General features: G+C 44.6%; 41 protein-coding genes and 6 pseudogenes. 23 read left to right on the forward strand and 24 right to left on the reverse strand.

The genetic code is table 11. The features are described from left to right. Positions 1-105: 105 nt before the first annotated feature. The 8 genes and pseudogenes from ELS82_RS18545 to ELS82_RS18575 all read right to left on the reverse strand — a co-directional run bounded on the left by ELS82_RS18545 (position 106) and on the right by ELS82_RS18575 (position 4,778). Positions 106-1,314 (reverse strand): replication initiation protein, encoded by a 1,209-nt coding sequence (locus tag ELS82_RS18545; RefSeq protein ID WP_134836802.1) that lies wholly within the window; start codon positions 1,312-1,314, stop codon positions 106-108. Positions 1,315-1,330: 16 nt separating this feature from the next. Next, on the reverse strand, positions 1,331-1,507 hold the full coding sequence (locus ELS82_RS26385; RefSeq protein ID WP_167489391.1) for a hypothetical protein: 177 nt from the start codon (positions 1,505-1,507) through the stop codon (positions 1,331-1,333). Between the two features lie 275 nt (positions 1,508-1,782). After that, positions 1,783-2,985 (reverse strand): annotated as a pseudogene (locus ELS82_RS18550) (replication endonuclease); the annotation flags it as partial. Positions 2,986-2,999: 14 nt separating this feature from the next. Further along, positions 3,000-3,212, reverse strand: coding sequence for a hypothetical protein (locus tag ELS82_RS18555; protein ID WP_134836803.1), 213 nt, complete (start codon positions 3,210-3,212; stop codon positions 3,000-3,002). A gap of 2 nt (positions 3,213-3,214) precedes the next feature. After that, positions 3,215-3,631 (reverse strand): hypothetical protein, encoded by a 417-nt coding sequence (locus ELS82_RS18560; RefSeq protein ID WP_208733211.1) that lies wholly within the window; start codon positions 3,629-3,631, stop codon positions 3,215-3,217. A gap of 20 nt (positions 3,632-3,651) precedes the next feature. Continuing rightward, a complete protein-coding gene (locus ELS82_RS18565) occupies positions 3,652-4,197 on the reverse strand; it encodes a phage regulatory CII family protein (RefSeq protein ID WP_134836804.1) in 546 nt (181 codons plus the stop codon). Between the two features lie 33 nt (positions 4,198-4,230). Then, on the reverse strand, positions 4,231-4,446 hold the full coding sequence (locus tag ELS82_RS18570) for a hypothetical protein (protein WP_134836805.1): 216 nt from the start codon (positions 4,444-4,446) through the stop codon (positions 4,231-4,233). Continuing rightward, positions 4,443-4,778, reverse strand: a complete 336-nt coding sequence (locus ELS82_RS18575) for a pyocin activator PrtN family protein (RefSeq protein WP_134836806.1) — start codon at positions 4,776-4,778, stop codon at positions 4,443-4,445. Before ELS82_RS18575 ends, ELS82_RS18570 begins: the two co-directional genes overlap by 4 nt. Before the next feature lie 193 nt (positions 4,779-4,971). Here ELS82_RS18575 and ELS82_RS18580 point away from each other — a divergent pair, with 193 nt between their 5' ends. From ELS82_RS18580 to ELS82_RS18595, 4 genes are all read left to right on the forward strand, one after another. Then, positions 4,972-5,664 carry a helix-turn-helix domain-containing protein gene (locus ELS82_RS18580; RefSeq protein WP_208733213.1) on the forward strand — a complete coding sequence of 231 codons (693 nt, stop codon included), beginning with the start codon at positions 4,972-4,974 and terminating at the stop codon, positions 5,662-5,664. A 418-nt stretch (positions 5,665-6,082) separates the two neighbouring features. After that, a complete protein-coding gene (locus tag ELS82_RS18585; RefSeq protein WP_134836807.1) occupies positions 6,083-7,165 on the forward strand; it encodes a hypothetical protein in 1,083 nt (360 codons plus the stop codon). 5 nt (positions 7,166-7,170) lie between these two features. Further along, positions 7,171-9,294 (forward strand): RNA/DNA-binding domain-containing protein, encoded by a 2,124-nt coding sequence (locus ELS82_RS18590; RefSeq protein ID WP_134836808.1) that lies wholly within the window; start codon positions 7,171-7,173, stop codon positions 9,292-9,294. A 107-nt stretch (positions 9,295-9,401) separates the two neighbouring features. Further along, positions 9,402-10,430, forward strand: a complete 1,029-nt coding sequence (locus ELS82_RS18595; RefSeq protein WP_134836809.1) for a phage integrase — start codon at positions 9,402-9,404, stop codon at positions 10,428-10,430. A 115-nt stretch (positions 10,431-10,545) separates the two neighbouring features. Here ELS82_RS18595 and ELS82_RS18600 read toward each other — a convergent pair whose 3' ends face one another. Then, positions 10,546-12,390, reverse strand: coding sequence for an ABC transporter ATP-binding protein (locus ELS82_RS18600; RefSeq protein WP_134836810.1), 1,845 nt, complete (start codon positions 12,388-12,390; stop codon positions 10,546-10,548). Between the two features lie 311 nt (positions 12,391-12,701). On the opposite strand from ELS82_RS18600, the gene ELS82_RS18605 reads away from it, so the two are divergent. After that, positions 12,702-13,679 (forward strand): arginine deiminase-related protein, encoded by a 978-nt coding sequence (locus ELS82_RS18605; protein WP_134836811.1) that lies wholly within the window; start codon positions 12,702-12,704, stop codon positions 13,677-13,679. A gap of 75 nt (positions 13,680-13,754) precedes the next feature. Here the strand turns inward: ELS82_RS18605 and ELS82_RS18610 are convergent. From ELS82_RS18610 to ELS82_RS18640, 7 genes and pseudogenes are all read right to left on the reverse strand, one after another. After that, positions 13,755-15,914: pseudogene (locus ELS82_RS18610) on the reverse strand (TonB-dependent receptor). 249 nt (positions 15,915-16,163) lie between these two features. Then, positions 16,164-17,120: a GntR family transcriptional regulator gene (locus tag ELS82_RS18615; protein ID WP_134836812.1), complete on the reverse strand. Its 957-nt coding sequence runs from the start codon at positions 17,118-17,120 to the stop codon at positions 16,164-16,166. Between the two features lie 159 nt (positions 17,121-17,279). Further along, positions 17,280-19,277, reverse strand: a complete 1,998-nt coding sequence (fhuB, locus tag ELS82_RS18620) for a Fe(3+)-hydroxamate ABC transporter permease FhuB (RefSeq protein ID WP_134836813.1) — start codon at positions 19,275-19,277, stop codon at positions 17,280-17,282. Further along, positions 19,274-20,170 (reverse strand): ABC transporter substrate-binding protein, encoded by an 897-nt coding sequence (locus tag ELS82_RS18625; protein WP_208733215.1) that lies wholly within the window; start codon positions 20,168-20,170, stop codon positions 19,274-19,276. The genes fhuB and ELS82_RS18625 overlap by 4 nt, the downstream gene beginning before the upstream one ends. Positions 20,171-20,186: 16 nt before the next feature. Further along, positions 20,187-20,954, reverse strand: coding sequence for an ABC transporter ATP-binding protein (locus ELS82_RS18630; RefSeq protein ID WP_134836814.1), 768 nt, complete (start codon positions 20,952-20,954; stop codon positions 20,187-20,189). A 104-nt stretch (positions 20,955-21,058) separates the two neighbouring features. Beyond that, positions 21,059-21,790: a siderophore ferric iron reductase gene (locus tag ELS82_RS18635; RefSeq protein WP_134836815.1), complete on the reverse strand. Its 732-nt coding sequence runs from the start codon at positions 21,788-21,790 to the stop codon at positions 21,059-21,061. A 141-nt stretch (positions 21,791-21,931) separates the two neighbouring features. Beyond that, positions 21,932-22,852, reverse strand: a complete 921-nt coding sequence (locus ELS82_RS18640) for a polyprenyl-phosphate transporter (RefSeq protein WP_134836816.1) — start codon at positions 22,850-22,852, stop codon at positions 21,932-21,934. 644 nt (positions 22,853-23,496) lie between these two features. On the opposite strand from ELS82_RS18640, the gene gltS reads away from it, so the two are divergent. Next, the gene (gene gltS, locus ELS82_RS18645) at positions 23,497-24,723 is read left to right on the forward strand and encodes a sodium/glutamate symporter (RefSeq protein WP_134836817.1); all 1,227 of its coding nucleotides are present in this window, start codon (positions 23,497-23,499) and stop codon (positions 24,721-24,723) included. Between the two features lie 56 nt (positions 24,724-24,779). On the opposite strand, the gene ELS82_RS18650 is transcribed toward gltS, so the two are convergent. Continuing rightward, positions 24,780-25,517, reverse strand: coding sequence for a flagellar brake protein (locus tag ELS82_RS18650; RefSeq protein ID WP_134836818.1), 738 nt, complete (start codon positions 25,515-25,517; stop codon positions 24,780-24,782). A gap of 171 nt (positions 25,518-25,688) precedes the next feature. Between ELS82_RS18650 and ELS82_RS18655 the strand changes: the two genes are divergently transcribed. Both ELS82_RS18655 and ELS82_RS18660 read left to right on the forward strand, forming a co-directional pair. Beyond that, positions 25,689-25,970 (forward strand): GNAT family N-acetyltransferase, encoded by a 282-nt coding sequence (locus tag ELS82_RS18655; RefSeq protein WP_134836819.1) that lies wholly within the window; start codon positions 25,689-25,691, stop codon positions 25,968-25,970. Then, positions 25,967-26,938 carry a phosphotransferase gene (locus ELS82_RS18660; RefSeq protein WP_134836820.1) on the forward strand — a complete coding sequence of 324 codons (972 nt, stop codon included), beginning with the start codon at positions 25,967-25,969 and terminating at the stop codon, positions 26,936-26,938. The genes ELS82_RS18655 and ELS82_RS18660 overlap by 4 nt, the downstream gene beginning before the upstream one ends. A 27-nt stretch (positions 26,939-26,965) precedes the next feature. Here the strand turns inward: ELS82_RS18660 and ELS82_RS18665 are convergent. Then, positions 26,966-27,463 (reverse strand): annotated as a pseudogene (locus ELS82_RS18665) (GNAT family N-acetyltransferase). Between the two features lie 216 nt (positions 27,464-27,679). Between ELS82_RS18665 and ELS82_RS18670 the strand changes: the two are divergent. The 3 genes and pseudogenes from ELS82_RS18670 to ELS82_RS18680 all read left to right on the forward strand — a co-directional run bounded on the left by ELS82_RS18670 (position 27,680) and on the right by ELS82_RS18680 (position 31,571). Continuing rightward, a pseudogene (locus tag ELS82_RS18670) lies at positions 27,680-28,841 on the forward strand (MFS transporter). A 238-nt stretch (positions 28,842-29,079) separates the two neighbouring features. Further along, positions 29,080-30,081, forward strand: a complete 1,002-nt coding sequence (locus ELS82_RS18675; protein WP_134836821.1) for a Gfo/Idh/MocA family protein — start codon at positions 29,080-29,082, stop codon at positions 30,079-30,081. A 5-nt stretch (positions 30,082-30,086) separates the two neighbouring features. After that, a complete protein-coding gene (locus ELS82_RS18680; protein ID WP_134836822.1) occupies positions 30,087-31,571 on the forward strand; it encodes an ABC transporter substrate-binding protein in 1,485 nt (494 codons plus the stop codon). 5 nt (positions 31,572-31,576) lie between these two features. On the opposite strand, the gene ELS82_RS18685 is transcribed toward ELS82_RS18680, so the two are convergent. Then, positions 31,577-32,488 carry a LysR family transcriptional regulator gene (locus tag ELS82_RS18685; RefSeq protein ID WP_134836823.1) on the reverse strand — a complete coding sequence of 304 codons (912 nt, stop codon included), beginning with the start codon at positions 32,486-32,488 and terminating at the stop codon, positions 31,577-31,579. A gap of 98 nt (positions 32,489-32,586) precedes the next feature. Here ELS82_RS18685 and ELS82_RS18690 point away from each other — a divergent pair, with 98 nt between their 5' ends. From ELS82_RS18690 to ELS82_RS18700, 3 genes are read left to right on the forward strand one after another with little or no spacing between them, the layout of a single operon-like run. After that, positions 32,587-33,801, forward strand: coding sequence for an argininosuccinate synthase-related protein (locus tag ELS82_RS18690; protein WP_134836824.1), 1,215 nt, complete (start codon positions 32,587-32,589; stop codon positions 33,799-33,801). Between the two features lie 10 nt (positions 33,802-33,811). After that, the gene (locus ELS82_RS18695) at positions 33,812-34,555 is read left to right on the forward strand and encodes a 2OG-Fe dioxygenase family protein (RefSeq protein WP_134836825.1); all 744 of its coding nucleotides are present in this window, start codon (positions 33,812-33,814) and stop codon (positions 34,553-34,555) included. 1 nt (position 34,556) lies between these two features. Next, positions 34,557-35,462: a DMT family transporter gene (locus ELS82_RS18700; RefSeq protein WP_134836826.1), complete on the forward strand. Its 906-nt coding sequence runs from the start codon at positions 34,557-34,559 to the stop codon at positions 35,460-35,462. Between the two features lie 41 nt (positions 35,463-35,503). Here ELS82_RS18700 and ELS82_RS18705 read toward each other — a convergent pair whose 3' ends face one another. Together ELS82_RS18705 and ELS82_RS18710 are read right to left on the reverse strand one after the other, a co-directional pair. Beyond that, on the reverse strand, positions 35,504-36,166 hold the full coding sequence (locus ELS82_RS18705; protein WP_134836827.1) for a hypothetical protein: 663 nt from the start codon (positions 36,164-36,166) through the stop codon (positions 35,504-35,506). A 47-nt stretch (positions 36,167-36,213) separates the two neighbouring features. Next, the gene (locus tag ELS82_RS18710; protein WP_208733217.1) at positions 36,214-36,639 is read right to left on the reverse strand and encodes a cytochrome c; all 426 of its coding nucleotides are present in this window, start codon (positions 36,637-36,639) and stop codon (positions 36,214-36,216) included. 145 nt (positions 36,640-36,784) lie between these two features. Between ELS82_RS18710 and ELS82_RS18715 the strand changes: the two genes are divergently transcribed. From ELS82_RS18715 to ELS82_RS18750, 8 genes are all read left to right on the forward strand, one after another. Next, a complete protein-coding gene (locus ELS82_RS18715) occupies positions 36,785-37,411 on the forward strand; it encodes a cytochrome b/b6 domain-containing protein (protein WP_134836829.1) in 627 nt (208 codons plus the stop codon). 23 nt (positions 37,412-37,434) lie between these two features. Next, the gene (locus ELS82_RS18720) at positions 37,435-37,863 is read left to right on the forward strand and encodes a MarR family winged helix-turn-helix transcriptional regulator (protein ID WP_134836830.1); all 429 of its coding nucleotides are present in this window, start codon (positions 37,435-37,437) and stop codon (positions 37,861-37,863) included. A gap of 216 nt (positions 37,864-38,079) precedes the next feature. Further along, positions 38,080-38,934 (forward strand): MurR/RpiR family transcriptional regulator, encoded by an 855-nt coding sequence (locus ELS82_RS18725; RefSeq protein ID WP_134836831.1) that lies wholly within the window; start codon positions 38,080-38,082, stop codon positions 38,932-38,934. 46 nt (positions 38,935-38,980) lie between these two features. Beyond that, positions 38,981-40,342: a C4-dicarboxylate transporter DcuC gene (gene dcuC, locus ELS82_RS18730; protein WP_134836832.1), complete on the forward strand. Its 1,362-nt coding sequence runs from the start codon at positions 38,981-38,983 to the stop codon at positions 40,340-40,342. Between the two features lie 12 nt (positions 40,343-40,354). Further along, positions 40,355-41,590, forward strand: coding sequence for a peptidase T (gene pepT, locus ELS82_RS18735; protein ID WP_134836833.1), 1,236 nt, complete (start codon positions 40,355-40,357; stop codon positions 41,588-41,590). A gap of 11 nt (positions 41,591-41,601) precedes the next feature. Continuing rightward, complete coding sequence (gene pepE / locus ELS82_RS18740) at positions 41,602-42,333, forward strand: dipeptidase PepE (protein WP_134836834.1); 732 nt, start codon at positions 41,602-41,604, stop codon at positions 42,331-42,333. Between the two features lie 122 nt (positions 42,334-42,455). After that, complete coding sequence (locus tag ELS82_RS18745) at positions 42,456-43,454, forward strand: succinylglutamate desuccinylase/aspartoacylase family protein (protein ID WP_134836835.1); 999 nt, start codon at positions 42,456-42,458, stop codon at positions 43,452-43,454. Positions 43,455-43,811: 357 nt separating this feature from the next. Then, positions 43,812-45,185, forward strand: a complete 1,374-nt coding sequence (locus ELS82_RS18750; RefSeq protein ID WP_134836836.1) for a YjiH family protein — start codon at positions 43,812-43,814, stop codon at positions 45,183-45,185. Positions 45,186-45,242: 57 nt separating this feature from the next. Here ELS82_RS18750 and ELS82_RS18755 read toward each other — a convergent pair whose 3' ends face one another. Further along, positions 45,243-46,634, reverse strand: coding sequence for an aminotransferase-like domain-containing protein (locus ELS82_RS18755; protein WP_134836837.1), 1,392 nt, complete (start codon positions 46,632-46,634; stop codon positions 45,243-45,245). Between the two features lie 103 nt (positions 46,635-46,737). Here ELS82_RS18755 and ELS82_RS18760 point away from each other — a divergent pair, with 103 nt between their 5' ends. After that, the gene (locus ELS82_RS18760) at positions 46,738-47,634 is read left to right on the forward strand and encodes an EamA family transporter (protein WP_134836838.1); all 897 of its coding nucleotides are present in this window, start codon (positions 46,738-46,740) and stop codon (positions 47,632-47,634) included. A 44-nt stretch (positions 47,635-47,678) separates the two neighbouring features. On the opposite strand, the pseudogene ELS82_RS18765 reads toward ELS82_RS18760, so the two are convergent. Beyond that, positions 47,679-48,329: pseudogene (locus ELS82_RS18765) on the reverse strand (2Fe-2S iron-sulfur cluster-binding protein); the annotation flags it as partial. 25 nt (positions 48,330-48,354) lie between these two features. Further along, positions 48,355-48,476 (reverse strand): annotated as a pseudogene (locus ELS82_RS18770) (ISAs1 family transposase); the annotation flags it as partial.

Here is a 48,476-nt window from a genome sequence, read left to right on the forward strand (position 1 = left end):
AGCAGACAGTTCTTCGCTTTTGCGTTCCTACTCTATCTTGTGCTTTTGATAGTAATCCTGGAAACTCTCCCCAGTCAGACGTTGCAGCTGAGTTTGCTCATAGCACTATCCGTCTACCACATTCAGATATGCTTCCCATTTCTTAGGRGCACGACTGGAATTGCTCARGTCRCACTGGATATCAGTGTCTACTTTTAGAGCGTTCTTAACGGCAGTTATCTGATGCACAGCATAAGGACCACTTATTCTCAACCSCAACAATGAGGTAATAGGGAGGATCCCAATACCGTCACCAGGCTCAATTAACGAATGAATGTCATGAAAGTAACGACGTACCGTTTTTCGGCAAAGGCGGGTAGCCTGGGCGATTAACGTGATATTGAGCTTTTCGCCTTTCTGTAATAACACTCGACAGGCGTTGAACACGCGCTGTTTGGTTTTTTCGCGCCTTATCTGATGCGTTCTCGTGGCTGCTAAACTTTGTCGCTGTTGAATATTCAGATCACTCGGCAGATTCATCACGCCTCGCTGAACCGTCGAGCAAGCGAAGTACTTGTCCCAGGTCCATCGAGAGACACTTTTCACCACTGACATGACTTCGCTATGCCTCAAAGGAGGCTTGCCATCAAACGAGTGGTTCTTGTATAACGCGTAATGAGAGACTCGGCGTTTAAAGCGCTCATAGGTTCCTTCTAGGCGCTCTGTCGTCACAATTGAGTAGGCATAGTGACGTGTATGCTCAAATAAGGTGCAGTTTCGAGAGTGGGATACGTCATCTGGGTAGGCAAGTTCGCGCCAAGGTGGATAGGACTCTAGCTCTACTGAGTCCGCTAACTCTCCAAGTTCGTACACTTGAGAATGAAGCTCTGTCGTTTGCCACCAGGGGTGAAAGGGGGTTTTCGCCACAGGTCCTGCATAATCAAGATCGGCCTTCATGCGTAAAGCCATGGCTTGATACACGGCCTTAAGATACTGGATAGGTTTACTTCTTGCGTTGTCACTTGTACAAACTGGCACAATCGCATAGTAAAGGTGAGCCTTATTACTGTGCCTGTCTCGGACGATGAGGTTGGGAGCCGGTAGCCCTTCATCTTGCCAGATGTATGGATTAGGAAGCGATTGATCTTCATGGTCAATATCAAACACTAACCACGAGCGCATATCTTTACGATTGACCTGCATATAGGGCCACTTGACCGCATAATGCCGTGGCCGAACAAGCATGGCCGTTTTGTTGTCGCTACACCTGGGCAAATAGGGAGCTTCTTCGAGCAACCGTTGATACGAATTGCTGGTTGTTTCTGGAGGGAGCATAGCAACCTGCCAAATGTCATTGAGTCAGGGTTACTTCGGCTAGAGGTCGAAACACCTTGATCGGTAGCCGCTTGTTGGCAATAGAATCAAGCGGCACCATAATGTCGAGTTGTTGCTCTTCGCAACTGGCCATACCGCGAGCAATGATAGCTTTGAAGGAACGGCTGATGAATTGTTCTTCGAAGTTATCCATGACTATCTCCTGTAGAAGCTAAGTAACCCCGGGGATCGGCGCTCTGTTTGCAAAGAGCCACCCATAGCGAATAAGGGAGCACTGTCCGTGCGGTTTTCTAGATCGTTGATTAGGCGCATCAGGTTGCTAATGCCAATCTGCGTCGTTGCCAAAATTGCGTTTTTTGTCGCGAGAGGGAGGGGGCGATTATCCGCGTTGTCTAAGGCGAGCTTCGAGATCTCGCCAGCGAGTATGGAATTGGAAAGAGCGCGTTTATGTAGGCTCTCGGCCTCGCAAGGGAGGTCGCTCCCGCTCCCTTCAGAAGACTCCAACAAGTCGGAGTCTTTCTTAACTAACTTCCACTCTGTCTCACGGGTAAATACCACAAGACCAGAACCCTCCAATCCATCGGTAGCCGTGATAACTTCGCCATATTTGTTTTCGCGTTCTTTCTTGATTAGCTTGATTGGACGCATAGAAGCACTTAGGCGGTGACCGCCCATGTAATCCATATAAACAGAAAAGAAACCGTTATCAGCAGCACGTCTCGCTTTCTCGAATAGGCAGAACTCTTGCTCTTCATCAATACGGCGAAGCTCACGCCAAATAGTGACAGGTGGAGTGCGTTGAAATTGGAATTGACGAAAGCAGAATGTCCGTGACCATGCGGTTACGTTCTTCACTGTGTCTTGCAGTTTTGCTCGCTTGTTGTCTGTATCGGTCAAACCTTCAAGGGCGTGACCATCAACGTTTTTAGAAATGTATTTCGCTAGATAAGCAACAGCACCGCCAGAATCCCGATCAATAAACTTCGCATCAAAGCGAGCTTTCATTGCTTTAGTCTTCGCTGTGCCATCGTCAAAGTACAGATCAGCTTTTTCACGGTATTGGTAGTCTTGTAAACCACCAACAAAAGCTTTTGCTTGTTCTAATGGCATGAAGAAAACCCCATGCCAGTGAGGGGTTCCATCTTGGTGAGGCTCTACCACACGCATTCCGTAGTAGGTTAAAGCTCGGTAATCAGCCCAAGCACGGAACAGCTCCCAACCTTTACTTAACCATATGTGAGCATCTTTAGGCGTACCGCCATCAAAGTTAGGGTTTTCAATCCAGTATTTACCGTGTTTCTTTAAACGGTGAAAGCGGCTAGGGGCGGTCATAGTGATGAATACAGCAATGTGATTATTACTTTCTGAATACTCTTGGCATCCAGCAATACGAGTCATCAACTCATGACGGCGGTTGGCAGGGTTACTCTGTGAAGAATCAATTACAGTTTGGAGATCAACGGTATCGCCGCTCTCTGACTCGATAGCCATAAGCTCAATCCATTCACGCTGCCTGTCTTGACGAATCGTGAGCCATTCACAGGCAGAGATAGAAGCGTAAGGTGAGCTATGTGGGGAAACCATTCCAGCAGCACGGCGAGCATTCTCAAAAACAGCTACAGAAATTCGGCCAATCGCTCTACGCCAAAAATCATCATCCATTAAACGAAGTGCAAAATATTCCATCACGCCACCTCTACTGGTTCTTGCAGGGAAATAATCGCTAAGCCAGCTTGAGCATGAACATCATTCCACATGCGTATTAGGTTGCTTTGGAAGTTCTCTTGTCCTTCTACAGGGTTAGAGCGGAATTTATTGATGTTAAGAGTGGCCACATTCTGCCAATGAAGAGCCTCATCAACAGTGGTAATTTGGATATTGATTGATGGTGTCTTCATGTCTAACCTCCGATCACTTCTAAGCAGTACTGTTCGAACTGAAATAGTTCTTCATCATCCCAATGACCTAAATCACGTAGGCCAAGCATCTCCAAATACAAACGGCGGTTACTTATATCAAGCTGTGACCAGTGGTGAAGTTGTGGTAGTGCTTCTTTGTTTTGGTAAGAGCGATACCAACTCACGAAAGAATGAGCGAAGAACACACGTGCACGGTCACCATTCATAGCCTCTTTGATGTCGGCTAAAACCTCGGCTTGAGGTCGGTGTGTTTCGACCAGTGTTTGCTTCTTGGCAATCGCATCAAGATGAATGAGAATCTCTTGCTGCTGTTCTTCACTGCTAGCGTGAAATCGGTCAGCGATTTGGCTGAATGACTCCGTCAGCATTTGGACTAAATAAGTGGAATTGTTACCCATAGCTACACCCCTGTAGATAGTTAAGACAGACCCGGTAAAGGCGAACCGCTTGCGATAAAGTCCACACCCATTGCAAAGAATGGTTGAGCACTACCGGTACGGCTTTCTAGGTCGTTGACGAGAAGCATCAAGTTAGAAATGCTTGCTTGAGCTGTCTCGATGGTTGAATTTTTAGTTGAGCGAGGGAGCGTCTTATTACCCGCGTTATCGAGCGCTAACTGTGAAAGCTCACCTGAATAAATAGAATTGTTGAGAGCACGTTTTATGAAGCTTTCGGTCTCGCTATCCGCAGGGATATGAGCGGTAACAAGATCAAGCTTGCGAAGTACAACTTCTAAAATCACGTAGTCGTTCGTAGCTTTAGAAATTGCCATCATTTCTGGTAAGGAAAGAACGTGCGGCTGCTCCGTATTGAGCTTATTGCGCAGCATGTTTGCTCGCAGGCCACAGGCGTTGGCTATCTCTGTTAGCTCATTGCGGTGACGTTGGCGAAACAAGCTGCATGCCTCGTTGTACTCATGTTGTACATCCGCTAAAAAGACGCACATTGTTTGGTTTGCTTCCATATCAGATACTCTCTACAACGCGTAAGGGTTGAGTTAGCCGAGCTGTTCCATCGCTTCTCGGGCGGCCATTTCCGTCATCGCCACCATATTGATCAGCGTCTTTTCTCTGGGTTTGGTCTTGGGTTTGATGATGATGCGACCTTCATCAATAAACTGCTTTACGGTGCCTTCAGCTAAGCCCGACAGATTGCAGTAATAATCAACCGTCACATAAGGGCATGGCGGAGGGGGAGAAAGTAATTGGCTCATTGCTGTTCCCCTTTAACGTTGTTTACATCTATAAATGGGCTTCTGAATGGTTCTGCTTGTGGATTGCTAAGGGCGGCTAAAACTGCCTTCTCTTGCCATTCGGTTAAGACCTGTTCGCGGCATGCATCAATATGTGTGGCTAGGTCATTAAGGTGGACCATAAACGGGCTGCGTTTGTGCTCTTCCATTCGGAAAACGGGAATAGGTAAAGACTGGCTGTTTGCTTTGCCGTTTGCGGTTTCAGCGTTGATATGGAAGAACTCTTCGCAAATATCGCCCAACGCCACAATCGGTGTGCCAAAACGAGCATGGAGTGCATATTTCGTATTCATAATCAGTGCCCTACATCACTACACGCCTAGACGAGCATGTGATACATTGGTGAGTCGGTGTTAATCGGTCTAAAACTACATTAAGATTTGCTGTCTATGTGGATTTCCTCGAATTGTCTGGAGTTGTCTTGGATTTAATTGGAATAATAGATCGGAATAATAAGATTGGTCAATATCTGTTTAAGGATTTTTTGTGCGCGAATGGTTTAAAACTTCGGATTTGCAGGGAATGGCTGGACTTCCAACGACCCCTCAAGGTTTCAGTCAAAAAGCTAAAAAAGCTGATTGGATATCCCGCAGAGCTAGCGGGAGAGGCGCTGGGCTTGAGTATCACATCTCAAATTTTGATGAAGAAGTGATTGCTGAACTACGCGTAAAGTATGGTGATGACGTTATTTCTGACAATGTGACGGAAATCTCAAACGTAAAGTCGGTTAGAAACATATCTCAAATTGAAAATATGTGTGCTGTTCCCGTCTATAACGTCTATGCATCCTGCGGTTTTGGCACATTGAACGATGCTGAGTTTCAACTTCGCACTGAGTTCCTCCCATGTGAATGGCTAAAGCGGTTTGGTTTAACAGAGGAAACCGCCAGAATCATTATCTGTCACGGTGACTCAATGGAAGATACCTTAAGTGATGGCGATGAGGTTCTTGTCGATATTCGAGAGTTAGAACACCCAGTTAAGCATGGCGTGTATGTCGTACGTATCGGTAAACATGTCTACATCAAACGTCTGAAGTACGACATCATGGCAGAAGGCTATGAAGTCATATCAGACAACAAAGAAGAATATGATTCATTCATTGTGAACGAGGAGAAACTCAGTGAGTTCGCGGTGATAGGAAAAGTAGTCACCACCGTTATGAAGGCGGTGATATAGAAGCTAAAGGCACCCTACGGGGTGCCTTTTTTTATTTTTATTATTGATAATAATGCAATTAAAGATGGGTGTAGTTGATGTGTAAGTGTCGGTATCGTTTTCATATACGGCGCCTGAGAACGTTTTTTGATTTGTTACCCTTCGTGAAAGTGTAGGTTTTTTATGTGTTATCCAAACGTGGATTAAGTCGTGATAGCGAGCACTAGCAAGTGTAAAAATGTTGCTAATAGTTTTGGAAGCCCTTCAACGACATGTGTTGCTATATGCCAGAAAAATATCAGTCCAAATAAAATATGGATGGCTGTGATTTTTTAAGTGCTTTAAGTAACTCATTCGTGCTTACCCTGATTTTTATATCGGAATAAGTGTATTAAATGACCAAGCCTAGGCCTATTTTAGATTTCTCAAAGAGAGCAGAATGAACAAGAAAGATTATTATCGTTCGTTGGAACAAGTTAAAAAAATACTGTTAATGGAGTCGGATCCATTCATAAAACACATTCATACTTTTGCTTCGATTCATGGAGTCGTTTCTAGTATTGGTTACTCAGCATTTAAGGTTACAGACCATAGCCATGCAGCAAATAATAACGGTCCCGATGCTGAAAGGCGAAAAGTCGAACAAGCAATATCGAGCGCGAAGCAAAAAGACGGTAAAGAAACTCATATATTTGAGTTAATAACAAGTCATCAATCACTCAAATCCCAGCTAGAACGGTTTCAACAAATTGTTGGAGAGAACTCTACATTATTCGAGATGGCAGATTTGTACCTAACACTTCTAGAACGCTATAGCGAAATGTATAACAGCTATGTTAAGGGTTATTCACCTCAAACAGCATATTCGTTAGCGTTTATCGCAAATGATTTAATTCGTGCTACAGATAACATGGTTTTGGTAATTGATGTCGTTTTAGGATCTTATAAAGAACATTCTATTGAACTTCCTGATGGCAGCGAGCAACTAGAAATCTACCTATCCAACGTGCCTTCAGTAGCTGCTTTTGCAAAAAAACTAACCGCGTTGAACGTTGTTTATAGTGAAGTTAGCTTGCTATTGGGATATTCAAATGTAGATTTCCCCCTAACTATTGACCATATCGAAAATGGTAGTCTATTGACCCGACTTGTTGGTGGTGGGCTAGGGCTTACCATAGTTAGCTCGATTTTCAACGTTGTAGCGCCAATCTATATTGAAAAGTACCTTGATGAAGGAAAGGTCGTAGAACTCTGTTCAATTGAAAATACTGCCAACTTAGATGCGATGTTTAGCTTAAGTGAAAAGCTAGAGGAAAACGGGGTAAAGGTTGATGACATTCAAGATAATATAGCTAAGTGCCTGAGGAAAATTACCAAGGCTACTGATGAATTATTTAATGATCAGCCAATTATTGAAGTGAACGATAAAGTCTACCGATTGGATAAAGGTCTGCAAGATAAGTTGTTAGAGCATAGTCGTCAAAAGCTATTAGGTCTGAACAATTTGAATCAAGAGGTGTAAACGAAATGGGCGTCATCGATGATTGGCAAGAACTAATAGCTGAACTGAGAGAAAGCAGTGAAATAGAGTGTAAGCGAGCTAAATCAGATTTACCTAAAGACTTTTGGGAGACTTATAGCGCTTTCGCAAATACATATGGTGGCACTGTGTTTCTTGGTCTAACGGAATTAGAAGATGGTTCATTTGAAGTTTCAGGTGTTAAGGATACGGATAAGATAAAGAAAAGTCTTTTTGCTAAGTTGGGCAACCCTCAGTCTGTAAGTGTAAATTTGCTCGAGGGTGATGGTGACAAGTACGTTGAAATCTTAAATATTGATGATAAAGACGTTGTGAAAATCACGATCCCTAAAGCCAACCGTCTTCAAAAGCCAGTATATATTAACAATAATCCCAAACTGGGAACTTACATTCGACACCATGAAGGCGACAATCGTGCAACAGATAGTGCTTTGCAGCGCATGTGGGCAGAAAGAGGTACTGAACCGAGAGATTCATTGGTTTTAGTTGATTTCGGTATGGATGACTTGGATATGTCTACTTTGAAAAAGTACCGTAGGAATTTCCAAACTCGTCAGCCGGAACATCCATTTAATGACCTAGATGATAAAAATTTCCTTATTCGTTTGGGGGGATGGAAACGAAACCGAACAACTAAGGAAGAAGGCCTAACTCTAGCTGGGTTATTAATGTTTGGAATGGATATATCAATTAAAGACCATTTAAGTCATTACCATTTGGACTATATCGAGCGAGAAGCCGCAGAAAGGCATGCGCGCTATACTGACCGTATTACTTTGGATGGGACATGGTCAGGAAACCTTTATGATTTTTATCTTAAAGTGTTTAAAAAGCTTACTACAGACTTAAAAGTCCCATTTCGTTTAGAGACTGATCAAAGATCAGAAATTAGTCCAGTTCATGAAGCTATTCGAGAAGCTTTGGTAAATACGCTAGCTCATGCCGATTTTTCATGCACTAAACCTATTACTATCGTAAAACGCCCTGATATGTTTGGTTTTCGAAACCCCGGGTTAATGCGTATACCACCTGAAGTCGCAATTTTGGGTGGTGAAAGTGATTGTCGTAATAATGCCATTCATGACTTATTTAGAATGGTTGGACTGAGTGAGCGCCTAGGTTCTGGTGTGAATAAAATATTTTCAAATTGGAACAATCAACATTGGCAAAAGCCTAAGCTATATGAAAAAACGGAGCCTGAACAGACACTTTTGGAGCTTCGTATGGTAAACCTTGTTCCGACAGAGATTATTAATCAGTTACAAGCTCGTTTTGGTGACAAGTTTACTCAGTTACCAGAGCTTGATCGCATGATTTTAATAACAGCTGCAGCTGAACGGTGGGTGAACCACGAGCGAATAATGCAACTAACTGATGAACATACTAGAGCTGTTACAGTTGCTCTCCCTAGGCTAGAGCGTTCAGGTATGCTTGAGTCAACCGGTGCCCATAAAGAAAAGTTCTACACATTACCTGGTGTAAAAGTATCGACAGTAGATGAAGTTTTTAAACAAGGTGCAGTGAATGACGACGATCTTAACCCTCTAAGAGCGACTAGCTCCGGTTATTTGAATACTAGCTCTGATGGTTTTCTTATTAGCTCCGATGATTTAGCTGCGAGCTCCTATGATTTGAGTGTGAGCTCCTATGATTTGAGTGTAAGCTCCGATGATTTGAGTTCGAGCTCCGATGATTTACCCTCGAGCTCTGATGATTTAGGTGTTTGTTCAAAATCTCCGGAACTAGAAGAAACCAAATGCAATAAACGAGACATGTTTGGTCGTTTACTCATTGATGGATTAGAGTATCCATTTATCGATGATGTATCTAAGCTGACTGATGATTTTAGAAAGCGTTTAGAGTGTATGGCTGGCCCTTCTAGAGAAAAAGGGAAGCTTCCAAGAGCAGATATGATCAGGATCATCACATCTGTATGTACTGATCATTATGTGTCGCTCAATTCAATTGCCGCTATTGTGAACAGGAAAACTGATAACTTAAGGCAGCAATATCTAACTAAGATGAGAAGAGAAAAGTTGTTAGAATATGCTTTTCCGCAACAGCCAACACATGAGAAGCAGGGGTATGTTTCTATTAAGCCTAAAGATTAGTGAAAGTAGCCTCTAAGACATGTTGTACATCTCATACTTGCTAGAACATTGATAAAATAGCCGTAAAGTAATACTGTTCATTTATACAGTTGCCTTGCGGTTTTTTTATGTCTATTCGAAACTTAAAAGACGGCTCGAAAAAGCCGTGGCTATGTGAATGTTACCCTCAAGGGCGGAGCGGCAAGCGTGTCCGTAAGAAGTTTGCTACCAAAGGAGAGGCCAAGTCATTTGAGTTGTTCACTATGAGAGAGGTGGATGATAAACCGTGGCTCGGTAAGAAAACGGATCACCGCCGTTTACAAGATTTACTCGATACGTGGTGGCAAGTTCATGGACATACCGTTAAAACAGGCGAAAAAACCTATGTTGTACTGGCGAAAACTGTACAAATGTTGGGTAATCCTATTGCAAATTTGTTTACTGCTAATGACTATTTGAAGTACAGAGCAAATAGGGTAAGCCACCACCCTACAAGGCCAGATCTTGTGATATCCGCCACCACTCACAATATAGAGCTCAAGACCTTCCGAGCTATGTTTAATAAGCTTACCAAGTATGGTTATTGGGAGCAGCCTAACCCTGTAGCAAATATTGAACTTGTGAAAGATAGTGAGCGGGAGTTAGCCTTTTTGGCTAAAGAACAGATAGCCCCATTTTTAGAGCGTGTACGTAACGACAACAGCCCTTCAGCGAAACAAATTTATGTTGCATGTAAGATCTGCTTAGCGACTGGTGCACGCATTGGGGAGGCGTTAGGGTTAAAGCGCTCTCAGGTTAGCTGCAATAAATTGCTGTTCACTGATACGAAAGGTAAGAAGAACCGTTCGGTACCAATTTCTACTTCTTTGTATCATGAAGTATTGAATGTAGGAGTTAGTGAGCATACTTTGTTTGACGTTCGTTATTATGCGGCGTGGGAGTGCGTGAAACGTGCTCTACCTGATCATGTCCCTAGTGGACAAGCTACCCACGTTTTAAGGCACACTTTTGCAAGCTATTTTATGATGAATGGAGGGGATATACTGGTACTTCAGCGAATCCTCGGTCATAGTAAAATTGAACAAACCATGGCTTATGCGCACTTCTCACCAGACCATCTTATGCAGGCTGTTCAGCTGAATCCCCTCGAAAACTAGCCCTAAAAAAGTGGCGACAAAGTGGCGACAACTGTCAGTTAACCTCGGTTTTTGTCGGTTATTATCAGTAAATCGCCACTCTTTAGTTAAGTTAGTTTGTAATTAAATCAAACAGTTACGCTACTTCAGTCTCTTCTGCGATAAATCCTCCAGTTTGGTGCGCCCAAAGCTGAGCGTATATACCGCCGCTTTGTACTAGCTCTTGGTGAGTGCCTTGTTCAACCACTTCACCTTTATCCAATACGATCAAACGATCCATAGCAGCAATCGTCGACAGTCGGTGAGCAATGGCGATGACGGTTTTGCCTTGCATTAGCTCATTTAAGCTTTCTTGAATTGCCGCTTCGACTTCTGAATCAAGCGCGGAAGTGGCTTCATCAAGGATCAGTAATGGTGCGTCTTTAAGCAGTACACGCGAAATCGCGATACGTTGGCGCTGACCACCTGACAGTTTAACGCCGCGTTCACCGACTTGAGCGTCGTAGCCGACGTTGCCAAATGGATCATTCAGCGTTTCGATAAACTCATGAGCGTGGGCTTGCTTAGTCGCACGCAGCAAATCTTCTTCAGAGGCATCTGGGTTGCCATATAAGATGTTGTCGCGGATCGAGCGATGCAGTAATGATGTATCTTGCGTTACCATACCAATCTTACTGCGCAGAGAGTCTTGCGTAACATCTGAGATAACTTGGCCATCGATCTTGATTTTACCGCTCTCAACGTCATGGAAGCGTAGCAACAAGTTCACCAGCGTTGATTTACCTGCGCCTGAACGCCCAACTAATCCTACTTTTTCGCCTGGTTTGATGTTGAGATTAAGGTTGCTGATCACACCCTTTTCTTTATCACCATAGTGGAAGCTGACGTTATCAAACTCAATGCCACCTTGCTCTACCACGATAGGCTTAGCGTTCGGCTTGTCTTGAATGTCGATGGGTTTAGATAGGGTTTTCATCCCATCAACTACCGTGCCCATGTTTTCAAACAGAGCGCCGACTTCCCACATGATCCACATCGACATACCGTTGATACGCAGGGCTAACGCGATAGCAATGGCGATAGCGCCAATACTGATAGAGCCATCCATCCATAAGAAAATAGACAGGGCACCAATTGAGAACACTAGAACGTAGTTGGTGATTTCAACCGCGATATCAAACCCAGTAACCAGACGCATTTGGCGATAGACGGTGTCTAAGAAACCGTTCATACCTTTTTCCGCGTACTCGGTTTCGCGTTTACTGTGCGAGAACAGTTTCACGGTGGCGATGTTAGTGTAACTATCGACGATGCGACCTGTCATGGTTGAGCGAGCATCCGCTTGCTCTGATGCGACGCTCTTTAATTTAGGTACAAAGTAAATCTGGATGGCGATATAGCAGCATAGCCAAACCACCATTGGAATCATTAGGCGCCAGTCTGCTTGAGCTAACAGGACAACAATGGAAGTAAAGTAGACTGAGACGTAAACAAATACATCCATGCTCTTCATTACGGTTTCACGCACTGCCAGTGAGGTTTGCATCACTTTAGTGGCCACTCGTCCTGCAAAGTCATCTTGGTAAAAGTTGAGGCTTTGCTTTAGCAGGTAGCGGTGTGCTAACCAACGAATAGACATTGGGTAGTTACCAAGCAAGGTTTGGTGAATTAATAGAGAGTAACCAATCACCAATATCGGCATCACAACGAGTAAAAGAGTACCGTAAAATAGGAGCTCGCTTTGATTTTGTTGCCAAAAGGTTTCTGGGTTGCTGGTCGATAGCCAATCAACTAGGTTACCCATCGCACCGAACAGAGACACCTCTACTATCGCGACAATCGTCGACATGATAGACATGATGATCAGCGGAACTTCAAAGCCCCGCGTGTAGTGGCGACAAAAAGCAAACACCCCCGATGGCGGCTGGGTTGGCTCTTGCTCGGGAAAAGGCTTGGTAAAGCCTTCAAATTTTTTAAACATAGTTATTTCCTAAACACACAAAAGACAGGATTTATGCCGTGCGGCATTGGTGTACGTCCATAAATAGGAAGGAAAACCAATGGTATAACGTTAATGTGTGAAATGTAACCAGTTTATTACTCCTGTCGATGCATAATATTCAGAGGCTTTTGTTTAAAAGTCATAGTGGCAATAAAAATTACTGCAATTTTATTTCTGCACCCTCTATTTAACTGCTGCTCTGCGTATTTGGTAGGTTATTTCAGTAAATCTTGTTTTAACATTATGTCTACAATTAGCCGTATTGAGTGAGATTAATTGAGTTTGTCCAAATGTTGAAACAGCAAGCCCTACTACAAAAAAAACAATCAACAGTACAAAACGCTAACTGTGTGGTGATGGTGCCACCTAAAGAGTTTGCGTTTAACGCAGAAACTGCGCAAGACAATGAATTTCAGCATCAAGTGACTGAGTCAACGAGCCAAGTTCGTCTTGCTGCGATGGAAGAGTTCAAAGCAATGGTGGCTTCTTTGCGCCAAGCAGGCGTTCAAGTAGTTGAGTTTGATTACCCTCTAGGGGAAGTTGAAACACCAGACGCTGTCTTCCCAAATAACTGGTTCAGTACGACAGTGAAAGGCGAGCTATTTACCTTTCCTATGGCATGTAAGAACCGCCAGCACGAAGTGAAAGTCGATACATTGGCTGAAGTGCTGCAACAAGCCGGTCGTACGATTACCCTTCAAGACTCTTTGACTGACTATTTGCAAGAAGACGCGCATTTAGAAAGTACTGGTGTGATGGTTAAAGATCACGTTAATAAAACCGTTTATGCCGCCTTGTCACAGCGCTGTGATCGCGAAGTATTGGAAGATTACTCAAAACGAATTGGTTATGACCGAGTTGTCTCGTTCCAAACGGCGCTTCCTTCAGGTAAGCCGATTTATCACACCAATGTGATGATGGCGATTGGGGAAAGCTTCTGCGTGATTTGTGATGAAGTGATCCCTGAGTTTGAGCGTCGCTTTGTGATTAAATCTCTGGCGAAAGATAAGCAGGTGATTTCAATTTCACTTGAGCAGATGAATCACTTCTGTGGCAACATCCTTCAACTTGAAACTATCAATGGCGAGAAAGTTATTGCGATGTCGCAGTCTGCCTATGATGCGTTCTCTCCAGCGCAACGTGCACAGCTTTCAAGTCACGGTAAATTACTGCCATTCAATGTGAAGACGATTGAAAACATTGGTGGAGGCAGCGTACGTTGTATGTTGGGTGAGGTATTTTTGCCAAGCCGTCAGAAACAGCTTTAATCGATTTTAGATAGAATAAAACGCCTCTGTGACTGAATATAGAAAGTCACAGGGGTGTTTTTATATGGGTAGAGATTAGAACTTAACTTGGTAGTTTAGCGTATAGGTGCGGCCACGACCTTTGTAGTCATACGCTTCAGGCGCATAGTGGCTTGAGTAAAGAATTTGTGCACGCTGGCCCCAAATTGTGGTGTAGTCTTCGTTGAATAGGTTTTGGATACCAAAGCCTAGGCTACCTACAGGAAGCTGATAGCTACCCACTAGGTCAAATACTGTGTAGCCATCAAGCTTATTGTCTGCATCATCTTCATAATCAAACATGGTTTGGCTTTGTAGTTTTAGCGCCAAGTTGTCATCGTACCAACCTGCCCAAGCACTTGCCTTTGAAGTACTTGCTTCGCCAGCTGACAGATCTTCCCAGCCGTTATCACCATCGAGTTCAGAAATTACGTAGTGACCAGATGCACCGAGCTGTACGTTGTCATGCACCCAGTAAGCAGCAAGTGCTTCTAGGCCGTAAACTCGTTTCTTGTCCTCAACGTCTTCAATCAATAGTGTGTTTTTGTTGTACTTCACACTCTTATCAGATTGAGAGTAGTAAGCCGCCGTTTGTAAGTTGAGCTCACCAGTATCTAAGCGATAACCCATCTCAAAGCTGTTGGTTTTGATCCCAGAGAGCTTCGAGTCGGAAACATTAATGCTGTCGTTTAGCTGCCAATGGTCACCAACAAGCGTGTAGGAGCCCTGTCCGTAATACTTCGCTGGATCAGCGAGATCAAAACCTTGGGAAAAGTTAGCCCACACCTGAGAGTTATTGTTGATGTGGAAAATGGTGCCAAGGTTGAACAATCCTACACTGTAATCGGTTTCTCCTCCTGGAACGGCATCTGCGCTGCTGCCTTTACCTTTAGCAATGTTCTTTTGTTGGGTGTAGCCGACAAAATCATCGATCTTATTGACCATGTACTGGTAGCGTTAGCCCCCTTCGACGGTCCAATTATCGGTAATGGCATAGTCTGCTTGAATGAACCCGGCGACTGAGCCGACTTCAACGCCTGGGTAGCGGCCAACTTGAGCATAAGTCTTGTTGATCAAATCGCCTGAGTTATTGGCGATAGTCGGATCGTATAGGGCTTGATTACTTTCTAAAGTGTCTTGATAAGCGTCGATACCATAGACGAAATTGAAGCGGTTATAGCTTTTCGCTAGCGCCGCTTTAAGAGATAGTACGTCGGTGATCTGCTGGCCTGAAGATTGGTAGTAAGGAGTGTAAGTTTGATCTTCCTTGCGGTAGGCAGCTTCCGCGATAAGCTGGTGGCCCAAGAACGCTTCATCCACATACGATGCGCTCAGCATAATACGCTCAGTGCCATGCTCACGATCCGATTCGAAGCCTTTTCTAACATCGATGAAGGTATAGTCTTTTATGTATAAGCCATACGGTGAGTCTTGCTGGCTGTCGTAGTATTGAGCTAAGAAATTGATCTTCTTGGTGTCAGAGACATTTACACCAACAGTCGTTAAGAAGTCGACGGTCTGGTTAAACTGCAGGGAGCCTTGTGAGATATCTGGAACCACAATATCGCCATTGGCATCGAAGAAGCCTTGTGTTTCGGTATAAATTACTGATGCTCTTGCCTGTACTTTTTCATTACCACCAGAAATAGCCTGACCCAGCTTATAGTCGAAATCTTCACTCGAATTGAAACCTGAAGACCCGCCGACATAAGATTCAAACTCGAGTTCGTCACCCTGTGCTTTCTTGGTAATGATGTTGATAACACCGCCTGATGCGCCTGCTCCGTAGACCGATGTTGCTCCAGAAAGTACTTCGATGCGCTCGATGTTAAATGGGTCGATAGAGTCTAAGTGGCGGCTGATTTGGCGCGAAGACTGTAGTGAAACACCGTCAATCATCACCAGCATTTTTCGGCCACGTAAGTTTTGACCGTAATTGGTTCGACCGCCGCTACTCATATCTAAAGAGGGAATGGTTGCGGCAAGAATTTCACCAAGTGTTTTACCACCTCGATATTCTTGCTCGATCTGTTCCGAATCTATGTACCAAACAGTGCCAGGAATATCACTGAGCGCTTTAGGTGTGCGGCTTGATACCACCACCATTTTCTCTTGAGTTGTTGTGTATTCTTGAGCGTGGGTGATCGCCGGTGTGCTTGCTGCTGCAATGGCTAACGCGACAGAAGATAGCGGAAAAATTCCTTTTATTACGTTCATTTCTTTCTCTATGTTTTCTTAGGCCGCACAGTCGGTGTCGATGTGGTAGCCTTGTTAATGCTTATGATAATGATTATCAATTATAAATGAGTGAGGCTATTATTGTTTTTTTTGACGCGAAAAAACAATATGAAAGGGTGATTTATTTTTGATACTTATATCGATAGCCGTATGGTTTGGACGAATGGTGGTGATGTAAGGAAGAAAAGGGAAAAAAATAGCAGCTGTCTAGAGCTGCTATTGGAATGACTATTGTGGCGAGTGGGTAAGACTTTGTATGATTTTGTCACGTTGGTCTTGAGAGACATTCATGACGTCGTTGTATGTTCGAGTCATGACTCGAATATCATTTTCGAGCAGCTGAGTCAGCTTGTCCGCCGCAGTTTGATTTTCACCTCTGAGCAGCAATTCGATAATCTCTAGTCTGCGTTGGCAAGACTTCACCACTGATGATTGAATATGCATTGAAATAAGGTCTGTCGCTTTACGCAGTCGGTTATGTTGCTGCATGGTGCTGAGCAAAAATCGATTGCCGGAACAAGATGCAAGTAACTCATGAAAATTGGCACTCAGCGTAAATAGCTTGCTCGCTGAGACTGCATCTGGCGTATCAATGGCCAGAGTATGCTGATTTTGGCATAGGACAAACTGCTCGGTATCGAGCTTCCACGTGGGTTCAAGTAAGCCTGCTGGCTCGAAAATCAGTCGGCAACGATAGCTTTCTGCGTGTCGTTCAAGCGTATTTAAGACGCCGTCAACGTGCCATTTATAGCCAGGGCCACGGCGAAATATACCGTCCGTTTCTAATAGTCGAAGCACATTATGAATTTCTCCGCGGCTGGCATTGTAGCGCTGTTGCAGTTCGTTCTCAGAGAATGTGGTGTCAATCTGACCAAAAAAGAGATCGATCAAAATATGCAGGTAGAGCTGCTCTTGTCGACATTGCTCATCACCCTCAGGAACGTCGATATCAATCTCTTGTGCATGAGTCTGCAAAACAAAACCTTTATAAGGAATCGCCTTGGTGATCCCGAGCGCAGACATATGTTTGAGCACTGCACGCATCGGTGTTCTTGAAACTTCAAAGTGTTGCGCCAGAGAAGATTCATTGAGGCTATCACCCGCTTGTGCGTTTTGCTCTTTCAGTCTTGATACGACTTTCACTAACAGACCTTGTTGAAGCCGAGTGATTGCTATCTTTTCCATGAATTGATCGCGATTGGTTGTTGTTAACGCCATGGTAAACACAAATGGGTAGAAATGTCACTTATTGTATTTTGGTAACGAAAATACCGTGAGTGGTGAGTATGAGAGCATCGCAAGGTTTGAAACCAATAAGCCCTCGCAATTTGGAGGGCTCTTGAGTTAGCGTCTCATTAGATACAAGAAGTATCCACCGCCAATCAAAGACGCTAGCAGGCCTGCCGGGAACTGCCATGGGAACCAAAGGGTTCGGCCTATCCAATCTGCGATAACCATGATAATCGCGCCCAGTACTGCGGCAGTGAGCATTTGCGGTACTGCGCGATACTGACGCAGAGATCGTGCCATATGAGGGGCCAGCAAGCCAATAAAACTGAGTGGACCAATAACGATGGTACATAAAGTGGTTAATGCTGCGACCAAAAGCAGCAGTACTAATCTTACCACCGTCGAGTCCATCCCTAGACTGTTGGCTGTGACTTCTCCGATTCCAATCAGTTCAACCCAGCGATTGAGTGATAAAGCGATGGCTCCGGTGAGCGTGACGCCAACCGCTAGAATGAGAATATCTTGGCCAGCTACTAGGTAGGTTGAACCTGATAACCAGGTGAGCAAGGTTGTGGCATTGTCATGTCCAGAGCTCATCGCAATACGCAGCAGGGCATCAAGACCTGCACTAAGTGCAATACCTGTTAATAAGGTTTGGGCTGGAGCAAAGTTATGCTTTCTCCCTATCAACCAAACAAGAGCCGTAACGGATAGCGCGCCTACAGTTCCGATAAGCATTTGCTGTTCTCGGCCGACGGTAATACCCAAAACTGTCCCTAACGCCAGCGCTAAAGCGGCACCAGAACTGATCCCTAGCACTTCAGGGCTTGCCATTGGGTTGTTAGAAATACGCTGAATCAATGTACCGGCAAACGCAAGACCGACGCCTGCCAATAGTGCGACTAACACTCGTGGCGCGCGCAAATCAAAAACTGAGCGATTAACGTTTAGCTCCCAACCTAGAGGTGTTTTACCAACGGTCAGTGCAAATAAGGTGACTAGGATAAGCACCACAACCATTGCGGTGACAAGCTTGACGGTATCAACATGACGGTAATGCTCTACATGTTCGGAGCGTGCTTTTAGATCGGCTTGAAGCTTAGTTCGCTGCAGTAACCAAAGCAAAAATGGTGCGCCGATCAATGCCGTCATCGCCCCTGTGGGTAGTAGCTCTCCGCCAACGCCAGAGAATGGTTGGATCAGCAGGTCAACGGTCAAAAGGATAAGGCTACCAATCAATCCACTGAGAAGGATTTGCTTTACTAAGGTTCGGGCGCCTAGCATTCTGGCGATAGCCGGAGCAACAATGCCGACAAATCCGATCAGCCCAACTTCGCTGACGACGGCCGCTGTAATGAAGATAGCGAGAGATAAACACAGTAACTTGATTTGTTTAATGTTTACGCCTAATGAGGTCGCAACATTGTCACCAAATTGGAGTGCAGATAACGGGCGTTGTAAGAACAGTAATAATAGGGTTGGTAAAGTGACTAATGGGATGAGCATCTGCGTACTCAACCAGTCATTCTGGTTCAACACGCCAGCTCCCCAAACAAATATGCTGGTTAGTTGTTGTTCATGTAGCATCAATAGCATGGTATTCAATGAGCCTAAGAACAGGCTGACGATCATGCCGGATAACACCATATGAAGGGGAGAGAAGCCTCTACTTGAACTTAACGCAAACACCAATCCCGTAGCTAAACACCCGCCAATGAACGCAGGAATAAAATTAGGTATAGCCATGTTGGCAGGGATAAGAAGGATCCCCAGTACCATTCCAAGTTCCGCACCAGCAGCGACGCCGAGGGTAGTTGGTGAAGCGATGGGGTTGCGCAGTACAAACTGCATCACACAGCCCGCAACAGCGAGAGCGAATCCACAAATAATGGCGACAGATAACCTAGGAAGATAGGTTAAGTGGGTAATAAGGTGTTGATAGTTAGCAGGGTCATAGTGAAACAAGGTATCCCATATCAGCGGAATACCTTGTGTATAAGGCGCGGTGATCTCCAGTAAGCCGACAATACTAACAAGCGCGGCTGCGAATAGGGCAGCCGCTGTGAAGTTGATACGTTGCTGTGGAGGGTTATGTATTTTTAAGGTGTTCATTGATTTGTAATCAGCTGCTCAGTGATATGATCACTAAAACGTTGTGCTGCAATTAAGCCGCCAAATGTCCAGATTGCTGGTAGTTCATAGACTGAGTCAGTACGAGTGAATTCCATCGCTTGCCATAGTGGTGACTTCGTTAGCTTGTTACGCTCTCGATTAGTGAGCGGCCCAAAGATCATCACATTGGCCTTTTGGTGTTCAGCTAGTTTCTCTGTCCCAGCGGTGGTAAAACCCCATAGGTTAGTCTCTTCATGCCAATCGTTACGCAGACCCATGGCATCGATAGTTGCTTGAGCCAGCGAGCCTTCACTGTGGACACGTAGGGTTTTGTCGTTAATAAAACGGGCGAATAGCAGCGCTTTATCCGACTTACCTGATTGGCGCACTTTCTCTGCGTTGATGGCGAAAACTTCATCCGTTTGAGCCATGACTTTCTCTGCTTGTTGCTCTTTGTCGAACAACTTACCTAATGATGTCGTGATCGATTTTGCTGCGTTCAATGGCTGCTTTTTCTCACTATAAACACTGAACACTAGAACTGGTGCAATACGTTGTAGTTGTTCGTAGGCTGGTGCCATATGTTTACTGATTAAGATGACGTCTGGCTTAAGCTCCATCAGCAGTTCAAGGTTAGGCTCTCGGCGTTCGCCCAAATCAATTTCAGAACCACTCAGAGCTGGCTCAACGACCCATTGTTGATAGCCTTTTGTATCGGCAATACCTGTAAGCTCGACACCTAGACTTAGAACGGTTTCCGTTAGCGCCCAATCGAGAGCGACGACTTTCTTAGGCGTTGATTCAAAAGTGGTGACCCCCATCTCGTGGGTGATGTCCAACGCATAAACATTGAATGTTAGTAGTGCTGACAACATAAGTACGAATCTTTTCACAACGAATTCCTTGTAGTTAGGGGATGTAGCTAATGGGTTGACCGGTTTGAGGGTGTTGGAATAGAGCTAACTCCATTCCGTAGATTTTCATTAGAGTGTCCGGTGTCATCAGTTCAGCAGGAGAACCACTTGCGATGACTTGTCCTGAATGAAGCGCAATCAACTCATCGCTGAACTTAGCGGCCATGTTGACATCATGAAGCACCATAATGACGCTTAGGCCCATGGATTGGTTGAGCTCTCGGATCAGCGCCAGTAATTCATGTTGGTGAGCTACATCGAGCGCTGAGGTGGGTTCATCAAGTAAGATACACTCACTTTGCTGGGCGAGTAGCATCGCGACCCAAGCTCTTTGTCGCTCACCACCAGAGAGAGTGGCGACAAATCGTTGTGAAAAGTTGCTCAACCCCACTTTGTCTATCGCTTCATCGACAATCGCGTAATCTTCTTTGCTGTAGCGACCAAATGCACCTTTCCATGGGTAGCGGCCAAAGCAGACCAATTCACGGACCGTCACACCATCTGTCACGGGAGGGTGTTGTGGCAAGTAAGCCACTCGGTGAGCGAACTCTAGGTTGGTATAAGAAGAAACCAATTGATCGTTGAACAGCACCTTACCCTGAGAAGGAACGTTCTGACGGCTTAACAATTTGATTAAGGTTGATTTACCACAGCCATTGTGACCGAGTAGTGTTGTCACCTTGCCGTGCGAAAAATTTAAACTGGTAGGAGAAAGGATATTTTTACCGTCGATTTCGAACGACGCATCGACAAGTTGGAACATGGTTTCACTTCAAAGTCGTGGATTGATAAATAAGCAGCGATGCTAGCACATTAAAATACAAATGATAATACGTATCATAATTGGTTGTGTGTTTGTGCTGTTGATTAACGCTTATTATTTGGATGACGAGGGCAGTCATCACACAGTTTACGACCTTGGCATTTGTAGACTAAACAGCAACTGGTTCTGATAAGCGTTAGCTGTTTGCTTGAGTCATCATAAGTGAGCCTATCCATAAACTTTTCTGATAAATCACAAGCCCGAAGCCATAAACGTGCTTGCTCAAGTAAGTAGTGCTCTGGGAGTTCTGGCGCGTATTGGCTCAACTTGACTAAGCAACCGAGTATGCCGTCAGCAAAAAGATGGCGAGTAAAACCTGGGCGGATTCGCGTCCATTGACTCATTTCGGATCTGAAATAGTCAAACAGCAAGTTGAGTTCATGGCCCGCTTTAGTGATGAGCTCTTGTTCGCTGCCTTGTTGATAGGTTGCTGATTTGAATTGATAACCACTAACAAACCCAGACTGTATGGATTGAGCCATGGTAGAGATATTAGGAAGCCCACGGCATGCATAGATGGCAATGAAAGCGACGTAAATAGGCTGCCAGCAGAGTAAGGTCCAAGTTCTGGTTAGCCAGTAAGGGGCGCCTGCTTCAGGGTGAAGTAATTTTAGCTGTTCATAGAGGGATTGTATCTGTGCAGCGCTAGAGTAATCGATACGTACAATAGGGTGTTCAGAGCTTTCATTTGGCTGATGATTGATAGAGCCGATTAAATAAGGGGTAACTTGCTTTGAATGTTCGAACAAATGTTCAAAGAATGATTGGCCGCTCATCTTGGTATGCTTCTATGGTAAAAATCGCACACAAGAGTAATCTGATCTTGATTTTGTTGCAATTGATTCTTATTTCTGTTCTGTCTTTGGCGATAAAAAAAGCGGCTTATTCAAAGCCGCTCGTAATGATATACGCCATCTTTACAGATCGCGATTCTCTGCAAACTTCTCTAACCCAAGCACTAACGCGATCGCACAGAGCATCATCACAACAGCTAAACCAAGTTGAGCAGGCTGAGCGCTGATCACTTCAAAGTCAGCGGGCATTAGGTTGTGTTGGATTAATGGAACTTGCTCTCCGTGTGAGTTAGTTCTCCAACTGATGGTCTCTTTCCACGGCCAAATCTTAGGTAGCGTACCAATCATCAAACCAGTGAGGAATACCAGAGTTAGGTCTCTAAAACGTTTAAGCAACCAAGACAGAACGTGCGAGAAAGTCAGCAGACCGATAACACAGCCAGACAAAAACAGCGCAAGAATTCCCATATCAAATGACTTTACTGCGCCAAGTACCGGCGTATACATACCAATCAGCAATAGGATAAAGCTGCCTGAAATGCCAGGCAAGATCATGGCACAAATGGCAATACCACCTGCGAGTAGCACATTAATGCTGGTGGGCTCTAATTGCAGTGGGTTAAGGACGGTGATGCTGTAGGCAAAGCCGATGCCTAACAGTAGGAAGACAAGACGACTTAGGCTTCTTTGTTCGATTTGCTTCAGCATGTGGAAGACCGAAACCAAAATTAAGCCGAAGAAGAATGACCACAATGGAATCGGGTGAGTCACCAAGAGCCACGAAATCAGCTTAGCAAGAGTCGCAATACTGGTAAGCACCCCACCAAATAATGCGATAAGGAAGAAACCGTTGATATGTTGGAATGCTGCGTTAAAGCCATCACGTTTCCAGATACCTAGAACTGACGGGTTAATGCGTCGAATGCTTTCAAGCAGGGTGTCGTAAATACCAGTAATGAATGCGATGGTACCGCCTGACACGCCGGGTACCACGTCAGCAGCACCCATCGCCATGCCTTTTAGAAATGTAGTTAGGTAGTTCATTCTTGTAGATGCGTAAAATTGAAGTGCGAGCAGTATATCGGCTCTAACGTAAAAAAAGTATGAAAATCATTCTTTGACAAATGTATCTATAAGAATCGAGTTTAATATGTTTTTGCGAATGTTTGCAAAATGCAATTTTCAAATTGCATTTTGGGAGGTTGAAATAGCAAAAAAGTGCGTATGAGCACAAAAAAATCGTGGTTTTAAAGTTGGCACACTACCTGCATTAGTAAGAGTGACCCTTCTTAAGCCGAGGGTCACCTAGCCAACTGACGTTGTTAGTGAATACAATTTGTTCACACAATATATAAGCCAATCGCACCATTGCGGTTGGCTATTTTTTTGCGTGTTGGCTAAACAAAATTTCTCTTCTCTGACCTCTATTTACGGGCATTTATTCGGAATATCGACAGGATTTTGCCCTTGAGGCTCGACAAATAGGGTCAAGATTATTAATAATGTCCGCTTTCTTTTCTAAACCCTAGCTTAAATTTATAGGGTTAACTGTTGAAACGAGCATCTTGAGGCTGTTTGTATAAGGACTAATTTCAATAGAAAAAATGAATCTATGAGCATTGCTCATCAGAGCCTGTAGGGCTTTGTACTCGTTAAGGAAGATGAGTTAATAACTAATAAGAGGTTATATGAATCAGATAATTTCAGTCGGACCGCTAGAATCTTTCTTGATCGCAATCAGTGTTCTTTTTTTAGGACATTTTGTGAATGCAAAGCTTCCCATCCTTAAAAAGTTCAATATCCCTGAACCTATCGTTGGTGGTCTTATTGTCGCGCTCATCATAACGTTAATGCATTTTAATGGTATCGACTTAGAGTTTTCTTTACCGCTTCAAAAAATCTTTATGTTGATGTTCTTCAGTACTGTCGGACTCGCTGCGAACTATACCCAGTTAATGAAAGGTGGTGCGAAGGTGTTTGTTTTCCTCGCTGTTGCATCTTTCTATATCATCATCCAAAACGGTGTCGGTGTCTCAATGGCAACAGCGCTGGGATTAGACCCTTTAATGGGATTGATCGCAGGCTCAATCACGCTATCTGGCGGCCATGGTACAGGTGCTGCTTGGTCACAGACGTTTTCAGAGACATATGGGTTGTCCAATACGCTTGAGATCGCGATGGCTTCAGCGACGTTTGGTTTGATTATTGGCGGCATCATTGGCAGCCCTGTGGCGCAGAAGTTGATCAACAAAAATGGTTTTGAGTCTGAATACGGCACAGGAACAAAAACTCACGAACGCTTCCCTGAATTGGTGACGTATAACGAGTATGAAGAAGATAAGGTAACGGCTAAGAAAGTCGTCGAAGTTCTGTTTATTCTTCTGATCTGTGTTACCGGTGCGAAGTACTTAGAGCAGTGGGTTAGCAGTTTTAATATCAGCTGGTTGATGATCCCTGACTTTGTTTACGCGCTATTTATCGGTGTGTTTATTACTAATGTGATTGAAGTGACTAAGGTCCATAAAGTGGACACAGAAACGGTCGATATTCTCGGTACAGTTTCTTTGTCACTGTTCCTAGCGATGGCACTAATGAGCCTCAAGCTATGGAACATCTTTGACCTTGCGATTCCGTTCCTCATCATTCTGGCGGTACAGTCAGTGGTGCTTGGTGTGTTCGCTTACTTCGTGACATTCAAAGTGATGGGGTCAAACTACGATGCGGCGGTTATCTCTGGTGGGCATTGCGGATTTGGCTTAGGTGCGACACCAACGGCGGTTATGAACATGGGCTCTCTAGTGAATAGGTACGGTCCATCACCGCAGGCGTTTATGGTGGTGCCTATTGTTGGTGCTTTCTTCATCGACATCGTTAACCTGATTATCCTTCAAGGCTACATCTCCTTTATCGGATAACACGATACAACGAAAAAGCCCCGCTCATGTAGCGGGGCTTTTTTATGTCTGGGAGATTACTTTAAAGTGAGCTTAGTGCCATTGAACTTGAGGTGACCGAGCAACACTTTCGCATTATTTTTTCCGTGATCGTTAAAAGCGATCCCGTAGCGAGCATAATGAAGGGAACGCTGCAAATTACACACAGTGCCAAACAGCGGCTCGAAGTGACTGTCTTTACTCGTTGCGAGTCGTACGTGTAGTGCGATTTCTTCACCAACTTGAAATGGTCGACTTAACGGTGCGGTGACAAAGCGACAACCGCCTTTGGATAAATCTCTAATTTCACATTCCAGCTTATGGCTATCAGCAACCACTTTCGCCGCAAGGTTTACATCAAAACGCGGTTCTTTTCGCAGTTGAGTGACCTGCATGGTTTGAGGAACCGATAGAGCAACCATGGCGACAGGTGATTTAAGCACATGCTGAATTTGGCTTCTGAAGGAAACAATCGCCCCTTCGCCACGTGGAGATATAGCGCGAATCGCAATCCAAAAACCTTCTTGAAAGAAAAAGCTCAGATCATCTTCAGAGATCTTAGGTAATTCGATAAGAATGACGTTGCTAGAGTGCGAACCGATAAAAGAGGATTTACAACGGAAGGTCGTGCCAACCGGCGTAGAGATACCTAGGGTAAGTTCACCCCCATGCTCAATCATCGCAAGTGCATCAGTGCTATTGAGTGTTGAGACACTCCTATCATTAGAAGAAGAGCGCGCTGGCTGCGCTTTCACTGCGACTGCTTGGGTATTCATCTAGCCTCCATTATACCCACCATGTTATTGTTTTAGAGGTAGGTTGACGTATACATTTCGAATCTTGATGTGTCTGATTCGAGGATTATAAATTTTATGTGTGCTTTGATGTTTATTCAAACACCAATATGTCGCATTAACATGATCTGAGTATCATTTTTGGGAGCTGTTGTGTCGAATTCACTGATTTTTGATGGAGTAAACTCACAATTTCGAGTCCACTTAGAGGGCGATCATTACGCTGTAATAAAGTTCGTGGACAAGGGAAGCAGGTATGCAATTACCTCAACTAAGGTACCAGAAGAGCTACAAGGGAAGGGATATGGCAAGGTAGTGATGGAAGCGATCTTACCTGAAATAGACAAGCGAGGCTTAAAAATTGAGCCGATCTGCAGTTATGTCGCACATTACCTTAATCGTTATCCGCAGTGGTCTCACCTGAAAGCGCAATGATGAAACAATACGACTATCAATCACTACTCGACTCTTTGGGGTTTGAAACATTAACCCATACAGAGGTGCTGCAATCTCTGTGGGGTGGTTATGGGGAGCTTGTTCGCCTACATACTGCGAGCGGAAGCGTTATCGTTAAGCATATTAAGTTACCTAAGCCTGAACATCATCCACGAGGCTGGAATAGTGAGCTATCACACCAAAGAAAACTTCGCTCTTATCAGGTTGAATTGAACTGGTATAAATCAGCGGCGAATCTCTGTAAGGCGAAAGTCCCTGTCGCTATTAAAGTCGAGCAACAAGGACAAGAGCTCATGATCGTAATGGAAGATCTGTCTTCGCTTGGTTTTACCGATGTGGTTACCGAAGCCACTCACGCCCATCTAAGCGCTTGTCTAGAGTGGTTAGCAGATTTCCATGCTCAGCATATTGGGCATCAAGGGGAAGGGCTGTGGGAGTGCGGCACGTATTGGCATTTAGATACGCGCCCGGATGAACTGGCAGCGCTCAAAGATGAGTCACTCAAACAAGCTGCTCATAAGATAGATGATGTGCTTAAAGGGGCGCCATACCAGACACTGGTCCATGGTGACGCAAAGTTAGCGAACTTCTGTTTTTATCCGGATGGCACTCGCGCTGCGGCAGTCGACTTTCAATATATTGGACGAGGCTGTGCGATGAAAGACGTCGCGCTGTTTATGAGCAGTGCAGTCAAGCCTGAGCAATGCCAAGTGATGGAAGACTGGATTTTAGATGAATACTTTGCGCACCTAAGCCGAGCGCTTGATAAGTACCAACCTTCTATTGATGCCGCTGATGTTGAAGTTCAGTGGCGACCGCTGTTTTCCATTGCATGGGCTGATTTTCAGCGCTTTGTTAAAGGTTGGAGTCCTGACCACTGGAAGATCAACCCATATACTGAGGCGCTTGCTGTGCGTGCATTAGATACATTAAAGGCTTACCCATAGAGGTAAGCCTTATTGAGGTGTTTTGGGCTATAAGCCAGGCTTGATACGAGCCATATAGTAAGTGTTGATGAACTCATCATCACGGAACGAGCCAAATTTTGACTCGCCTTCTACTTCAAAGCCAAACTTCTTATAACAAGCGATCGCCCCTTCGTTGTCAGTATTGACTTCGATCTGTACGCGTATGACTTGCAACCAGTTGTCTGCCAAATCTAGAACCGTCTCAATCAACTTGCTACCAATGCCTAGCCCGTGGTAGTCGTCATGGACACCAAGGCCAAAGCTGCCACAGTGTGCCGTTCTTGGGCGTTGTGAGTGCTCAAACCCTATATTCCCTACGACTTTTCCATCCACTTCTGCAACAAAGCTATAAACACCTTAAGGCATGTTTTCCAGTCGCTGCGTCCACATTGCTACCGATGGTTTTGGCAGTTGGAGTGTCTCGCGTTGTGCTTTCGGTTGTGAATAAATTTCACATAATGCGGCTGCATCACTCACTTGTGTCGGACGTACGATTATTTCCATTTTTCTTCTCTCTCGACTGGTTGAACATAAAAACACCATAACGAGAAGTTAAAGATATTTAAAGCATTGTTTTTAATATTTTTATTCACGTAGTTTTTTACACTAAAGGCGGCACAAATTCTCAGAATCTTTACTGCTAGGTATAAATTGTAAATAAGTTTGTTTATTGGCAAGAGGCGTTTTATTGTAACAGGCTATTCACATAAGGATCGAAACATGAACCACTCAGCGAGCTGGAAAACGCCACAAAATTTCCTCATGCTCATTTCTATTGTCGTGCCTATCGCTTTCTCAAGTTGGATGGCACTCCTGAATAACTTCGTGATTGAACGCGCCAACTTTGATGGTTCTGATATTGGCTTGCTTCAGAGTGTGCGCGAAATTCCTGGCTTTCTTGCGTTTACCGCGGTATTCGTCCTGCTGTTCATTCGTGAGCAACGATTCATGTTGCTGTCATTGGGGGCATTAACCCTAGGCACAGCCATTACCGGTTTCTTTCCCTCAGTGATGGGACTATTGCTGACAACACTATTGATGTCGACAGGCTTTCACTACTTTGAAACCTTGAAGCAGTCACTTTCTTTGCAGTGGCTTACAAAAGATGAAGCGCCAGAGATGCTCGGCAAGTTTATCTCGGTTGGCGCATTAGCGTCGTTGCTGACATATGGCGCGCTATGGTTCTGTTTAGAAATTATAAAAATGGACTTCGAGTGGGTTTACCTGACTTTTGCTGGTCACTTGGATGGCATTTGTGTTTCCTCAGTTCGAAACGCATGTACAGCAAAATAAGAAACTGGTGCTAAGAAAGCGTTATTGGCTTTACTACGCACTTACATTTATGAGCGGAGCCCGTCGTCAAATCTTCACTGTATTTGCAGGCTTTTTGATGGTTGAGCGTTTTGGTTATTCGGCTGCAGATATTACCTTGCTGTTTTTAATCAACTATTTATTTAACTTCTTATTTGCGAAACGTATTGGACGCTTTATCGGTAAAGTGGGTGAACGTAAGGCGTTGACCTTTGAATATGTAGGCTTAATAGGTGTGTTCGTTGGTTACGCTTTAGTTGAAACCGCAGAGTGGGCAGCAGTGCTGTATGTTGTCGACCATTTATTCTTCGCCTTAGCTTTGGCGATTAAAACCTACTTCCAGAAAATTGCCGATCCTGCGGATATGGCATCCACAGCGGGGGTGTCGTTTACTATTAATCACATTGCGGCAGTGTTCATTCCAGTCTCTTTTGGTTTGATTTGGTTAGTCTCTCCTGCAGCGGTTTTCTACATCGGTGCTGGTATGGCAATGGTGAGCCTATTACTTTCGCGCAATATTCCAAGAGCACCTGAAGAGGGCAATGAAGTTCGAGTATTGAAGTGGAGCTAACACTGACTTGAGGTCTTAGCATTTAGTCGAAGTATTCAGTCATAGAGTGAGATAAAGGCGCATTGGAAATCAATGCGCCTTTATTTTTTGATGATGGCCTTATGTTAATGTCTTTTTGTTCTCGAGTTTGTCGCTATTACCACTAAACCATGAACAGACTTGCAAGTTTGTACTCTATTTAGTTTTATTCAGCCTCTGTATGCTCTTTAATCCAAGATATGAACGTAAAGGATAAAAGATGAGAAGAGTTAAGTGGGGTATTGCGGGGTTAGGAAATATTGCGCAGCGCTTCGCAACAGCATTGACCCAGTTTAGTGAACATGGTCAGTTACACGCTGTCGCGGCGAGAGATTTGCAGCGAGCTCAGGCCTTTGGTGAACAGTTTGGTGCGCCAGAGCAGTATGGGGCGTATCAAGAGATGGCTGAAGGCTCTAACGTAGAAGCTGTCTATATTGCCACGGTGCACCCTTATCATAAGTCCTTGGCTGAGCTATTCCTTAGTCATAAAAAGCACGTTCTTGTTGAAAAGCCAGCGTTTACAAATCTTCAAGATTGGTTAGAGATGAAAGCGCTGGCTAAGCAGCATGGTGTATTCCTGTTAGAAGCAATGAAAACAGTGACTTTTCCAGCGTACCGAGAGCTAAAGTCCTACCTTAAAAACAATCACGTTAAACTTACTTCTATTGAAGCTGGGTTTGGCAACCATAATGATTATGACCCCAATGTGTTTATCTTTAATGATCAACTTTCAGGTGGCTCGACCTTGGATGTTGGCGTTTATAGTTTGTGGCTCTACTATGATTTGTGCCACTTCATGGAGGTAGAGGCAGCAAAGCCGACCGTGACAATGCACAGAACGCTAGATCAATGCCATGTTGATACTGATGCTAGTTTTATCTTCGATGGTGAGATAAAAGGCAAGATTTCTTCTTCAATCACAACAGACCTACCGCGCAGCGCGGTGTTAAAAGGTGAGGACTTGACCATTACGATTCAGGATAAATGGTGGAATCCGCAGCTGATTGAGATCGAGCATAAAGGCACAACCACCATCATTGAATCGCGAGTGTCAGGCAACGGGTTCGAATTCGAAATCGATCACTTTTCGCAACTGGTGAGAAACAATGAACTAAAGTCAGGTGTGCTTTTACATCAAGTGACCGAGCGCGTACTCACTACCATGGAGCAAGCGTTGATAGACAATGGATTTGGTCATTTAACGCGTCTGGAGAACTCATAAACTAAATGAAGAACCTTAAGCGTAAGCTAGAACTCTATGAACAGCTATTTCGTATGTTTGGCCCTGGAGAGTCTCGTTGCCAAATTGCGCAGCTAGCTTCCTTGTGGCATGTGACGGAAAGATACGTGTTTACCTTGCTTAGAGCGATGGAAGAAAGTGGTTGGATAAACTGGCAGGCAAGCTCAGGGCGCAATAAACACGCATCATTGGAATGTCGAGTGGAGCCAATGGATGCCTGCTATGAGGCGGCTGAGCAGTTAGCGCAACTGGGGCAAGTTGATGAATTGCTTAAGGCATTGAGTTTTGGCGGACGTGATGCAGGAAAAGAGCTACAGATTTTTTTAAATAGTTCTAATCCGAGCACACAACAGATTGTTTATATCCCTTTCCATCGTGCTATCGAGCCGCTGCACCCGCATAAAGTGTTACGTAGAACAGAGCGCTTTCTGGTGATGCAAACCTATCAGCGCTTAACTGCAGTGGTGAACAATAAGCTTGAAGGGGATTTAGCTTACCATTGGGAGTCAAATAGCAATGGGACGGTTTGGACATTCCAAGTGCGAAATAATATCCAGTTTCATGATGGTCACCCGCTAAGTACACAAGATATTGTTAGAAGTCTAGAAGGGCTAGTTGCTCATCGATATTGGGCTGGCTGCTATCAGCATGTTGAGTCGATTACTGCAATTTCTAACAATGTTATTGAAGTCAAATTGAACCAGACGGATTGGCACTTACCTCGGATGTTTGCCAAGGCTGAAGCGTCGATTTTTCGCTATGGTGCGCTTCTAAGCCCTGTTGGTTCTGGCGCATTTTCTCTCGACGTATTCTCGACCAATATGCTGCGTTTAAATAGTAATCCGCTATACAGTCATCGAGCACCAATCCTCGATCGTGTGGAAGTCTGGTTCTATCCTGATTGGGCGGTAAGTAAGCAATGTTCTCATAACCAACTTCGCTTACAAATGCCAGAGAATACCATCACGGTGGATAGCGACTTTCCCGCGACGTTTATGCTGCTGTCGAATCCATTATTGCCTAAAGAGTCACGTATTGTGGCGGTTGAGGACACCTCTGATGCTCAGCAGTTGTTTGCTCAGACTGCCCAGAAAGGGGACGGTGCGTTTAAGATTGATTACGGTGATTATCACGCCACAAAAGATGCACTTCTGTGCAGTATTATTGAAGAAGACGACTACTATACCGCTTGGTTAAGTCTGTTTTTGCGCTTTCCATTTAAAGCGTTGAACCTAGCTGACGACATGTTTGTAGCGATTCAATCTTGGCTTGAGGCGATTCGTAGTGAACCAGATGTCGAAAAGTCATTAAGTCAGCTCAACGAACTTAGAACATGGCTTAATGAGCAACAGATCATGACTGAGCTAAAGCACGAGAACTTTCGCCTTGAAGTCTCTGAACGCCTTAAGGGTAGTGCCGTCGATGGTTTTGGCTGGTGTCAGTTGAGTCAGCTTTGGATAAACCAAGATTAAAAGTACTAAGCCTGAAACCTTTGCTGTAGGTACTCGACAAAGGTTTTGATCTGCCCAGGAATGAATTTCGATTGAGCGTACTGCGCAATGATTCTTCCTTGATAGTTACCACCGACATGCCAGTCTTTTAATACTTCGACCACTTCCCCTGAATCTATATACGAGCGAATGGCAAATTCTGGGAAAACCGAGATGCCGACACCGCGAATCACCGCTTCACGTCTTATTTCACTGTGGTTGACAGCGAACGATCCGCTGACGTTGATCGATATCTTTTTCAAGCTATGGGTAAAATCCCAGACTCTGTCGCGAGGGTTTTCTCCTAGGCATAAGCAGTTATGCTGGGCGATATCGTCAGGGTGAATCGGCATACCATGTTGTTCGATATAGCTTGGACTGGCACACATGATCAGGCGACATTCGTCGAGTGTTTTCGCGATCAAGCCTTCGGTCGGTTTGTCGGTAATATGAATGATCACATCTACTTCATCACCAATAGGATCAATATAGTGGTCGGCGACTTTAAGTTGTAGTGCCACGTTAGGATAAGCGTCTATAAAGTCGAGGATCATCGGCATTAATACTTGGCGAGAAAGGGCTTTTGGCGCAGCCACACGTAATGAACCAGACACTTCACTTTTGTCGGCTTGCGCGGCAGAAACCGCCATCTTGGCTGAGTTCATCATATCACTACATAGGCTATAGACTTCTTGCCCTGTTGTGCTCAGTCTCATTTGACGAGTAGTTCGCTCTAGCAGCTTTTCTTCTAAGGCATTTTCCAGTCGCGTGATCGAGCGACTGACCGAAGAAGGTGATAACCCAAGCTTCTTAGCCGTTTTTGAAAAGCTGCCGGACTCGACCACATTAACGAAGATTGCCATCTCTGAAAGCAGAGGAATAAGTCTATTTGTGTCCATGGTGCAAAAATCCTTTGCAAAATAGCAGTATTGTTTCGTTTAAGTTACTTATGGATACTAAATAAGTCAATGAAAGCGAGACTAATGGAAAGGACCCCATGAAAAAGCTAAGAAGTATTGAAGATATTCAAACCATCTCAAAGTCCGTTGACCACGTACTTACCCTGTTTAGTGGCGGCTTAGATAGTACTTATCTACTGGAGCTGCTGAAAACGTCAAAAGTGAAAGTGACCGCCATTGCGATCGATTTGGGTGAGGGGCTTGACGAAGACAGCCTAACGCTGATTACCGATCATTATGGCGTTGATCTACGCATAATCGACGCGAAACAGGAATTTGTAGAGCACAGCCTTGTCTCTGCAATTCAGGCGCAGGCGCTCTACCTTGGTGACTATCCGGTTAGTTCGTCATTATCTCGTCCTATCATTGTCCAAAAAGCGGTAGCTCTGGCAGAAATGCTTGGCTGCGGAGCGATCATCCACACTGCAAACCAATCGCAAAACAGCTTAAGACGCCTAAATGGCGCAATAGAAGCAAGTGGTTATCAACGCTTTTATGGCTCGCCGTATGAATACTCGGCATTAACTCGTGAAGAGAAAGCGGCAGAGCTGTTTCACTCTGGCTTAGTTGGCTTTAAGTCACGCAATGTCAGCGGAGATGCAAATCTGTGGTGCCGTGAGTTTGAGTCAGGAATTCTTGATGATCCTGAAGCCTTCACCTTATCTGAATCACTGTTTACTTGGTCGCAATGGAACACTGAAAAACAACTCGATAACGACCAAGTGAAAATTGGATTTCGCAAGGGGTATCCGGTAACGATCAATGATTTACCGATGCCACTTGAAGACCTAATTGCTTTCATTAACAACCACGTTGGCGCGTATGAAATCGGTCGATATGTAGGATTCGACCACCTAGATGAGGATGAAAAAGTCTTAGAGGTGCGCGAAGCACCCGCTGCACACATCCTTATGAAAGCATATAAGTTGTTGGAAACAGCAACGCTACCTACTGATGTTCTCAAAGTAAAAGCAATGCATAACGACATTTGGACTCAAGAAGCTGTCGAAGGCCGATGGGGAAGTTTGTTGCAAAGCTCGAGCTATGCGTTCATCGCCCACACTGCCGAGTCTATCTCTGGCAGTGTTTTATTCAGTCTCTCGCGCGGTCAAGTATTGGCGACCAGTATCAAAGCTGACAAGCCGAAATACATCCGCGATAGAGACCATTGGGAGATCCAAACCGCGAAGAAGAGAAGTCTGCGCAGGTTGGATTCCGTTACCAAAGCCCAAGTTCATCAAATGACCAAATAGAGAGGTCGGTATGGATACAATCAAAACACCAGTCGATAGACATGCTTCGGTTATTTCACGCCTTTTAGTGCAAAACAACTACGTGTTTATCAGTGGTAAACAGATGACCAATATGCTCTCGACTAACGTCGATGAAGTGATTCGATTCAAAAACTGTTGGAATCAACTGGAGCGAGATCGCTATATGGCGGATGGTGGGACCTATCGGTATCGCCGCTATGGTCAGTTCAATAAACTTGGCCAAGGGCGTCAGATAACAATATTACCCCATGAGCCGTACGTTCAGCCTGCTTATATCAACACCCTTAATGGCGATGTTGAACGTCACTTTGAACCTTTGACCAGCAAGTTTGTTACCTCTCCTATATTGGAAAAGTTGTTGTTACTGATGAGTGATGTCTACGACGCATCTGAAGGTAAAAAAACAGATTGGAATATTCGTCTTCATCCTTACCGAATTGTGGCCAACCAATCGGAAGTGGGCCAACCCACACCGGAAGGGCTGCATAGGGATGGGGTGACCTATATAGCTTCATTGTTGATCAATAAGGTCAATATGGTCGGTGGAGAGACAACCATCACTGATGACCGACAGCAGACACTAGAGCGGCTTACTCTAGATAAAACACTTGATATCGTCATGGCGGATGATGAAAAAACCATGCACGAAGTGTCACCGATAAAACCACTAAACCCAGAAAAATGCGCGTACAGGGACGTACTCGTTATCGCGTTTACAAAATTAGGAGAATAGGATGTCAACGGCTACGGGATTACTAAAAAAAGGAAGTTTTAAGTTTCCGTTAACCGAATCATTGCTGCTGTTAGTAGCGGTATTTTGGGGAACAAGCTACGGCTTAACAAAGAGTGCATTGGTTTATACAAGTGTGCTGGTATTCATTTCGATTCGTTTCTCGATCACTTTTCTATGTATGCTACCTGTAGTGATCCGAGACTTTCGCCGAGGGTTAAATAAAGACTGGAAGATCGCCATACCGACCGGATTTATACTCTCGGCGATTTTTTTCTGTGAAGTGTTTGGGGTCTCACAGACCTCTGCATCGAATGCCGCGTTTTTAATCAGCTTGTCTGTCATCTTGACCGCGTTTGCCGAGCTAATCATTAATAAGAAGCGCGTAAGCAATACTCTGTGGCTGCTCACTTTGTGTAGTGTTGTGGGGGTGTTGATGCTGACCAGTAATCAAGGCATTGAGTTATCATTGAATACCGGTGATTACTTTATTCTAGCGGCGGCTTTATTACGTGCGTTGATGGTCACGCTAACTAAGCGCTTTACGGAAGGAAAAGAGATCACCACCAGTACGCTGACGTCATTGCAGTCGTTAGTCGTTGCCTCTGTCGCGATTGTTTGTGCGGTGACTTACTTACCAGCAGCAGAATTCGTTATTCCTACCAGTACCGAATTTTGGATTACTGTGGCTTACTTGGTTCTGTTCTGTACTCTGTTTGCCTTTTACGTGCAAAACTACGCAGTACGCCACACATCGCCAACGCGAGTTTCACTATTGATGGGCAGTGAACCTTTATTCGGGGCCATATTTGCCATGGTTTGGTTACAAGAATCGCTCAGCGTTGTGCAAGTTATCGGTGGGGCATTGATCTTGTTTAGTGTGATAGTGACCTCAACCAAAGAATCGTAAAACTGAAAGCGGGCTCAATAGAGCCCGCTTTTAGTTTCGAATTATTGAATATTGATTTTATGCCCTAAGTGCGTGATTTGAGTAGACGCATAACCCAGTGTCACCGCTTCAAATTGCTGACTTAGATCTTTAGCGTGCTTAGCGTCTTTGGCAAGAAACGACACCGAGTAGATTGGTCGTACTACGCCATTGCCTAGTTTCTGCGTATCTAGGTAAGATGCAGTGACAAGCCCCGCCTGATTTAAGCTGATGACACGTTGTAAGTCGATTGCGAGCACACGATCCATCTCTAGCGCTTCAATGCCTTCCTTCCAAGTGATTGTCACACCATAGTTGTTGTACACCGGTGTGTTATCTAGCCATTTCGCTCCCATAGGCTGGATATCGGCGATTTTTACCAACTCTTTCTTGTATAAAGGAAGATCTTTTAGTTTGTTGCTCACCTCTTGCTGGTTATCGGCTTCAATCACAAAACGAAGCATCTGTACTGAGCGGCCATCGATCTCTGAGTGGTAAACAAACATATCTTTTATTTCCCCTTTCTCGATCAGTTCGCCAAAGGCGGCTTTTTGTTCTGGCATGGTATCTAACACTTGCTGAGCGTCGTTGGTGTTCCAAGCTAGCTCGACGCCAAAATCAGCGGCAGTTGCGATAGTAGTGGTAAAGAGTGATGCGATAAGTGCAGCGAAAGTGAATGTTTTCATAATTGTTTCCTATGTTATTGATGGCTGAATCTATGTGTGCTTGGTGGTTACCAACGCGAACGGTAACTGCGATGGCAACTGCCGCATGTGTCTTGTGCTCTCTCTAACCCAATTTCTGCTGATGAATAGTCTTGAGCCAAACTAGCTTGATAGAGAGTTTGAAAACTGTCGTCCATCTGCTTAAGCAGTCGTTGAAACTTGTCTGGGGAGCTCCAAACGGATGCTTTAGCTTTACTGTTTTCTTGACTGCCTTGAGGAAAGAGTGACAGCAAGGCATGGCTATGACTTTTTAATGATTCACTGTTGTCAGTAATAAGTGGCCAGTTGATATCGGATTTGCTTAAGGCTTTTTCAGTTTGTTTCGCGAGTGAGTCAATGTCATTGAACGCAGATTGGCGTTGTTCGATGACGCTTTGTTGAGCAAATACGCATAGAGGCAAAGCAGCAAGTAGAGTGGTTAGGGTCTTTTTCACGTTTGTTATCCCGTTCGGTTGTTTGATCAACTGAGGATCATTCCTCGTCGTTGAAGTTAATTTACACAGCAATAGTTGCAATTGCAACTATTGCTGTGTAAATTATTGCAAATCGATTGAAATGAATGAAACAAGAGAGTAAGAAATGAAAGTATGGGATTTAGCGACACGCCTTTATCATTGGGTTCAAGCAGGACTATTTGTTGGGTTGATGGCGAGCGGATTTAGTGGAAATGGTCCACATGTTCAACTGGGCTTAGCCTTATTCACGCTGCTAGTGTGGCGAATTGTTTGGGGAGTCATTGGCAGTGAAACCAGTCGTTTTCGCCAATTTGTACGTTCACCAAAGACGGTAGTGCTCTACTTATTAGGACGCCAACCTGAAGCTACAGGGCACAACCCAGCAGGTGGTTGGATGGTGATGATCATGATCAGTGCTTTGTTGCTGCAATGTATTTCGGGTCTTGCCTTAGCAGGATTGTTAGATGGTCTTCCATTGGCACAATATTGGTTAACTGATGGTTTGTTTAGTGCTTTAGAGTCCATCCACTTTGGTTTAGTGAATCTGCTTCCTGCCATGATTGGGTTACATGTTGGTGCAGTGTTGTTTTATAAACTGCGTGGTAAGCCACTGACCAAAGCGATGATCACTGGTATACAAGTTCGCCTAACTGATGGTGTGTCGGTAAAATTTGTGTCGCAACTGCGTGCATTGTTGATGCTTGTTGTGAGCGCATCAGTTACCATGGCAATAATTGCATTTTCATCTTAGTGAAACGGAAGGTGAGTATTACCATGAGTCACGATTTTGATAGACAAACGAGCTTTGGCTGGTTGATTAACGTTTTAGCGCTTGACGCATCCAAACTCTTTGATAAAGAGCTTAAAAAACACGGCTTGACCCTCGCATTATGGCCAACTTTGATGTGCTTATGGGAAGAAGAAGGGGTGACTCAACGTGATATCGCCAAGAAATCCAAAGTCGAAAACTCCACAACGACACGCACTCTAGATAAGTTGGAAAAGCTCGGCTTAGTAGAGCGTCAAGCTGACCCAACAAGTCGCCGTTCTTTCCGTATTTACCTGACAGATGAGGGCCGAGCACTTAAAAATGAACTTATCCCTATTCCAGCAGGAGTTAACAAACAGTATCTCAGTGTCTTAGAGTCTAGTGAGCAGAAAGAATTGATTCGCCTACTGCAGAAATTGGTGAGCCAAGTTTAATCTTCACTTCCCGTTGAGAATATTAACTCAATAATTAAACCTTTATTTAACCATTCGTTTACCAATTCAGGGGCATATATTGTGTCCCTGATCTCATATCTCCATTCTATTTTTATATTAGTCACACATTTTGTATGGGAAAAATAGCTTCCCTTGTTTGTCTCATTCTATTTATAGGAAAATTATCCCATAAGAACTTTCTTATGGGAAAACGGGATGAATAAAAAGCAGTTTGGAGAGCAGGTCAATCAACTGGGGCCACTAAGTGGTGCCGAGCAGTTGATCGTTCGCTACTTTAGTAACAGTTATACTGTGCTCCCTTTTGCCAAAATCGACGAGCTCTGTAAGCAAGTCGGTGTCGGCAAAGCGACCCTTGGAAGGTTCCTTAACCGACTTGGATTTAGCGGCTTTATTGAATTTAAAAAGTGTGTTTCTGATGATTTAGTTCAAGAGTTATCAACCCCAATAGACAGGTGCATGAGTGGTCAGGTAGAAAGCCAGTCAGGTTGTCTTATAACTAAGCACTATCAAGAGGTTAAGTCTAATCTAGAAGGTACGTTTAATCAGCTATCTCATCAAGACTTTCAAAGTACCATCGACGCATTTACCGACCCGAGAGGTAAGCTCTATGTTATCGGTAGTGCGTCGGCGGAGGCGTTGGCGAACTATTTCTACCTTCTTGCTCGCTACTTGCGCAAAGACGTCGTTCTTATCAAAGCAGACCCTTCCACACTGCCGCATCAACTGGTCGATGTCACCGAAAATGATACGCTCTTTGCGATCTCATACCATCGCTACTCCAATATTACATTACGTCTCGCTAAGTGGTTCAAAGAACATGGCGGAGAAGTAGTCGTGCTTACCGATCAGGCAGTTAACCCATTTGTATCCTACGCAGACATATTATTTTCAGTAGAAAGTCAGAGCGAAGGGATATTTAACAACCGAACATCTGGCCTATTTTTAATTGAAGCTTTTATTAAAGGTATGTCAAACGTAGAAAATAAAGAAGATAGATTTTCAAGGATAGAAAAAACATTTGGAGATTTTGATTTCTTTAAAACTAACTAGCTTATAAATAAATTTAAATTCTGAGCCCTATTATTCGAGGTGTAATATGATTACTTACCTAGCGATTCCTATTATCTTTTTTGTCGGGTATTTTATAATTAAAAAATACAATACTCAGTCCGTTCTATTACTGGCAGGTCTTTTGATGATTGCCTTAGGCGTGCTTACAGGTCACGAAGACTTCATGCCGAAAGGAGGCAAACCAACCGGTTCGGTTATTGTCGATTTCTTTGAAGTTATTAAAGTCATTTCCTCCTCAACGTTAGCGAAGCTAGGCCTAATTATTATGGCTGTTGGTGGTTTCTCTAAGTATATGAGTCATATTGGCGCCGCGAATGCGATGGTGAAAATTGCCACTAAGCCGCTATCACATATAAAGAACCCATACCTTGTTTTGGCTATGGCGTATATCACGGGTCAGTTGATTAATATCTTTATTCCTAGTGCAACAGGTTTGGCATTACTACTATTAGTGGCGATGTACCCAGTATTAGTCGGTGTAGGTTGTAATCCAGCGGCAGCAGCAGCGGTTGTTGCAACAACAGGATGTTTGGACTTAGGTCCAGCGTCTTCGGCGGCGAATAAAGCCGCAGAAGTGGCGGGCATTGATGTGGCGACTTACTTCATCAGTTACCAGATGATTGTTGCCGGTGTTGCTATGTTCGTTATTGCCGCATTGCACTTTGTTTGTCAGAGATATTTTGACCGTAAAGATGCAGAAAATGGCGTTGAGCATGACTTTAACTTAGAGATGAAAGATCAGCGAGAAGTACCAAAATGGTTTGCGATTTTGCCTGTGCTACCTCTTCTATTACTTCTGACCTTCAGCAAATTCGCCATCACTAGCATTCAGATGAACGTGGTTACCGCTATGTTTATCGCCTTATTTGTCTCTATGGTTGCAGACTACATTGTGACTCGTGACGGTAAGTCAGTAGCGGCTTCTCTTAAGGTTTACCTTGATGGTATGGGCGCAGTATTTGCGAGTGTGGTGAGCTTGATCATCTCTGCACAAGTATTTGTAACGGGCTTAAAATCTATTGGCTTTATCTCAATGTTACTTAACTCAGCGTCTAGCCTTGGCTTTGGTTACTTAGCAATGGTGTTAGTGCTAGTGTTGATTATCACGGTCGTGACCTTGCTATCAGGTTCAGGTAATGCGTCGTTTTTTAGCTTCTCTAACTTAGCGCCGGATGTGGCAGGCCAAGTTGGTGCGTCGGTTGCGGCGGTTGCTTTACCTATGCAGCTAGCCTCTGGTTTGATGCGCTCAGCTTCTCCGGTTGCAGGGGTAGTGATTGCATGTGCTGGCGTTGCGAACGTCTCGCCAATTGAGTTGGCAAAACGTACCGCAATTCCGATGCTAGGTGGTCTAGCGACGGTGTTAGTCGTTTCTCAGATGTTGGCGTAACAGGAAAGGATTATGGATATTGTTGAACGCTTTTTAAGCTATACCAAAATTAATACCACTACCGATAGGGAGAAGGGTGCTGCGGGCATCATGCCTTCTTCCTCAGGGCAAATGGTGCTGGCAAAACAACTTGAGCAGGAACTGCTTTCATTTGGCCTAGAAGATGTTCAGGTTAATGAGAAAGCAATTGTCACTGCCACACTGCCAGCCAATGTTGATGTACACACGCCGACGGTTGCCTTTTTCGCCCACCTTGATACCAGTGCTGAGCAAAAAGCCGATACCAATGCAAAGATTGCGACTCACAGTAGTGACTCGATTTGTTTGAATGAAGAACTGGGTATTCACTTAACCGAAAAAGCGTTTCCAGAGCTTGCCCAATACCGCGGGCAAGAGATTTTAGTGACTGATGGGACTAGCTTGTTGGGGGCGGATGACAAAGCGGCGATCGCATCCATCATGGATATGTTGCAATACTTCACAGCGAATCCTGATGTTCCACATGGACCGGTAAAAGTGGCATTCCTGCCTGATGAAGAGCAAGGCCTTCGAGGAGCTAAAGCCTTTGACGTAGAGAGTTTCGGCGCCGATTTTGGTTACACACTCGATTGCTGTGGTATTGGCGAATTTGTGTGTGAGAACTGGAATGCGGGTAATGCTGTGGTGACGTTTACTGGGCAGTCCGCGCATCCGATGTCAGCCAAAGGGAAACTGAAAAACTCGTTACTGATGGCCCACAAATTTATTGCTATGTTGCCTGCGGGTGAAGCGCCTGAGTATACCGAAAACAGAGAAGGGTACTACTGGGTTAAAGAGCTATCAGGAAACAGTGCGAAAACCATACTTAAGCTTGATATTCGTGACTTTTGCCTAGAGGGTTACAATAAGCGCATGGCTTTCCTTGGTCGATTGGCACAACAGATGAACGACCTTTATGGCGGCGTAGAGATTGAATTGAGTGATCGCTATGAAAATGTCGCTAATAGTTTGCAAGGTAGTAACCGCTACCCGATTGATATTGCTCAGCAAGCTTATCAAGATTGCGACATAGAGATGCGTCAAATACCGATGAGAGGTGGTTATGATGGGGCGGTACTTTCACAGAAAGGGTTACCTTGTCCTAACCTCTTTACCGGTGCTCATAATTTTCATTCCATCTACGAGTATTTGCCGGTGAATTCACTAAGAGCCGCCAGCGAGGTCGTACAGAAAATCGTATTAATTACACATAATAAATTCAGTCAGTAGCAGGTAATACTATGAATGTAATGCTTTTTAGTAATGGCAAAATTGCGGGAAACACTCAAATTTTAGAATACGGCTTTGAGTGGATTGCGCCAATGATCGAAAAGACTCAAGCGAAGAAACTGGTTTTCATTCCTTATGCGGTTATCCGCGGAAGTTACGACGAAAGAACAGAGCAAGTTCAGCAGTCATTTGCTCAATTTGATTGTGAGATTGTTGGTATCCATACCTGTGATAACCCAGTCAAAGCGATAGAAGAAGCGGATGGTGTTGTCATCAGTGGCGGAAATACGTGGGTACTTAACAGAACGTTACATGACAATGGTCTTATCGCCGCGATTCGTAAAGCAGTGCTGAAGCAAGACAAACTTTTCATTGGCTGGAGTGCAGGGACCAACGTTGCGACACCAACAATTCGAACCACCAATGATATGCCAATTGTTAGTGCGGCTATTCTGCCAGCGCTGAACTTGGTGCCATTCCAGATTAATCCTCACTATATTGATGGCTCTATTTCTGGTCACATGGGCGAAACTCGTGATGAACGTATTGAAGAGTTTTTGGTGATGAACCCTACAGAAGTGGTGGTGGGTATTCCCGAAGGAACCATGTTGCAAGTAGAGGGAGATCAGTTAACTTACCATTCAGCGAACAGCAAACCTCTTAAATTGTTCAGACATCAGAGCGAAGCCGTGACGTTTGCCCCTCAAGAGGACGTACAGTTTCTGATGGATGAGGGCATCTAGTCATCACAAAAATGTTACGTTCACTACTCAAGCACGCGAAGACAGTTTAAAGTAGCTTCAGCTTGTTAGAGATGATAAGAAAGGCGAGCCAATGTGCTCGCCTTTTGTTTTTGAGGATTACCATGACCAAACCATTAAACGAATGCATTGTGCCTATGTACCCAACCATTCAAGCATTGGATGTGGATGCGCTTGAATCAGGGGAGCACAAATTTTGGTTTGCTGTTGCCACCGACGCGATTGGTCATCCACAAACCCTTCCTGTTCGAGTGTTTAAAGGCGCCAAACCGGGTAAGCGTATCGTGATCACCGCCGGTGTTCATGGTGATGAGCAAAATGGCATTTTAAGCGCGCAGAAAATCGCACGCGAGCTTGAAGGGCAGGATATTTCAGGTTGTATCACGATAGTTCCTGCCGTGAACTTATCGGGCATTGCTCGTCACAGTCGAGACTTTCACTCTGCTGCGCCAGATAGTTCATCAGCAAACCTAAACCGAATTTTTCCCGGCAATCCACAAGGGGATGATGCCAGTCGTTATGCTCATAGCCTGTGGGAGAACCTACTCAAACCCAATGCAGACTTAGCCATTGATCTTCATTCTCAAACCAGTGGTAGCGCGTATCCTTTGTATGCTTTTGCTGATTACCGAATTGAGGATGCGATTCGCATGGCGAGGCTTATTAACCCTGACGTTATTCTTAACGACCCTGGTGACCCTGGCATTCTAGAAACTGTTTATAACCGCGCAGGTATTCCATCGATCACCATCGAGGTCGGCGTAGGTCGTTATACCGATCTAGAGATGGTAGAACGAGCGACCGCTGGGGTAATGAACGTCTTGCGTGACTATCAACTGCTTGAAGGTGACGTGATTACCGCTGAGCAAAACTGTGTTGAGGGCAATAGCATCACCAGTGTTAGAGCTGAGCAAGGCGGATTTGTGATTTGCCACGTTGAGTTAATGCAGTCCGTTGAAACCGGTCAGAAGCTCGCAACGCAATACAACAGTTTTGGTGATGAAATTCAAACCTACTTTTCTCCTACGCAAGGTACAGTGATCAGTCACAATGTTGAATCGGTACGAGCTCCTGGATCGCTGGTGGTTCGACTGATTCATTAGTCATTGATGGATACCTGACTTTGCCGGTGTTGGGTATCCTCCCTTTTATGTTGTTTTCGATTCTATAAACCTTCCTGTTTTGTATAAATATTCAAATTCCTCTTCAACTAGAGTCATCCTTTAGCCCGCTGACAGGGTTAAGTGTGTTTGGCTATTTAGATAAAGCGATCTCATGTAAATAAAAGATTAAAACTCTGGTTCGTGAATGTTAAATGGAGAGTGTTTTTGATTTTATTTTCATTAATGGTGAATAAATTTTCACTATTGTCTTGTTTTGGCGTTTTTTGCGGATATAATCAATTTCATTGAAAAGTTATTCACTATTTATGAGTTTATAGTCATCTAGGGAGTAGTCAGATGAGCGATACACTTCTTGCCCAAGAGGGTCACAAATCAAGCAGAAACCTGCTGATGTTTGCGATTCCATCATTATTGGGTTTGTTCTTTTTCCTTGCGCCACTTACTTACGATGGTAGCTTTACCTTTCCTTTGGCCTTAATGGCAAAAGCATTTAAAGCTGTTCTTGGTGATGCAATTCTACCAACCGTAACTGGAGTGATCTGTTTTTCTGCGATTGCTTCGATAGCTGCAAGTCTTATTAAGCCAACTTTTGTGACTCAATCTCCTCTGCTTATTAGACTTTTTGTTCTTACACCGACGTGGTTGGCCATTCGTACTCTAGGTGCGGTATTTACTCTGCTAGCGCTGCACCAAATCGGTCCTGAGATCATTTGGAATGGCAATACTGGTGGACTGGTTCTAAACGATCTTCTGCCATCACTGCTTGTGACTTTTTTCTTAGCTGGCCTATTGCTGCCACTACTACTGAACTTTGGTCTGCTAGAACTGCTAGGCACCTTGCTAAGTAAGTTTATGCGCCCAATTTTCCGTCTACCGGGTAGAGCCGCGATTGACTGTATGTCTTCATGGTTAGGTGATGGTACTGTCGGTGTAATCCTGACCAGTAAGCAGTATGAAGATAAAAAGTACACAGCGCGTGAAGCTGCTGTAGTTGCAACCATGTTCTCACCAGTGGGTATTTCATTCTCGCTCGTTGTTCTTACTCAGGTAGGTTTAGCGAACTACTTTGTACCGTTCTACTTTGCAATCTGTCTATCGGGCGTGGTGGCGGCGATGGTGATTCAGTTCCTACCGCCTCTGTCATACAAGAAAGATCTCTACATTGATGGTACTGCGCCAAACCGTGACGATGAGCTAGTACCAGCAGGCAAATCGACCGTAGGGTATGGCCTTGAGCTAGCATTAAAACGTGCTGACAAAGTGAAGAGCTTAGGTTCAGTTGCCAAAGAAGGTTTCAGTAACGCGCTTGATATGGTGTTTGGTGTACTTCCAGTGGTAATGGCGATTGGTACTTTAGGTCTTATCGTTGCAGAAGCGACACCAATTTTCTCACTAATGGGCGCGCCGTTCGTTCCACTGCTAGAGATGCTAAATGTGCCAGAAGCAGCCGCGGCGGCAGAGACAATGTTGGTTGGCTTTACCGATATGTATGTTCCTTCGATCATTGCAGCGTCTACGATTGATACTGATCTAACCAAGTTTGTTGTGGCAGCTCTGTCAGTTACTCAGCTTATCTTCATGTCAGAAACAGGTTCTGTCATTCTAAGCAGTAAAGTGCCAATTAACTTCCTAGAACTGATGGCTATCTTCCTGCTAAGAACATTAGTGACACTACCAATTATTGTTCTAGTGGCACACGCTATCTTCTAATTAGAACCGTGTTGTAACTACTAGCCCGATACGCATTTGCCTATCGGGTTTTTGTTTTTAATTCAGTTTCGAATTGCTAATAATCAACGCAATTAGCGTGTCTAAATCCTGCTTCGCTTTGCCTTGAATTGGAAAGCCCATATTGACTCGAATACAGTCAGTGTAGAGATCTAAAGTGCTAAACAAGCTACCAAGACGAATATCCAATTGGAGCTTATCAACTTGCTCAGCAAACGCATTGTGGTCGAGATGCGGGATCTGAATCCACAGTACCATGCCACCTTGCGGGTTGCTCAGCTTGATCTGTTTAGGCAGCTTGTGCGTTAAGTAAGTAAGGTATTCTTGCCTGAGCGTTAATAGCTGATTTCGTCTGCGTTTGACATGTTTGGCATACTGACCGGACTCGATAAAGTCTGCCACAGCTAATTGAGTCGGCAAGGCAACACCATAACTGGCTGCGGCGAACTGGGTTTTATACTGCTCGAAATAACGGCCTGGTAAGCACCAGCCTAGTCGGTAGCTTGGTGAGAGGCTTTTGGATACTGAGCCACACCATAAGACGTAACCGCCTTTGTCGTAATATTTGGCGGGCAGTGGGGTATGGGATGAGTAAGATAGTTCTAAATAGACATCATCTTCGATAACTGGGACTTGATATTGGTTAGCCAACTGGGCGAGTTTTTGCTTCTGGTTCGCGGACATATTGATCCCTTGAGGGTTCATGTGTGAGGTACAGAAGATCGCGGCATCGACACGTTGGTGTTTTAGGTGGTTTTCCAATTGCTCCAGATCGACCCCGTCATCCAGTGATGGAATCTCGATAATCTTGCGCGACATCTGACCGAGAAGTTCTATGATGCCATTAAAGCAAGGAGAGCTGATCGCAATGGTATCGCCCTCTTCACTGCAAGACTCTAATGCCGCTTTGATTGCCGACATACATCCGGCGGTGATGACTAACTCGTCTGAAGAAAAATGGTGATCAAATTTGGCGAAATGACCTACTAGTGCATCGCGAAGGGACGGCTCACCTTGGATGTTAGGGTAATGATTGATGCGATCCCCCATACGACGAAGTGAGCGCCGAAAGCTGCGCTCTAACTCGGTGATGGATTGCTCGTCGTTGGCGGTACTAGAGACACCTAATGGACCATTGAGTGCGTTGTGAGTGGGTACGCTTTTCTTAACGTGAGAGACCTTACTGACAAACTGTACCAAGTCAGGGGTAAGGTGAGAGGGCTGACGTGGCGAGACATAATAGCCAGCTTGTGGACGAGCATGAATCCATCCTTGAGACTCTAACTCTTGATAACAGCTCACCACTGTCGACATACTGACAGACTGCTGCTTAGCCAGTTGCCTCAGTGAGGGCATTTTGCGGCCCTCTGTGCGTTTACCGCTCTCAATCTCTTCAATAAATTGCTCGGCTAACTGTCTATAGATACTCATCCGTGTATTCAAACTCAACTGTACTGGTTTTTGTTTTAAAAATTGTATCTGTATCTGATTGGTGCCTCAAGGGATACTGCTGAAAAACATAGGAGGGATGAATATGAAAAGAAATGATTTGCTGTTGGCGGTTCTCGTTATGGCGATTTGGGGATTTAATTTCTCAATGATCAAAATGGGCGTCACCAATGTCCACCCTTTGCTGGCAACTGCTGCGCGGTTTGCATTGGCAGTGTTCCCTGCGATTTTCTTTATTCCTAGACCGAAAGTCGCTTGGCGATACTTAGTCAGCTACGGGCTGGTCTTTGGTGTCGGGATTTGGGGCATGGCTTCTTGGTCAATTACCGTAGGGCTATCATCAGGGATGTCGTCGGTACTGCTGTCTGGAAACGTATTAATTGGCATGGCCGTTGGCATCGTGATCTTCAAAGAAGAATCGCCAGTTCGAAAACTTATCGGCGCGGCTCTCGCTTTGTGCGCGCTGGTGGTATTGGTTTCAGCGACCACAGGCAACGTCACGTTCAATGGCATCATCTTAATCATGATTGCAGCGTGTAGCTGGACATTGATGGGTGTGATTGTGAAAAAGTCACAAACAACCCAAGCTTTTGCGTTTAATGTCTGGGGCATGTTGTTTGCGCCGATTCCGTTAGTGTTGTTTGCGGTCTCTTTGCATGGTGAGCAAATACTGTGGCAAGCGGTTGAACTATGGGACTGGAATACGACTATTGCCGTGGTGTTTCAGGCTTACCCGACCACCTTGTTTGGCTACTGGGTGTGGAACATGATGCTGATTAAGTACCCGTTAAGTACTACTGCACCTTTGACTTTGTTGGTGCCAGTCTTTGCCTTGATTAGCGGTTACTTTATGTATGACGAAGTGCTGTCGTTAGCTCAGATCGTTGCATCTGGACTGTTTTTGATAGGCATTGGTTTGATTGTTAAACCTGCTAACGCGCCTTTATTCAAAATGAGCCTTAAGACTCCATTGGTTCGTTAGACTAGTGGCACTGAGTTATAAAGCTAACTCAGTGCCAATTAAATCTAAACCAGTTCGACTTCCACATCTGTTTGGGCTTGGCTAGAGCAGGCTAGCGTGTAACCATTGGCAATATCTTCTTCGCTCAAGGTTTCAGTGCTGGTACGTGAGACCTCGCCTTTGGTCACCTTACATTTGCACGAACCACACATACCGCTGCGACAAGCGATGATGATTGGCACGCCGTTTTCTTCCAATACGTCCGCAAGGGTAGAGCCTTGAGCAACTTCGGTTGCGACGCCAAATGCAGGCACTTCAAATTGAACCACACCACCGAATTCGTTTTCCGAATGAGCCTCAATGGGAGTGAAGCTCTCTTGGTGGAATTGCTCAGGAGCGACACCCAGCGCTAAAGCATTGCTTTCCATATCTTGCATAAACTGAGTTGGGCCGCAAAGGTAGACAGTGCGCTCAGCAATATCAGGACAAAGCGTATTCAGCCACTCTTTGTCGAGGCGCCCCTGAGGGTGACGTGTACCACTATTGTCTTTAAGCAGTAGCTTGAAATCGAAGTTGTCATTGGCAGCATCCATCGACTCTAACTGATCAAAGTAGATAGTCTTGCTTGCACTTTTCGCCATATGGATAAAGGTAATGTCGATATTCTCTTTATCTCGTAGCCAAGTTGAAGCCATCGACATCACCGGGGTGATACCAGGGCGCGAGCATACTTTGTTCAATTTATAGCCCAAAGAATACTCGTGCTCTGTAATCGTCGCACCAACCCGCTTTTTTCAGCTTTTGCCTTTGACTTGGAGCACCACACTCACATTGCTTGAGCATGTTCATGACGAAGCGTCTAA

The sequence above is a fragment of the Vibrio ouci genome (assembly GCF_004551525.1).
GTDB lineage: Bacteria > Pseudomonadota > Gammaproteobacteria > Enterobacterales > Vibrionaceae > Vibrio > Vibrio ouci.

What these genes read in the sequence shown, in the direction of transcription:
- ELS82_RS18720 (WP_134836830.1), top strand. Translation starts at nt 37,435, where the DNA reads ATGAGTCACGATTTTGATAGACAAACGAGCTTTGGCTGGTTGATTAAC.
- dcuC (WP_134836832.1), top strand. Translation starts at nt 38,981, where the DNA reads ATGATTACTTACCTAGCGATTCCTATTATCTTTTTTGTCGGGTATTTT.
- ELS82_RS18650 (WP_134836818.1), bottom strand. Translation starts at nt 25,517, where the DNA reads ATGAATACCCAAGCAGTCGCAGTGAAAGCGCAGCCAGCGCGCTCTTCT.
- ELS82_RS18695 (WP_134836825.1), top strand. Translation starts at nt 33,812, where the DNA reads ATGGATACAATCAAAACACCAGTCGATAGACATGCTTCGGTTATTTCA.
- ELS82_RS18675 (WP_134836821.1), top strand. Translation starts at nt 29,080, where the DNA reads ATGAGAAGAGTTAAGTGGGGTATTGCGGGGTTAGGAAATATTGCGCAG.
- ELS82_RS18605 (WP_134836811.1), top strand. Translation starts at nt 12,702, where the DNA reads ATGTTGAAACAGCAAGCCCTACTACAAAAAAAACAATCAACAGTACAA.
- ELS82_RS18555 (WP_134836803.1), bottom strand. Translation starts at nt 3,212, where the DNA reads ATGAAGACACCATCAATCAATATCCAAATTACCACTGTTGATGAGGCT.
- ELS82_RS18595 (WP_134836809.1), top strand. Translation starts at nt 9,402, where the DNA reads ATGTCTATTCGAAACTTAAAAGACGGCTCGAAAAAGCCGTGGCTATGT.
- ELS82_RS18585 (WP_134836807.1), top strand. Translation starts at nt 6,083, where the DNA reads ATGAACAAGAAAGATTATTATCGTTCGTTGGAACAAGTTAAAAAAATA.
- ELS82_RS18640 (WP_134836816.1), bottom strand. Translation starts at nt 22,852, where the DNA reads ATGAACTACCTAACTACATTTCTAAAAGGCATGGCGATGGGTGCTGCT.
- ELS82_RS18565 (WP_134836804.1), bottom strand. Translation starts at nt 4,197, where the DNA reads ATGGAAGCAAACCAAACAATGTGCGTCTTTTTAGCGGATGTACAACAT.
- pepE (WP_134836834.1), top strand. Translation starts at nt 41,602, where the DNA reads ATGAATGTAATGCTTTTTAGTAATGGCAAAATTGCGGGAAACACTCAA.
- ELS82_RS18760 (WP_134836838.1), top strand. Translation starts at nt 46,738, where the DNA reads ATGAAAAGAAATGATTTGCTGTTGGCGGTTCTCGTTATGGCGATTTGG.
- fhuB (WP_134836813.1), bottom strand. Translation starts at nt 19,277, where the DNA reads ATGAACACCTTAAAAATACATAACCCTCCACAGCAACGTATCAACTTC.
- ELS82_RS18635 (WP_134836815.1), bottom strand. Translation starts at nt 21,790, where the DNA reads ATGAGCGGCCAATCATTCTTTGAACATTTGTTCGAACATTCAAAGCAA.
- ELS82_RS26385 (WP_167489391.1), bottom strand. Translation starts at nt 1,507, where the DNA reads ATGGATAACTTCGAAGAACAATTCATCAGCCGTTCCTTCAAAGCTATC.
- ELS82_RS18715 (WP_134836829.1), top strand. Translation starts at nt 36,785, where the DNA reads ATGAAAGTATGGGATTTAGCGACACGCCTTTATCATTGGGTTCAAGCA.
- ELS82_RS18630 (WP_134836814.1), bottom strand. Translation starts at nt 20,954, where the DNA reads ATGTTCCAACTTGTCGATGCGTCGTTCGAAATCGACGGTAAAAATATC.
- ELS82_RS18575 (WP_134836806.1), bottom strand. Translation starts at nt 4,778, where the DNA reads ATGAATACGAAATATGCACTCCATGCTCGTTTTGGCACACCGATTGTG.
- ELS82_RS18680 (WP_134836822.1), top strand. Translation starts at nt 30,087, where the DNA reads ATGAAGAACCTTAAGCGTAAGCTAGAACTCTATGAACAGCTATTTCGT.
- ELS82_RS18590 (WP_134836808.1), top strand. Translation starts at nt 7,171, where the DNA reads ATGGGCGTCATCGATGATTGGCAAGAACTAATAGCTGAACTGAGAGAA.
- ELS82_RS18615 (WP_134836812.1), bottom strand. Translation starts at nt 17,120, where the DNA reads ATGGAAAAGATAGCAATCACTCGGCTTCAACAAGGTCTGTTAGTGAAA.
- ELS82_RS18660 (WP_134836820.1), top strand. Translation starts at nt 25,967, where the DNA reads ATGATGAAACAATACGACTATCAATCACTACTCGACTCTTTGGGGTTT.
- ELS82_RS18600 (WP_134836810.1), bottom strand. Translation starts at nt 12,390, where the DNA reads ATGTTTAAAAAATTTGAAGGCTTTACCAAGCCTTTTCCCGAGCAAGAG.
- ELS82_RS18750 (WP_134836836.1), top strand. Translation starts at nt 43,812, where the DNA reads ATGAGCGATACACTTCTTGCCCAAGAGGGTCACAAATCAAGCAGAAAC.
- gltS (WP_134836817.1), top strand. Translation starts at nt 23,497, where the DNA reads ATGAATCAGATAATTTCAGTCGGACCGCTAGAATCTTTCTTGATCGCA.
- ELS82_RS18690 (WP_134836824.1), top strand. Translation starts at nt 32,587, where the DNA reads ATGAAAAAGCTAAGAAGTATTGAAGATATTCAAACCATCTCAAAGTCC.
- ELS82_RS18700 (WP_134836826.1), top strand. Translation starts at nt 34,557, where the DNA reads ATGTCAACGGCTACGGGATTACTAAAAAAAGGAAGTTTTAAGTTTCCG.
- ELS82_RS18745 (WP_134836835.1), top strand. Translation starts at nt 42,456, where the DNA reads ATGACCAAACCATTAAACGAATGCATTGTGCCTATGTACCCAACCATT.
- pepT (WP_134836833.1), top strand. Translation starts at nt 40,355, where the DNA reads ATGGATATTGTTGAACGCTTTTTAAGCTATACCAAAATTAATACCACT.
- ELS82_RS18755 (WP_134836837.1), bottom strand. Translation starts at nt 46,634, where the DNA reads ATGAGTATCTATAGACAGTTAGCCGAGCAATTTATTGAAGAGATTGAG.
- ELS82_RS18570 (WP_134836805.1), bottom strand. Translation starts at nt 4,446, where the DNA reads ATGAGCCAATTACTTTCTCCCCCTCCGCCATGCCCTTATGTGACGGTT.
- ELS82_RS18685 (WP_134836823.1), bottom strand. Translation starts at nt 32,488, where the DNA reads ATGGACACAAATAGACTTATTCCTCTGCTTTCAGAGATGGCAATCTTC.
- ELS82_RS18560 (WP_208733211.1), bottom strand. Translation starts at nt 3,631, where the DNA reads ATGGGTAACAATTCCACTTATTTAGTCCAAATGCTGACGGAGTCATTC.
- ELS82_RS18705 (WP_134836827.1), bottom strand. Translation starts at nt 36,166, where the DNA reads ATGAAAACATTCACTTTCGCTGCACTTATCGCATCACTCTTTACCACT.
- ELS82_RS18725 (WP_134836831.1), top strand. Translation starts at nt 38,080, where the DNA reads ATGAATAAAAAGCAGTTTGGAGAGCAGGTCAATCAACTGGGGCCACTA.